Origin of the sequence: Fibrobacter sp. UBA4309 (assembly GCF_002395745.1) — a bacterium.
Lineage (GTDB): Bacteria > Fibrobacterota > Fibrobacteria > Fibrobacterales > Fibrobacteraceae > Fibrobacter.
The window spans coordinates 1-44,822 of the sequence record NZ_DGUN01000056.1 but is presented as its reverse complement, the minus strand read 5'-3'; the positions used below and the strand labels follow the sequence as shown (position 1 = coordinate 44,822).

Sequence of the window (44,822 nt, the reverse complement as noted above, 5' to 3'; positions counted from 1 at the left end):
GACGATAGTTTTCCTGAACACGCGGCTTGGCATGTTCGGGGTTCTTTGCGATTAATTCATCGAAGTCTGCGCGGAACTTCGCCGTGTAGGAGCCTACCGGGCCGCCGAGCGAAATAGACAGCGGACAAATCGTCACGCCGCCAAAGCCGCCAGAAAGACTCTGCATGAGTTCCACGTCGCCATCGTGACCCTTGCCTTCCACAATCTGGTTCAGAATGCGGTGCAAAAGACCCGTTCCTTCGCGGCACGGAGTGCACTGGCCGCAAGATTCGTGGCTGTAGAAGTTGCCGAGCACGTTCAGGAGCTCAGCCATGTTGTGCGTATCGTTGATCACGATCATGGCGCCCGAACCGAACATCGTCTTCATCGAGGCGAGGCATTCATAGTCCATCGTCGCAACGGCAGCTTCTTCGGCTGTCAAAGGAGCGCAGGAGGAACCGCCGGGGAGTACGGCCTTGAGCTTTCCGCCTACGACGCCGCCGGCATATTCGTTGATCATCGTCATCATCGGGGTACCGAGAGGAGCCTCGTACACGCCCGGATTCTTCACGTCGCCGCTGATGCAGAACACCTTCGTACCGCCGGCACGGGGCGTACCCATCTTGGCGTATTCGCTCGGATCGTGCTGCAGAATCCACGGGAGCGCCATGATGGTTTCCACGTTGTTCACGCACGTCGGGGATTTCCACGCACCGCTCACCGCCGGGAAAGGCGGCTTGAGGCGGGGCTGACCCTTCTGGCCTTCGAGCGAGTTAATCAAAGCAGTTTCTTCACCGCAAATGTAGGCGCCAGCACCGCGATGCACGAAGATATCGAAGCAGAACTTGGTGCCCATGATATTTTCGCCGAGGTAACCGGCAGCGTATGCCTGGTTCAAGGCCTTGTTGATGCTCTCGATGCAGGGCAGGAATTCGCCACGGCAGTAGATGTATGCCGCGCGGCTGCCGAGCGCCCAAGCCGCGATAATCAGGCCTTCGATGAGGCGATGCGGATCTTCCATCATCAGGAAGTGGTCCTTGAACGTACCGCCTTCGCCTTCGTCGGCATTCACCACGATGTACACGGGCTTGCCGGAATTGCGGGGAACAAAACTCCACTTCATGCCGGTCGGGAAGCCTGCACCACCACGGCCACGCAGGTTAGAGCGCTGCACGTAGTCGATGAGCTCGAACTGGCTCATGTTGAAGAGGCGTTCAGAGATGTTCGCATAGCCGCCCAGCTTCTTGTAGACTTCGATGTCCTGGGCGCCCTTGCCAAAATTTTGCGTACAAACTTTCACACATTCAGCCATAATTACTTTGCCTCCTCGACCGGAGCCGGCTTCTGGGTGGTCACGGCCTCGTTAGAAGGCTTGGCCGTACGTTCGCCGGAAGTGGCAATCATGCGGTACACGTCGCCGACCTTGCCGGCAGCGTCCACAAACGCCTTGTCCTTCACGCCGGGTTCGCCAACGACATCCCACTTAGAACCGTTCTTCTTTTCCACCACGATCTTCGTAAATTCGGGAGCGCCCTTCCATGTGAGGGTGGCGCCCGTCTCGTCGGCTTCGGCCTTCACGTTCAGCACCGGAGAAGGCGGAGCGTAGTCGGCGACCTGCGGCTTGGCCGTAGCGCCCGGAGCACCGGGGTGGCCGCCGTGGCCCTTCACGATTCCACCGAGAACGTCGTGTTTCGGCATGTCGTTCACGTGAGCCTTGCACCAGTCGATAATGCGGTCGATGCTTTCTTCGGTAAGGGTCGTGCCGCGCTTCATCTTGAGCTGACCGTCCACGACGTCGGTCGCGAAGTCGTCGTTCACGAGCATCATCGGGCCGTTGCCGCAGCTACCCAGGCATTCTACCTGGAGGATAGTGAACATGCCGTCGGGAGTGGTCTCGCCGCTCTTGATGCCGAGCTTGTTTTCCACATACTTGATAAGCGGCATGGCGCCCTTGATGGTGCAGCTGATGTTGCGGCAGAACTGCAACAGGAACTTGCCCTTCGGAGCGTGGTTGTACATGGTATAGAAGGTCGCGACGCCGAGCGCATGTGCCGGAGCGCAACCGCAGACGTTTGCCGCCCAGCGGATACCTTCGGTGGGAACCCAGCCGAACACGCCCTGCACCAGCCAAAGCACTTCGAGAAGCGCACCCTGGCCTACCGGATAACGGCTGAGCAAGTCGGCGCAACGTTCCTTGATTTCGGGAGTGTCGAGCTTGGCGAGCACTTCCTTTGCAGAAGGTTGCGGGACAGGCTTGTTCACATAGCCAAACTTCTGGCCCGGATCCGGCAGCGCATCGATAGGCTGTGCCGGACGGTCGAACTTCAAATGGTTGTTGCTGACAAACTGTACAGCACCCTGGATATGTTCTCTCATCGGTCAAGTTCTCCTGCAATCATGTTGAGGCCCGGGAGGGTCGCCATGGAATCGGCCAAGGTAAGGCCTTCCACGATTTCACTGAAGGCGGCCACATGGTTCAAGCTCGGGGAACGGACCTTGATGCGGTACGGGTGGCCGGAGCCGTCCGAGACAATGGTAAAGCCGAGTTCGCCATTGGCGCATTCGCTCGCGCTATAGTATTCGCCTTCGGGCACGCGAATGCCTTCGTAAACGCTCTTGAAGCGTCCGATAAGGCCTTCCATGTCCTGGTAGGCGAGCTTGTGCGCCGGCACGCGGATGCGTGGGTCGACAATGTCGACGGGCCCTGGCGTCAACCGCTTCAGGGCCTGGCGCACAATCTTCACGGATTCCTCGATTTCGGCGAGACGAACCTGCAGGCGGTCATTGGCATCGCCCTGCGTGCCCACGACGACTTCCCAGTCATAAGTCTCGTAATCGTAGTAGGGTTCGTCCTTGCGCAAGTCGGAGGCGACACCGCAAGCACGGAGGCATGGACCGGTCCAGCCGTGGCTGATGGCGTGTTCCTTGGAAATCTTGCCGATGCCCACGGTACGGTCAAGGAAGATGCGGTTGCGGTCCAGGCAGGCATGCAAGTCCTTCAAAGCCTTCTCGGTAGAATCAAGGGCGGCGAGAACCTCCCGTTCGAAACCGTCGTAGGTATCGCGGTAGAGGCCACCGATACGGGCAAAACTATTCGTAAGGCGCGCACCCGTGAGTTTTTCCCAGATGCACATGATTTCTTCGCGCGGGTTGAACGCGTACATGAACGGAGTCGTACCGCCCAAATCCTGGAACGCGGCGGCCACGCAAATAAAGTGGTCGTTAATGCGGGAAAGTTCGTTCACGATGACGCGGAGCACCTTGCAGCGTTCCGGGATCTCGACACCGAACATGTTTTCCACGGCGCGGCAGAAGGCGATGTTGTTCATCATCGCAGAGCAGTAGTTCAGACGGTCGGTATAGGGAATCACCTGCTGCCAGGTCCCGCGCTCCACCATCTTTTCGAAACCGCGGTGCATATAGCCTATTTCCGAGACTCCCGCCACGATGGTTTCGCCATCAAGCGCAGCGAGTAGGCGGATACAGTGGTGGGTCGCCGGATGGGTCGGCCCCACGTTCAGAGGCATCAAGTTGAGCTTTTCGCCATTGGGATCCAGTACGATCATTCTCTGATACTCCCTTCCAAAAATTCGTCATCGTTCGGTAGCACTTCCTTGGAGCGCTGCACAATCCTGTAACCCAGTTTTTCGAGGCGCTTTTCCAGTTCCGGAAGCAAGAAATCGTTCGTCGAAAGCCACTGGCGTTTCTGCGCGGGGTAGTCCTTGCGGAGCGGATGGCCCACGAATTCCACATGGTTCAAAAGGCGGCGGAGATCCGGATGGCCAGTGAACACGATGCCAAACTGGTCATAGACCTCGCGTTCCAGCCAATCGGCACTGTCATAGAATCCCGTAAGAGTCGGGACCTTCGGACAGTCCTCGCCGACCAGCACCTTCAGACGCAACCGGCATCCTTGGTTGACGGTGCTCTTAAAAGCGTACGAAACCGCAAAGCGCGGTCCTTCGTGGTTCGGGTAGGTCAGGTAGTCGATGCCGGCGATATCCACAAGCATGTCCATGCGGATATCCGGATCGTTCTTCAAAAATTCAACGGCATTGGGCAAATATTCCGCAGCCACGACGACGGCGACATCCCAACGGGCCTTCGCATCGCGCTTCGCGCCGAACTTCTCCTCGAGGAGCGCGGCAATCTTTTCGGTCTTTTCCACAGATTCCATCTTCTACTCCTTCCAGAATTGAGCCTTCTTGACCAGCTCCTGTTCCTTCTCGACCACGAAATCCTTGGCCAAGGAAATCTTTTCGCGGGCAAATTCCTGGGCCTCGGCCTTGGCCTCGGCGGTCTTCGCCTTGATCATTTCGAGCTGTTCCTTCACGCGCTCGGCACGCTGTTTCATGTAGGATTCGTCCTTGATTTTCTTCTGCAGGTCAAACATGGCATCGAAGAACGCTTCCGGACGGCTCGGGCAGCCGCCGATATATACATCAACCGGAATAATGTGGTCGATGCCCGGCACCGTGCAATAACAGTCGTAAAATCCACCGGAACTGGCACATGCTCCCATGGCGATTACCCAGCGGGGTTCGGCCATCTGTTCGTACATACGCTTGAGGATGGGAGCCTGCTTATAGGAAATGGTACCGGCCACAAGCAACACGTCGGACTGACGCGGCGTAAAACGCACGTATTCGGAACCGATACGGGAAAGGTCGTAACGACCCACTTCCGTACTCATGAATTCGATTGCACAACACGCCGTACCGTAGGGGAACGGCCATAAGGAATTCGTCCGGCCCCAATTGACCAAGAAGTCAAGGGAGGTCGTTATGATATTTGGCTTTTCTGCCACATTACCCATAGGGATTACCTCGTAAAATTCGCGCTGAAAAATAGAAATTTTGCATTACATCCAATCCAAACGGGCGCAAAAACGCCCATACACTCACCCGTCCCGGCAATGCAACGGACCTCGCGCAGACGACGCAATCCCATGACAGACAACGAATTACGCAGCACCTTTAAATACGGTCCGTTTTTTACTAAATTATGCCGCGAAAATATGGACGGCTTTTTCGATAAAGGCATATACAAGGGTTTCAGGGACGCGCTCAACGTAAGCGTCGTCAATCCCGAAGATATGGAACGGCACATATCGTCTTCTATCGTTCCCGTAGCAAACGCCCTCAATATCGGCCTCGTCAAGGTGAGCACGATGTACACCACAGACAAGGGGCGCCAAATAAAAGCCTACTCATTCTTCGAAAGCCCCGACGGCATTGAAACAGCCAGCCTCATCGAGACGTTCCGCACCGATGACAACGGCATCGTCAACTTCTCGGCGAACCCCAAAAAAGGCTACAAGTTCAACGAAGCAGAAATCCAGTCCATAAAGCTTATCGCCCTCGACATATTCCTGCTCCTCGAACGATCCCGTCTCGCCAACATGGTAAATACGGCCCGCGTTACCGACGCAATGACCGGGATTCCGAACACGAACAGCATCATGCAATACGGGTTGAACCTGAAAATATCCAAGGTGCTTTCCAAGTACACGGGTATTTTCATCAACCTCAAGAACTACAAGTATATAAACAACACTCTCGGCGGAGCTGTCGGCGATTACGGAATCATCACCTTCGCACAGACATCCTTCAACTTCCTGAAAGACAGGGGGTCTATCGCACGCCTAGGCGGCGACAACTTTTTCGCCCTGGTCAAAAACGAATTCGTGGATTCGTTCGTACAGAAATTCTCGAGCCTTGACGTTTCTTGCAGCAGGAGGGACATCCTGCGAAATTTCTGCGTACAGTCCCGCATGGGCATCTACCCCATCAAGGCCAGCGACAACATGGGCGAAGTCATGCACGGAGGCTCCATCGCCCTGAACACGGCCAAGAACGAGAACGGCAAGGATATCGTCTACTTCTCGCCCAAGATGCTCGAAAAGACCATGCACGAGAAGCAGGTATCCGCGACATTCCTGGAAGCCTTCAACAAGCACGAATTCATCGTCTACTACCAGCCGAAAATCCGTATCAAGACTCACGAAATCTTCGGAGGCGAAGCACTTGTACGCTGGAACATGGGCGACCGCATTGCGGCTCCGGCGGAGTTTCTCCCCATCCTTGAAAAGGAATCGTCCATCTGCCAACTGGATTTTTACGTATTCGAGACCGTCTGCAGCGATTTACGCAGATGGATTGACGCAGGACTTTCCCCCGTCCGTATTTCGTCAAATTTCTCCAAGCTGCATCTCAAGAACAAGTTCCTCGCAAGCGATATCCTCGCCATCATGAAGAAATACAGCATCGACAGCAAATACATCGAAATCGAACTGACCGAAGTTTCCGATTTCGAAGACAGCGTCGCCATGCAGAACTTCGTGAACAAGTTGCGAGAAAAGGGCATCTCGGTTTCCATTGACGATTTCGGCACCGGATCCTCGACGCTCAACGCGCTCACGAACATCGATGCAAACATCATCAAAATCGACAAGTCCCTACTCGACAATGTCGGTGAAGGACACGACCAGGACAAGATCGTTCTCAAGAACATGGTGAGCATGATGCAGGAACTCAACAAGGAAGTCATCGCCGAAGGTGTCGAGACCGACAACCAGCTGGAATTCCTGAAAGGCATCAACTGCCCGATGGTCCAAGGATTCGTCTATGACGAACCTCTCCCCCGCGACGAATTCGAGAAGCGCCTCAAAGAAAGGCGCACTTACTAACACCTAATTTACGGCATCCGCTTCATTTCGCGACGGGCCATGATCGTCGCGATAACGGCCGCACCGCAATCGGCAATGGGCTGGGCCATAAAAACGCCCTGCAATTCAAAAAAGCGCGGCATTATCAGCAAGAACGGTATCAACAGGATTATTTGGCGGCAGGCGTTAAAGAACATGGACTGCCACGGTTTTCCGATTCCCTGGAAGAAATTTCCCGAAACCATGCCCACCGGCACGAAAGGCAACATACAAAGGAATATACGCATTCCCCAGGACGCGAGTTTTTGCATATTCTCGTCATTGGGGGCAAAAGGCGCGACAAAAGTCTGCGTAAACGTCATGAGCAGCACCCACGACACCACGATAAAGCAGGTCGCATAAATCATAGTGAATTTGTACGCACTGCGCACCCGATCGTACTTCTTGGCACCGTAGTTGTAGCCGATAATCGGCTGCGAGCCGTTCACGAATCCCATGAGCGGGAGGATTATGATAGACACGACACTGTTGATTATACCGAAAGCCGAAATGGCCTGGTCCCCCCCCTGCATCCCGTTCACGACAGGCAGGCTACGACCGCCATAAGTGGTAAGGCTCCATGCGAGGATGGCATTCAGCAGGCTGTTACTTATCTGCATCACGCTCGGAGGGAGTCCCAGGACAAAAATCTTGCGCACGTAGGGCGCACGCAATTCCATATAACGGCGGTTAATCTTTACAGGGGTCGATTTCTTCAAGAAGAACTGCATCACGGCAAGGCCACCTATCAACTGGCTCGAGACCGTCGCCCACGCAGCCCCCTCGATGCCCCAGCCGAGCTTCATAATGAACAGCCAGTCGAGAATCACGTTGCTTCCGGCGCCAATCATCACACGGGTCATCGCCGTCTTCGGGTGGCCCATGCTGCGGATGAAATGGTTCATGCCGGGAACAATCGTCTGGAACACAGCACCCAACAAGATGATGCGCATGTAGCTCGAGGCCACGGGCAGCAACTGGTCGCTCGCGCCGAAGAGACGGAGCAGCGGAGCCATGAAAATCTGCCCCAACGTAAAGGAGCAGACCGCCATGATGATCAGCAGCACAAAGGAATTGTTCAGGATGATAGCCGCCTGCTCGTACTTCTTCTCGCCCAGGCGGATAGCAAACAGCGTATTGCCGCCAACACCCACAACCATGGACATCGCCATGATGAACAGCGCAATCGGGAAACAGATGGTAATACCGCCAATGCCAATGCTACCGACGCCCTGCCCCACGAAATAGCGGTCTACGATATTGTAGAGAGCCTCGACAAGCATGCTGATGATGGCAGGCACGGAAAACTGCAGGATAATCCTCGGAATTCCTGCAGACCCCATGGCATTCAATTTCTTGTTTTCCATCATAGCGGGGCCAAAGATAGAAAAAAGAGGCCGCAACAAAGCGACCTCTTGTTATCTTGAGGTGTAATTTTTTAATCCTGACGGGGCATCAGCGGTCGTCCTGAGAGCGTTTTACGTCAAACGGTAGCCGGTTTTCCTGTATCGTCATGCGTGCGAACATATTCACGGCGGCAGAAATGCTAATACCCACAGATTTACAAAAATCCGAAAACTTTTCTTTTGTTTCCTCATCCATCCGAACAGAAACAATACCCATAGTATACTCCTAGAGCAAGGCAAACACAAGTTCAATATTAACAAAATAATTACACATTGTTTTATTTTATATGTAAAATTTAGTTTATATAAGAAATAAAAATTATTTAAAAGCGCTCCGTTTTTGCAAAAAAGAGGCAAAACAGCCTTTTACGAACAGCCTAAATTGTAAAATTTATGGTTCAAACCCTGCCGTTTTCAAAGAATACTTTTCGTATCTAGCGTATTACACTTTTACTACAAATTAAAAGTGTATTACATACGTAATACATTAATTTTCATACAAAATAAAATCCTTTTATTGTAAACTGAAGCTAGGCCACCCTTTTATTTTTACATACAAGTTATCACAAACAAATTATAAACATTATATTCTCTTTTGATTTGATGTAGTATTTTCGTCTGTAGTACGTAATATTGCTCAAACACAAAACCTTAACCACTTCTCTAATAGGAGCATATAAAATGGAAAGAGTACGATGCATGACTCTGAAAAACAACGGCAACTTTGTCGCCCGCATCAAGATCAAAGGCACGCACACGAACGGCAAGACATATACCTACGAGCAGAGCGGCTATCACGATATTTGCAAGTATGCCGAAAGAACCGTAGACCTCGCCGACACCAATGGCAAGGTACAGCCCGGTGATGTCGTCACCATGTTCGCCTTCGTAAAGCTGGGCAAGGACAAGACCGCCAAGGAATCATTCGTTTACGCTCCGGATTCCATCCAGAATGCCAAATACTCCATCAAGGGAACAACGCTTAGCAACAGCCTGAAATTCGAAGGCATTATTGGCAAGGACCCGGTACAAGTTGCGCCGAAATTCCCCGAAGTCGGCAGTTTCAAGCTCATCAACAAGGGCAACTTTGTCGTCCGCATGCAGATTATCCACGCCGACCCCAACAGCGGCAAGACCGCCATTTACGAACCGTCGGGCTATCACGATATCTGCAAGTATGCTGAACGCACCATCGACCTGTCCAAGGTATCCGAAATCAAGAATGGTGAAATCGTGACCCTGCGCGCATTCGTCGTCTTGGGCAAGGATATCGAAGCCTCCGAAACCTACACCTTCAAGAAGGGTTCCGGCGTCATGGCCACATACGAAATCTCCGGTAACACCCTGACGCCGAAGATCAAGAAGGTCTAATTCAGAAAAAGCCATTTTTCTTTTTTTAGGGGAAGGCCTCCTGCCAAATGGCGGGAGGCCTTTTTGCAAAAGTAAATCAAGTCTTATAAAAATCTTCTTTCATCCGAACAGCATCGACACCTTGTAGAGAAATGCTGACTAAAGTTTTTCTTGTTTAGATCCTTATATTTCTCTGCGTATTTTGGACAATTTATTTGTATCATCTTTGCCAAGATAGTTCCCTTATCCTCAATAGCGATTTTGATTTTTTCATTCTTTTCCAATTTTCTAGCTATATTGGCAATCTTTTTAGATTTCGTATGTTCCGCAAATTGTTTTAGCGCCGTAATACGACCAGAAGGTGCCTGTTCAAACATTTTATCTTTATTCAAACATATTGTTATCTTATTCCCCTTCGGCAATTTGCGATAATGGCCACACGCGAGACGCCTTTTATTCGACATATGGCGAACTCCGTTTTCTAGATTCAAATACATAACCTGTTTGGCGAACAGCGTATAACCCGTTCGCTGCATAAACTTATAATTCAATTTTCCAAAACGCTTTCTCCAAGCATCGTTAACGAAAATTGTCTTTTGCTCATGCTGAACACGCTTATCAACACCGAACAACAACGAATAATACCCCTTGCTCGATGTAAGATAAATTTCTGAATGTCCCTCAGCAATTTGATCTTTAGTATACGCCTTACTTATAGAGCCAAGCGAATCACGACTTTTTACCGTCCCAAAGAACCAATAATCATCATTATCTTCTGATGAAGAATTTATATAAATTTTTTTATTTTCATTCGGATTCATTGAGAAAGACCAGTTCAGTTTATCCGTAGCCAAATTTTTTGTTTGGCCAGATTTCGCCTTTACTCGGCCAGTATTTTTGTTAAGACCATTAACTGATATTTCTGTATATATTTCCCCCTCATCGGTAACACTATCCGTACTATTATGAACTGTAATTTTTTTCGCAACGAAAGAAAACTCAGAAAAGCCTTCTTCCGACGTTTCAATTTTTTCGCCAACTTCGTCAAAAAAATGCATCACCAATCCAGCAGAGAACGAAATCGATGCCGGAATCAAATTACTCGCTATATCATTACAAGCGGAATCCGTCAAATCGCCGTCCCACTGTCGTTCCAAATCGTACGACCATATATCAGTCAATTCAAAATGTCTCCAATGATATGGTTTATCTTTACACGTTCCATCAACATCATCACTATCGTACTGCCGCGAAATGTACGCCAACTCCTTAAAATAATCGTAAAGCTTCCAATCTCTGTTATATGATGCAAGATCATTTTGATCAACGTTCCACGCCCCCGGCAAAGCTTTCTCATATTTATACTTATTACTTCCAGTCAACTTTGATAAATTGCCCTGAATAAGATTTCCTGTATAATATTCATACTGGTCATCATCCGTTCCCTTATCATTGTCGGTATCGATATGGATAAGACCATCCAAGCTCAATTTTTCAAGAAGGAATTTTATAAAATGGAGATTTATATGCGGGTCTCCATGCATGTGAGCCGGCGTTCCTACATCCGCCAACAAGTGAAGAGTCCGCCCAAGTTTAAGGTATGCATTTTCTTTATCACCTTTTTTATACTCTTTAATCAACGCGGCCCAATACTCTTCTGCTCTAGCAGGAGCCGATCTAAAGCTATCCAATACCAGAGAGCCGTCTTTACATATCGCAGTAATAGGCGCGCCTATAAGTTCTATTATTCCAGAAGTCAGCTCAGTAAAATATTCACCAAGTCCCTTCCCCCACAAAGTTTCTGCTATGACATCGCAGATATACGTGATATCAATAACAAGACCTTTATCTTTATTTAAACCATCATTCCAAAAGTGTTCAAGCCAATGTTGATAATCACCTGGTTCACACTGTTCAAAAGCCCACTTCACGAAAGGGTCCCTTATTTTGGGCTCACTAATCCCAGACTTAATTTTCGGCTTATCCTCTAAAAAAGCCCCTATCATGACAAGGTCAAGATATGTTTCTTGTTTCAAGCCATCAAGAACATCTTCGCCAATACCTAAATCTTCCTTCACTTTCTTCCAATTGTCTTGGTTTATTGGGGCATTTAAGAAATCCATAGCCATTTCGCCAAGCAATTGCGTAGCGGCCTTTACTATCACATAATGTACTCTCGTATTCAAAGCATTACTCCTTCGAGATTATTTGGGGTTTATGTTACACAACTTTTCGTAAGTTGTTTAAAACAAAATAATCACTTCAAAACAGCAACGTTTCTAGTAAACATACTTTTACTTTATTTGTAATTCATGCAACAAACAAAATAATACATTAGCCATACAAGTGTCATCTTCCTTTATTTTTACAAGGATATAGGACAAAAAACCGTTTCCCTTTTCACGCTAATGATTCTCCATTATTTGACAGGGCACTCAAAAAAAATTGTAAAAAAAGCAACGAATCATTGCACCATCCATCCAACACAAAAAAGCTACAGCGTACTAACGCCATAGCACATTATCCATATAGCATTTTTAGGCAATAAAAAAGTGTCGGACAACTCCGACACTTTCTTTTTCAAAATCAGAAAACTTTATTAGAAAATCTTCTTGGCAGAGACGATATCGCCCGCAGCCTCGTGGAACAGGATCAAAGAACCGCCGTCCACCTTCTTGAAGACTTCGGTCAGTTCCTTTACGAGCTTGCCTTCGTCGAATCCGATAGCATTCTTGGTGGATTCACCAATCACGATACCGAAATTCACCATGTTCGGAGAAGAGTAGCGGAGGTACTTGAGAAGTTCTTCCGCATTGTTCACGTGGTCGGTCGCAGTTTCGCGTTCCAGTTCCTGCGGGTCACGCGTGCTCACCGGGAACGGGAAAAGACCGTTGCTAGCCACGTGCTTCACGTTCAGGTACAGGGCGTTGCCCACCATGAGGCTGAGGGTGTCATCGAGCGTTTCACGCACTTCGATAAACACGTCGCAGTTGGCGGACATTTCCTGGATTTCAAGCTTGGACGGGCCGCAGGCCACCAGGGCCATGGAAACGAGTGCGGCGAAAGCAACGAAAAGCTTTTTCATTATTTACTCCTTGATGGTTCTGCCGCAATGCGGCGCTGGCTTTGAAAAAACAATATAAAAAAGATTTCGCGGGCGTCATCACCGCGAGAGGATACCGAGGGCCTTTTCCACGAGATCGGGAGACAAACGGAAAATCTCGCTCAACTTTTCGACGCGCAGGGACTCGTCGATACGCTCCATACGGCTCCCGTTCGCATCGCGGACCACCAAATTCCCCTTCTGGTAGTAATACTGGATTCCATGTTCGCGGTCCAGGCGGTTCAGCACCGGGTACGTCATCATCTCGCGGTAAAAGCTCTCGCTCCAGTGCTGTTTGAACTCCTCGACGCTTACGCCTTCGACCGGATATTCAAAGCGCAACTTCATCGGAGCGCCCGCACCGCCAGTCCACAGTTCCATGCGGTCCTCTGTCGGCCGCACCAAGCGCACGCAATTGGGAACCAGCGGGAAAAACGCCTCCCCCGTACCGAACGGCGGTTGCAGAGGAATCTGCAGCGGGTCAAAAATCAGGTAACCGGGATCGAAGAGGTATGAGCTATGAGCTATGAGGTCGCTCCCTTCGGTCGCTTTGAGGTATGGGGTGTTAGACGAGAGTGTGGCAGTGTCGAGGGAGACGTTCGGGAGGATGAGGGCGCAGTGAATGTTGCGTTCCTTGCGCTTGTGGCCCATCACGAGACGGGGATGCAATCCCATATCAGCAAAAGACTGGTACAGGTGCCATGTCATGCTGAAACACGTACCGCCGCCCATCCACGTATCGATATCGTTCCTGTCGCTATCATCGAGATTCCGTGCAGCGGTGGCGCTGCCCGTCGATTCCAGGCGTATGATTTTCGTGAGGTTCTCGTACGTCACGTTCGAGAGTTTGTCACACAGGTCGAGAATCTTTTGCCAGGTCGCGGGTTCCATAAGGGGAAAGATAGAAAATAGACGAGAAAGGAGTGCATTGAGTTTTGAACGATGAGCTATGGACTTTAGAAGGGACTAGTGGCTAGTAAACAGTAGACAGTAAATAGGGTCGCAATTATCAAGAAGTTTCTCTTCGCGATTCCTAACCACTATTTACTAACCACTATTTACTATATTCTACACATGCTCGGTATCGAACAGAAAAAAGGAAACGACGACCATCTCTGCGGACGCATGATCGCGTACGCGAAGATTCTACCATCACCCGACGCCCTCAGCGGGACGCCGTTTGACGACATGGTCAAAAACGGCCTCCTGACTCTCGAGGGAGATTTCCGCAACGCCCCGACCGGGCCAGAAATTCGCCGTTCCCTGAACAAGAGCGTCGATTCCAAGCTGAACAACCTTCTCGAATCCATGCAAGAAGAAGGAGTCGACATTCCCGAAAACCTGGATGTCGACGCCCTGCGCGAACGCCTCCACGAACTTTCGAACATGGAGGTTATCCCTATCCCGGCACGCATCGGCAATTTTGCATCCGAACAAGACATCTTGAACGAAGACGCCGACATTTATTACATCGGCGAATACATCGGACTGAACCAGGCGCATTTCTGCCTCACGACGCTGCCCATCTACTACCAAGCGCGTTACCGCGAACAGGCGAAGGCGGCCGAAATCAGCCTGCTGAACGAGATGCTTTCGCAGTTCGAATCCGGAACCGTCATGGACAACGACGACATCCAGAAGGATACCGAAGAACTCTTCCCCGCGGGGCTCACGCTCAACACGTTCATGGGCGACCTTGACAACCTGCTCAACGTGCGCGTCATCCCGTTCCTGCTCGCCTGCGAGAACGACAGCGATTACGAAACGCAAATTGCGCTGTTCTACAACTTCATGAAGGACTACCCTCAGCAAGAAGACATCTCGCGCGTGGACCACGCCATCCGCGAATTGCGCAAGCGCGGCGACAACCAGAGTGCACGAAAGCTGCTGGAACTGAGCTGCAAGAAAATCAATTCCATCTACAGCGAAGACACGAAGACGGCCGAAAAACTCGAGGCCGAAATCCAGACCATCTGATTACATCTTGGATAGCGTAAGCAAGGCCGCACCCGAAAGGATGACGACCGTCGATATGGCGAGCTTGATGCGCTCGTTGCGCGTCGCATATTCACCAAAAGCAAATACACCCCACAGCTGGTTCACCACCAGGTTGAGCTGCAACAGCGGGTAACCCACCGCATAGCCGAAGAGGCCGTCGTCGGCAATCGCCCAGAATATAGCGAGCGTACCGAGCATCCAGAGGACGCCCGCACCGAAGGCGAACAAGGACGGGACTAAGGGCATGTCGTAGCGCTTGCCGCGCTTGAGCGTAAGCACGATGAACAGCGCGACGCTACCGAGGCACACGCCCACCGAGAACGGGAACAGGAATTCCATGTCGCCGAGGTTGCTGAGCTTGTAGGGAATCAGGTACGAACCGAATACCGCACCCGAAAGGAGCGAGCGCCAGTTCTTCCAGAGGTGCTGCACCTTCCCCGCAGGAATCCAGATGCCCACGAGCATGCAGATGATGGCGGGAATCGAGAAATAGAGGAGCGTATGCTCGGCAAACAGCGTGACACCCGTAATGAACGAAAGCAGGATGCTCACGCTCATGGACCGGAGCCCCGTGCCAGCAAGGTCGGCCTCGGCCTGCACCGCCCAGAAACAGAGCCCGCCGCCCAGAACCCAGAGGCATCCGCAGAGGATACCTACCGGCTGCAAGTTGAACTGCCCCGTGACGCTGGCAATAACCGCCGAGCAGAACAGCGCGCCGACAGCCATCACGGCGAGGAACGCCCACGAAGAATAGTTCGGGTATTTCTTGAGCGGGATCATGTACGTCCCGAAAGCGAAGACGCCCGTCAGGACGCCGATAATGCTGAGCATGCTACTTTCCAATGCAGAACCCCGCGAATATGGATTGTAAAATGTCTTCGGACGAAATTTCGCCCGTTATACTCTGGAGGGCGCGGCGCACCACCTGCATCTCGAAGGCGAGCAGCTCCACCGCCGGATTGTTCCTGAGCAGGTCGAGGGTGCGGTCAATTCCCGCCAGGGCGTCTTCGAGGCAAGCCTTTTCGCGCTCGCTCGTAATCCAGAAGTCCTCGGAATTCTCGACATTCTTGAACAAGGCCGCGTTCATAATATTCTTGAGTTCGGCGAGGCCCTCGCCCGTCTTGGACGAAACGCGAAGAGCATCGGTCGTAGGCATCGCGCTCGAGGCATTGGTCTCAAACGTCATGGCGGCCCCGGAGCCGCCATCTGGCAAGCCTCCACCCGTCAAGTCGCTCTTGGAATAAACGACAAAATCGGGGGCGATGACCGAGGGCACGCCCTTTTCGCAGCCCCTTCTCTCGTCTGAACAGTCCACCACCAGAATCTTCAAGTCCGCTTCCTCGAGAATCTCCCTGCTCTTTTCCATGCTGAGGGCGTCGAGTTCATCGGTCGCACGTTCCGCAATTCCCGCGGTATCGACAAGGCGGATTTCGCCACCATCCAAAAACAACCGCACTTCCACAAAGTCACGCGTCGTGCCCGGCACATTGCTCACAAGCACGCGGTCTTCGCCCAGCAACGCATTCACCAGGCTCGACTTGCCCGCATTCGGCGCACCGTAGAGCACAGCCAGCGGAAGCCTGCCGAGCGACGCCTTGTTATGGAAGCTGTTCAAAACCTGCTGGATGGATTCGCGGACAGAAACGAATCGCGCCTCCCAGCCCGCAAAATCCGGGTCGGCCTCTTCTTCGGCAAAATCTACGTCCAGTTCCAAGCGGGCCGAGATGTCCTTCACCTGCGCGGCGAGCGTCGCAACCTTTTTGGAAAGAGCACCCGAAAGCAGGCGATGCGCATTTTCCAGCTCCGCGCGGTTCGCGCTGTGAATCACGTCGGCAACGGATTCCGCCTGCGTCAAGTCCATCTTGCCGTTCAAAAAAGCGCGGCGCGTAAACTCGCCCGGTTCGGCAAGGCGCACGCCATCGATGCTACGAATCGCCTGCAGCAGGTCGCGCACGATAAGCGGGTTCCCGTGCGGGTAGAGTTCCAGCACATCTTCGCCGGTGTAAGAATTCGGGCCTTCGAAAAACAGGTACAAAAGGCTGTCGATAACCTTGCCCGTCTGCGGGTCACGCGCAGTCCCGAGACTCGCCTTGCGCGCCTCCAAACTAGCCGCGGCACGTTCCCCGAAAAGCAACTTTGCCACATCGCGAACCCTGGAACCACTCACACGGAGGGCCGCCACGGCACTTACGCCGGCGGGGGTCATCGGGGCTACAATCGTCAGGGAATCCATGCGCGAGAATATAGCAAATGCGGAGCCACCTCCGCGGCAGTTCCTAATTCCAATAGGAGTTACTAGTGTCGCAGATTTCAAGGAACTTCTTGATATAAGATAATCTAGTAACTAATAACTGCACCGCAGGTGCCCCAATCTAGTAACTAGTAACTATTGACTAATAACTCCTTTTGCTATCTTGCCTTCCATGAGCAACTTCTCGATCATTTCCCGCCCGCTGGGCACCGTCGAACGCCATATCCTTAAGCGCGATGACGGCGCCGAATTCGAAATCATGAGCGGCTACGGCGGCGGCCTCAATGCCTGGCGCATTCCCGTAACCGCAAGCAACTCGCCCGCAAGCAGGCCCCTCGACCTCCTGTTCGGCTACCGCGACGGCGACGACGTATTCAAGATGGGACCCGACACGAATGCGGGCTGCAGGCTTTGCCCCTTCCCCGGACGGACCGCCTACGCGCAGTTCACCTGGAACGGCAGCACATACAAACTAATCAACAACGTGAGCTGGGCCCCGCACGCCCTGCACGGATTCCTCCAGAACCAGGAATGGAAACTCGAAAGCTTCGAGAGCGACAGCGAAAAATGTACCGCTGTCTTCACCTGCGACTGGCCGGGCGCATTCGCGGGATTCCCGTTCCCCTACCGCGCCACGAATACCGTCACCTTCACAGGCGAAAGCGTCCACGTTGTCTCGAGCGTCAAGAACATCGGCAATACGGACATGCCCTATTCCGAAGGCTGGCACCCGTACTTCTCGCTCGGCGAAAAGATTGACGGCCTCACCATGACGCTCCCACGCACGAACCTTGCCCTGCTCGACAAGGCCGATCTCCCCACCGGCAACTTCAAGGAAGACACGCGCTTCGTGGGCGGCCGCAAGATCGGTGACGAGTTCATCAACGACTGTTTCTGCCTCGCCGACCAGGGCGGAGAAGCACATGCGCAGCTCGAAAGCGAACGCTTCGCCCTCGACATCTGGCAAAAGGCAGGCAACGAGCAGTACAACGCCATCCAGATATACACGCCGCCCGACCGCATGAGCATCGCCATCGAGCCCATGACATCGGAACCCGACGCGCTGAACCATCACCGCGGCCTCATCGTCATAGCCCCAGGCGAAACCCGAACGTTCGAATTCGGCTTCCGCTTCTGTGCGAAATAACACATCGGTGCTATTTAACGTAGTTTTTGCGTAGATTAAACCGCTTTTCGTTGCGAAATCCCCAACGAATTGTTCAACGGCGCGCTGTTTTTTCGATGTAACGGCATTTATTTAAGGTATTTTCCATAGAAAACAGGAGTTATCTATGGGATATTTGAAGAAAATCTTGGCAATCGGCCTCGCTACCGCCACAGCCTCCTTTGCCGCCAAGTACGAAGCCGAAACGGCCACCCTGTCGGGCACTGCCGAAAAAGTCACCAACGAAAACGCCTCGGGCGGCGCCTACGTCGACCAGAAAGAAGGCGATATCGAATTCAGCGTCACCGCTGAAGCCGCAGGCAAGTTCCTGCTCACCATCCACTATAAGGCAGGCGACTTCAAATCGAACTATATCACTGTCAACGGCGACCAGGTCGGGCAAATCGACTTCAACGCAGCCTCAACCTTCACCGACATTTCGACCATCGTGACGCTCAAGGCGGGCGCGAACACCGTCGGCATCAAAAAATTCTGGGGTTGGATCAGCGTAGACTACATCGATCTTGAGCCTTACACTTCCAAGCCTTTCGCCCTCTGCAACACCCCGATTACTCCGAATGCTACACCGGAAGCCGTCAAGCTATATAACTTCCTCGTGAACAACTTCGGCAAAAAAACAATCAGCGGCATCATGACCGGCGACATGGAAGGATATGACGCCAGCAAGGAAGTCACGACGCACCCCGATGTTCAAGACATCTACACGCGCAGCGGCAAGTACCCAGCACTTGTCGGCGTAGACTTCCTCTTTGCAAACGGTCCCAACGCGACCAACAGCTGGAACAAGGGCTACACCGAAAAGGCAATTGCGCTTGCCAAGGATCTCTGGAACAAAGGCGGCATCCCAGCGTTCACCTGGCACTGGAAGGATCCTTCCGATTCCGTTGACGCCTTCTATGCAAACCAGAATGCCGCAGGCGAGGGCAAGGATTACACGACCTTCGACTTCACCCAAGCTTTCATGACGGGCACTACCACCTGGGATACGCTCTCTGCCGCCTACAAGGGAATCATTGCGGATATCGACGACATCGCCAACTACTTCCTCGCCCTACAAAGCGAAAATGTCGCAGCCATCTTCCGTCCGCTCCACGAAGCAGGCGGAACCTGGTTCTGGTGGAGTACGCATACGGGAAAACAGCTTGCCGCCCTGTACCGCCTCGTCTACGAACGAATGGTTTTCACCAAGGGCGTCAAGAACCTAGTCTGGGTATTCAACCCGAGTTCGACATCCCTCACCGACTGGAATCCGGGCGAAACCTACTACGATGTCCTCTCCATCGACATCTACAACGACGACAATGTTCACTCCAGCAACTCGGCCGCCTTTGACGATTTCAAAACCAAGTGGGGCTTATCCAAGGTCCTCGCCCTCAGCGAGAACGGTCCCATTCCCGACGTGAACAACATGCATACCGACGAATCCGTATGGAGCTGGTGGATGCCCTGGTACAGCACTTGGGGAGGCAAGTGGCCCGGACAGACCAAGAACGAAGTCTGGAAAAGCAACATGGAAGACGAGCGCATCATTACCCTCGACAAGATGCCTGGCTGGGCTTCTTACAGCGAAGCGAATTCCGGAACGGGAACATGCCAAGTCGCCAAGGCGACATCTACTTTCAATGGCGACCCCGAAAAAGCTGCCGGCAACAAGAAAGAAGACAAGATGGTCGTCACCTACGCCCTCGGAAAAGACGGCGCCCTCATCAACACAACGAAACTTCCCGACCTCACCAAGGCAAAGACTCTTTCCGTCGACATCTCCGTGGACGGAACCGGCGCAGCCGAAGGCGGCGTATGGATTGGGCTCGCATTCGTGCGCAATGGCATGGCCGACAGCGCCTGGACCTGGGAGCAATCGCCTAGCGACGGTTGCTGGATGGAAGAAGATGGCGGTTCCAAGACCTGCACCTTCGACATCACGCTCTACAAGGACGATGCGGGCACAGAGCACCCCATTGATCTCGACAATCTCTTCTCGCTCGTATTCGTCGCAAGCGCCGAAGGATTCAACGGCACCGTAACATTCGACAACCTCATTGCCGACGATGGCACCGTCGTGACCACGTTCGATGACGCAAAAAGTCTCTTCAGCGTTTCCGAAGGCAGCGAAAAGACCGTCAAGAGCATCAAACTCGAAAGCGAAGGAACAAACGCAATCAAGACCGTAGCCGGCTCTGCCGCCAAGTTCGGCATCCAGGGCAACATGGTTTCACTTTCTACCGCGAAGGCGGGTATGGTATCGGTCGACGTATTCGGCATGAACGGCAAGAAGGTCGCCACGCTCTACAAGGGCAACCTTGCTGCGGGCAGCTACGCCTTCAGCCTCGCCGACATGCCCAAGGGCCGCTACATCGTGCGCGTGAAGGGCGCGGGTATTGCCGCTACCAAGCCGATTCTCGTCAAGTAAAGCTTTTTTTCTCCTGAAATCAAAGCCTTGCAGGTATCACACCTGCGGGGCTTTTTTGTCTATGGGCCGCAGGTTCAGCTTTTCGCGCTCGTCCGGTGTGGACAAATTCAGTGGTTTTTGTCAACACCCCGGGGCGAAAAATGTCCTTTTTGCGCCAGCGATTTATAGTTTTCGGGTAAACGCCTCCGGAGGGGGCGTTTCGAGGAGTTTATGAAAAAATTGAGTTTTGCGGCTCTTTGCGGGGCCTTTTTGCTCGGTGGAACTACTTTTGCGGCCCCGGGCCTCACGGTGAGCGGCACCGACCTGCTCTATAACGGCAAGAAAATCTTCTTTTCGGGCACGAACCTCGCCTGGAGCGACTACAATTCCGACGTGGGGGCTTCCCCGCTGAACGAGAACGCCTGGCGCAAAGCCGTGGAGGGAACGCGCGCCGCGGGCGGTAACGCTATCCGCTGGTGGCTTTTCAACAACATGAGCCAGAGCCCCGAAATCGACCAGACGACGCACCTGGTTTCGGGCCTCAAGGAAAACACCATCAACAACATGAAGAAGGCTTTGGACATCGCCGAGGAATACGGCGTGATGGTCTCGATGTGCCTCTTCAGCCACAACCTGATGGAACCCAACCAGTGGGGACTTTACGACGAAAAGCTCGACATCACCGCGAACACGAACCTGTTCGAGGACGAGGGCACGCAGGCGTTTATCGACAACGCGCTTATACCGGTGGTGAAGGCGATTGGCAACCACAAGGCGCTCATGACCTGGGAAGTTTTCAACGAGCCCGAGGGCATGACGAGCGAATGCAGCGGCTGGACCACCAAGAAGATGGCGCTTTCCAAAATCCAGGCTTTTACGAACAAGGTAGCAGCGGCCATCCACACCGAAAACCCGGAGTTGCTCGTTTCTACCGGTAGCGTGAACATCCAGTATCAAAAACACTGGAACGACGCGGCCCTCGTGGCGGCAGGCGGCAAGGCGAACGGCACGCTCGACTTTTTCCAGACGCACTATTACCCATACTGGCAAAACGATGCCGTGAGCCCGTTCGTGAATACGGCAGCCCAGATGGCGAGCACGTACGGTTACGACAGCAAGCCGATGATTATCGGCGAGTTCCCCGCAAGCGGCTGGAAGGGCGACACCTACACGGCGAGCATGGCGGCAAAGACCCAGATTTCGACCGAGGAATGCTACCGCAAGGCGTTTGACGGCGGCTACGCGGGCGCTCTCGCTTGGCAGTATATTGGCGACAAGACCGAATCGAACTTTGGCGGTTACACCTACACGATTGACCCGGCGCTCAAGGCTATGACGGCGCTTGCCGCAACGGAAGAGGCGAGCATCAAGATAAAGGATGTAGCAATCAGCCAGGAAGGCGGCGACGGCAAGATGTCGGTGACCTACGGTGGCGACAATGCGCAGATTGAATACCAGAAGACGTGGGACCTGAGCAAGGCCAGCACGTTCACGTTCGAGGTGACGAACAAGGGCGCGAGCGACGCCCAACTGCACCTGATTTTCAAACTGACGGATGCTTGGACCTGGACTCCGGTGAACGACGATGCCGGCGCATGCGTTGTGCCCGCGGGCGAATCGACGGTATGTTCCTTCGATATCTCCAGCTTTACTGACCGCAACAAGACCTTGAGCGTCGTGATTGCGAACTATGCCGCTGGCTTCACCGGCACGCTCCTTTACGACAACTTCAAGGCGGGCGACCAGGTTCTCTGGGACTTCAACGAAGACAAGTACGATGCCTTTAGCCGCGGTTTCGAGAACACCGAAGAGATGATTCCCGAAATCAAGATCGTGTTCGGCGAAGGCTCCATCGGGATAAACCCGCGCGTGGCAGCAGTCAAGTCGGGCGCTTCCCTCGGTATTGCCGGCAATACGATTTCGCTTGTCACCGCGAAGGCGGGCGACGTGAGCGTGGACGTTTACGGCATGAACGGCAGGCGCATCGCCACCCTCTTCCACGGCACGCTCGCGCAGGGCAGCTACGCATTCAGCCTCGAGAACATGCCCAAGGGAATGTACATCGTGCGCGTGAAGGGTACTGGCATCACCGCGACGCAACCCGCGCTTGTAAAATAAAGGATTTCTGACTCCTCGCCCCTGCAGGTTAACGCCTGCGGGGGTTTTTGAGATTGTGCGCTACACAACAGGTTTTCTTTCTTTTTTCTTGTAATCGTTCAATCGGGTCTTTTTTAGGATATATTTAAAGCATAAAATGTATGGAGTGTTTATGGAATTCAGGTCTTTCGCGGCAATGGCCGCTTTCTCCGTGGCGGTATCCGCTTTTGCCGCCCCCACAGTCTACGAAGCCGAAGATCAACCGGGCGTAAATGCCGGCGACGTCTCGGCAGATTCCACCGGAGCGAAGTTCGTGACGAAATCCTCCGGGACCGAATTCACCTTCACGATCAAGGTCGATGAAACCGCGATGTACGACATCACGACCAAGGTGCTCATCAAGCAGTACGACTGGACGACCTCCAAGATTCTCGTGAACGGTGTCGAGGCGGGCTCGATGCTCACTACCCCGCGCAACTGCGATTCTAGCTACGTGGTGGCGGCATCCGCCAAGATGCGTACCGGCGAGAACACGATTACCGTAGGGAACGGTGCCATCGGCGTGGACTACATAACCGTGGAACGCCATCCCGACCCCGTTTTCAATATCAGCGCACTGCCCGTAACGCCTAATGCGAGCGAAAGCGCCAAGAAGGTCAAGACATTCCTCCGCGACAACTTCATGAAGAAGACGGTGAGCGGCATGATGATTAGCGACCAGAACTTCAACTACGACTACGGAAACATGAAACTTTTGAAGGCGGGCGAATGCACCCCGGCGGATTCCTGCAAGTTCAGCGATGAAGAAGTTTCGTGGAAGGGCCAGACCGACATTGCCGAATTCTACAAGCGCAGCGGGCACTACCCGGCCGTGGGCGGGTTCGACATGCTCTTTGCCGCGGGCGGGCATCACGAAGAAGGCTGGTTCCGGGGCTATACCGAGAACAACCTCGTGATGACCGAGCAACTGTGGGAAATGGGCGGCATCCCGACATTCACGTGGCACTGGAAAGTCGGAGAAGACACGATTTTCTACACGCAGCAGGAAGGCTACAGGAATGCGGGCTGCACCGAAGGCGTCACGAAGACGGCCGACAACAACACCTGCTTTAACTACACGAAGGCCTTCAAGGATTCCACCTGCAAGGAGATTGACGCAACTTCGCAGGTTTACAAGGACATCGTCGCCGACGTGGACATTGTCTCGGGCTACTTCAAGGAACTCGAAGAAAAGGGAATCGCCGTCGTGTGGCGCCCCCTGCACGAGGCCAGCGGTGGCTGGTTCTGGTGGGGCGTGGGTAGCCCCGAGTGCTACGTGCAACTTTACCGCCTCGTGTTCGACCGCATGGTGAATACAAATAAACTCACAAACCTCATCTGGGTATGGAACATCAATACCGATCCGAAATTCGGTTACGACTACAGCGCTCTCAATGCGGAATGGTACCCGGGTGACGAATACGTGGACATTGTCGCGGTCGATATCTACGATCCGCTCAACAACCACAATTCCGCCGCGAACTACTTCAATAAGATCGTGAGCGACGTGGGTACCAAGAAACTCATCGCCCTGAGCGAAAACGGAGCTATTCCGGATATCGACAGCATCGCCGAAGACAAGGCCTATTGGAGTTACTGGATGACCTGGAGTCAGACGTGGAGCGGAAACTTCCTCGAAAAGACTCCTACCGACATGTGGAAAAGGAACCTCGACGACGAACGCATCATTGCACTTGACGACATGCCCGGCTGGGGCAACGTCGTCGCCGACACCAGCAGCGAGGGTGCCATTGTCGCCCCGACCGCAATTCCTGTTGCAAGGCACACGGGCGTTTCGGATAAACTAAATATCCGCTTGAGCGGGACCACGCTCGAGATAAACGTGAGCGGCAGTACATCCGCAAGCATCGCGCTGTTCGACATGCTCGGACACAAGGTCGCAATGCTTGTCCAGGGCAACGTACCCGAGGGTTCCACGCAGTTCGACCTGCAGGGAATCGCAAGCGGGAACTACGTCGTTCGCGCTAGGATAGGCGGCGCAAATTACGCCCAGAAAATCCGCGTGAAGTAAAGTTTTCTATCTTTTGGGGTATGGACAAGAAGCACCCCCTCTACTTTACTATTCACGGTCATTTTTACCAGCCGCCGCGCGAAAATCCCTGGACTGGCGTTATCGAAAACCAGCCCAGCGCCCGCCCGAACCATGACTGGAACGACCGTATTGCAAGCCAGTGCTACAGTCCGAATGCCGCCAGCCGTATCCTGAACGAACACGGCCGCATCGTAGATATCGTAAACAACTACGAGTACATGAGTTTCAACATGGGTCCAACCCTGATGGGATGGATCCGCACAAACACGCCGGATACCTACCGCCGCATCCAGGAAGCCGACAGGCGGAGCATGGAACGGCTGAACGGCCACGGCAACGCCATCGCCCAGGTGTACAACCACATCATCATGCCGCTTGCAAGTGAGCAGGACAAGCGTACGCAAATCCGCTGGGGTATCGAAGACTTCAAGTTCCATTTCGGACGCATGCCCGAGGCGATGTGGCTCGCCGAAACCGCCATCAATTTCGAGACCGTCGTAGAGCTCATCAAGGCGGGCATCAAGTTTACCATCCTTTCGCCCACGCAGGCCGACAGTTTCCGCAAGTTCGGCGACGAGGAATGGACAGGATGTTCCAACACCGACATTGACACGACACGCCCCTATCGCGTCTACCCACGCGACAAGGACGGCAACCTCGTCTGCGATGGTTATCTCGACGTATTCTTCTACAACCCGTGGCTTTCTTCTGCGGTAGGTTTCGAACACCTGTTGCGTAACGCCGATACCTTCGGCGGACGCATCCGTGACGCCTGGGACAAGAACCGCAAGGAACCGCAGCTCGTGAGCATCGGTACCGATGGCGAGAGCTACGGCCACCACGAACCCTTCGGCGATATGTGCGCGGCCTGGCTCTACAACCGCTATGCCCCCGACCACGACATGGTTCCCGTAAACTACGGATGGTACCTGGAACAGTTCCCCCCGCAGCACGAGGTTTTGCTCAAGAACTTCCACGGCGAAGGATGCGCCTGGAGCTGTGCCCACGGCGTAGGCCGCTGGTACCGCGACTGCGGCTGTTCGACCGGCGGTGGCCCGAACTGGAACCAGAAATGGCGCGGTCCGCTCCGCGAAGCCTTCAACATCCTGAAAAAGCGCGCCGACGACGTGTTCGTCCGCGAATTCGAAAAGCTTTCTGACGTAGATCCGTGGGACGCCCGCAACAACTACGTCCAGGCACTGGTCGCCCCCGAAGACGAATCGCGCATCCAGGATTTCCTCGCCAGGACGGTAAAGGACCCTACCGACGCCGACATGTGCGCCAAGGCCATCCGTCTCCTCGAAATCCAGAAGTTCTGCCTGTTCAGCTACACGAGCTGCGGCTGGTTCTTCAACGATATCGAAGGGCTTGAACCGGTGCAGAACATGCGCTACGCATTGCGTGCCATGGAACTTCTGGAACCCTTCCTGCCCTATGGCAACCACCTCAAAAGCGAATTCATCAGCACGCTCGCCTGCGCTACCAGTAACGAACACAAGCTGAACGGTGCCGAAGTCTTTACCCGTTTCGCCGAAGAACAGGTTCCTGTCATCGTAAAGGAAATGGCGGAACAGGCGGCCATTTTCCACCTGGGCCTGGAAGGCGACAACGAAAAGAGCAAGAAGATTACCGCCACCAAGATCGCCTCGCGCCGGCGCCAGACTCTCGTGCGCACGGAATACTACGACAAGTTCATCGACGAGCGCCGCATTGCCACGGTTCTCGCCATCACGGACGCCCTCGGCCGCATCAACCTGGTCGTTGCCGACGGCGAAAACGAACAGAACGGGCTCAAGTTCGTCGAGAACCCGAACCTGGGCACCACGGAACTGCAGGCACTCAACCCCACGGCATACGTGGTGCGCATGCGTGACCTCATGAGCGATTCGCTCAAGCGCATCAACCAGCTCACGGCGCAAATGCACCTCACGGAAATCACCGAGTCGTTCTCGAGTTTCGCCCTCAACCACGGCATCTCCATCGACAACCTGGCCGATCCGGACCACACCTTGCCGGACACCATGAGGAAGATCCTCTCGCTGGAAATCAACGCCCGCATCCATCACGACGCCCTAAAGCTTTTGGAAGGTACCGACGACAAGCTCATCGCCGAAATCAAGGACCTGATGAACGAAGCCAACCGCCTCGAAACCAAGCCGAGTTTCGGCGGTACCGGCAGGATGTTCTTCAAGAAGCTGAAGGCGCTCATCGACACGGTTTCCCAAAACTACGACGAAGCTACGGTCAAGTACATCACGGACCTCATTACCGTTGCCGACTGGCTCCAGCTCGGCATCGACAAGACGTCGCTTGAAAACCGCGTCTTCGCCATCTATACCGAATTCCTGAAAGAACCGCAGGGCAAGCTTTCTGCCCTCAAGCCCATGTTCGGCTGGCTGAACTTCGAGGTAGATAATGTATAAACTATCCGAAAAGCCCCTCATCGGCAGGCAACAGATCGAAGAGCGCCTGGACAGCCTCGCCAAGGAATTGCGTAAGGAGGATTTCGACTATATCGTCTCGACGCTTACGGGCGGATTCATGCTTACCGCAGATATCTGCCGGCGCATCGCCAGCCAGAAACTGAAGGTGGCCTTTATCAAGGCGTCCAGCTACGGTAACGGCACGGAATCCTCCGGAAACGTAAAGCTTTCCGGACTAGAATCTATCGACATCACGGGCAAGAACGTACTCGTCATCGACGACATTCTTGATTCCGGACGCACCATGCTCGGCATTACGGCAGCCTTGCGCGACCTCGGGCCGAACAAGGTCAAGACATGTGTACTTCTCGACAAGCCCGCACGCCGGGCCGTCGAAATACAGGCCGACTTCGTCGGTTTTTCCATCGAGAACGAATTTGTCGTAGGCTACGGACTGGACTACGCAAACGAGTTCCGCACCTATCCTGAAATATGGACCGTGAGGGAGACAAATGGCCAATAACGATCTAGACGACGTCAGGCTCCACGCCACCCAGGCGTTCGAAGCCGTAGAGCGCAGCTACAACAAGATTAGCCGCCGCAACCGCTTTTTCATCAAGGCGGGTTTCTGCATCGCCTTCTTCATCGGCGGGTTCGTCACGAGCAGCGTCATGAACAACGTCCCGACGGAAGGCGTCATCGAAAAAATCGCCGCACAGCCCGACCTGAAAAACAGGTGCAAGGGCCGTTACGACCGGCCGATGGAATACGCCATCATGCACGAATGCATTTTCGCGAAGGGCATCCCCGGAAACGAAGCGAAGCTGGTCCAGAGAATCAACTACTGCACCTGCGCCCTGCAGAGCGTGCAGAACAAGAAGCCCTACCAGAAGATGTTCGAAAACAACCTCGTGGACTTCACCTTCAAGATTCGCGAAGAAGACCTCTGTCAAGACGACAAGATCATTCCCACTCTCGACGACGAGGATTCCAAGAAATAATCTTTACTTGAATGTTGCCTGATAGGTAGTTTTTCCTGTCGGGATGACAACGCGCGGGTTATCCGTCGAGCCGTCTTCCCACTGGACGAATACGCCTCCGGACGATTCCGCCGTCAGCACGATCGGGTAGCCCTTAAAGAACATTCCCTGATAATTTGCGGGCAAGCGCGCCCCTTCCACGGCGACATAGCCAGGTCCTTGGGCATTGACGGACACTGACACGTCTTCGCCCAGCTCGAACCTCTTGCGGAATTCGGCACGTACGCCAGCATCGCGTGAATAGGCCCATATCTTGAGGCAGTATCCGTCCGTTTCAAAACCATTTCCGCACGTGTTGCTATACCAGTAATCGTCACGGGGGAACACGTTGATGTCCCTGGCAATATCGCTGACGGGCATTGTCGCAACCATAGCGTCGGTATGGGCCGCGACCTGGTTCGAATTGACATACAGTGAATAAAGGACACATGCGCGGTTTATGAAAATCCTCTGGAACACGCGGCTCTGTATGAGCTTCACGAACAGGTTGTGGAAGCAAAGCGCGTTAGTCGAGTTCCTGCAGCTACTGGTGCCGCCACCGGCAATCCAGTCAAACATGTTCGTCTGCCTCGAGAAACCGGACACGTTCCATGTCCAGTCAAAGCCATGGTCGATATCAAAGGCGACAAAACGCCAGGGCTGCGTCGCCGTATGCCAGGCGCGCACATTGTTGTTGGGCCAGTCCCCGTTATGGAAATAGATTTCCGCAGCCATATAATCGGCATAGTTTTGCAGGTCGAGCATCCTGGAAATCTTTTCCAGGGCATCTCCCGCAAGGTCGCTAAAATCGCTAGCCGCGGCGAAATTGAGCATTTCTTCGTACGAAGCCGAAGAACCGTTCGCCACCTTGATAGTCTTGTCCGTATGCTTGATAAAATCGACTTCCTTGGAATCGATGCCGTAGTTCGTTTCCACAAAATGCTCGTTCAGCTTTTCGCGCATGTCGTGAATGCCGTAATACGTACCGTTGTAGAAAACCACCACCTGGCGGCTACGCTGGTAGTCCACGGTAGTGCCTTCCAGCAGGCTTACAGCCATCGGGTCTTCGATATAATCGCTAACGAAACGGTTGCCGTTGTTGCGCAAGATGAACGCCTTGAACTTTTTCGCTTCCGGACGCGTTTCGAAGAGCGGATACTTGAGCCGGCCATCTTGATACTCCTTGCGCATCACGACAGAGACTGATTTTTTGACCTGGTTGCGGCTCCAGCCGCCCATAATCGAGATCCCTGCATCGATCTCGAAAGCCTTCTGCTTGGAGCCGCTCCCATCCGCAAAGTATTCCACGTGCACAGGGAACTCCACGTCGTCCCAGAAAGCGGCGCTCTTGCATGGATCCGGCTTGCACGGCGACGCGGCGACATAGTTGCTGAAAAATACAGGCGGCACGGACAACGCCACTACCGGCATGGAAACATTTTCTCCGATGAAATACGTCTCGGTCTGCTTCGCCACGATTTTCGAATCCAGGAACTCGTAGCAGCGGACAACCGTATTCTTCTGGAGCACCTGCGCATACGACGCCGGCGCCGCAATTTCTTTCGGCTCTGAACCATCCATGGTGCAACTGACGATTCCACCCTGCGTCGCATGCGGTTCGTCAAGCGTCAACGTGCTGTAAAAGCCTGCAGGCGGCAAGCCGAGCGACTCGAGAAGCACGGAAGACGACGAAGCTTTTGCCGAAGACAACATTCCCGACGAAGAGGAAATCGACGAGGACAAGGCCGAAGAATTTTCCGACGAAGAATTTTCCGAAGAGGAATACGCAGACGAAGACATGTCTTCTTCCATAAACATATCTGCTACATATTCGCCGGAACATGCCCAAAAACAGAGCATTCCCAAAAACACCAGTGACAACAAGCGCATCATGGTATAGAAATATATCTAATTATGGAAAAATGCGGTTTGACAGGAATCACCTTACGGCAATCCGCCAAGCACCCATCATCTTGCCGTCGCTGACGAGTTGAACCACCATCAAGCCGCCGCCCGCAAACGCGCCCAAATCGACACTTGCGTGCGGAGCGACAACGGAACGTTCAAGCAACAGATGGCCCTGGGCGTCAAACAGGCGAAGCCTTGTCTCGCCCGCAGGGGCATTTACATTCAGCACATGCCCGTCCAACCCGATTCCGAAACCGGAGTTCTTTGTCACCGCGAAACCCTGTTTCATTACCGACGAAGACGATTCCCGCACAACCGAAGAAGAGCTCCTTCTCACGAACGAAGACGAGCTGTTCACGACAGATTCGCTCGAGGCTATTACGGCAGACGAACTGGAACGTTTCTGCGAGCTGCTCGACGGCGGAACCGCCGAGGAACTCGAGCTTTCCGGTTCAGACGAACTGGAGCTCTGGACAAATTCGCAATCTGTCACCTGCACGCCCTGCTGCATCGCGAAGCAGACATTCTCGCTCTTTTCGGTAATGCTATACAGATGAATTTCCTTCGCGGTTCCTCCCCATGAGACAAACGGTCCGTACTCGACCACCTTCTGCGAGCCCGGATACGGATCGTCCTTCAGGTTGCCGCCGCCGCTCCAGGAATTCACGAATCCGTCATCATAGTTGGTCACCCTGAGGTTGCCAGCCTCGACAACGTCTATGCGCTGGTGGGTCTTGTCGTCGTTCATCGCGTCATTCTGCCAAGCTTCATTGTTATAATCGATATGCCAGATAAGCATCCCGTGATTCGGCAACTTGGAATCCCATTTGTTCAGCTGGCGATTTTCGAGGATATACCATTCGTCCTTGCTGAAAGAAATGCAGAATGCGAAGTTGCTCTTTCCAAGCGGAGGAATGGCCACAACGCCGTTCGACACGACCAACGAATCATATTTCAGCCAGCCCATAAAATTTCTTTCGAATGCGCTGTAGTTCGGCGGCGTGATTCCGCCGTTGTTGTACATGCCGGTCGCCATCACGTCCCAGGCATGCGCACCTGGAGCCTGGTATTGCGTACCCCTGAAATCATTATAGCAGTCATCGCTGTACACGCAATAATGGTCCTTGAGTCCCATCGTATGGCTGAATTCGTGAACGAAAGTCGGGAACAGGTAGTCTTTCTGCTGGATGATGAAATAGCTGTTGAACTTCTTGTTCTTGCCGGCATTCACCCTGCCGTCACTCCAGCCGTTTCCATTATACCGCAATTCGTACTGGAACCCGCCCAGATGCTTATCCCCGGACTTGACCTCTCCCCCGGCAAAAAGGACGCAGAGGGCATCCACGTTGCCGTCATTGTCGGAGTCATAGAGTGTTGCGTCGAAATCGGGGTACTCGCTCAGCAAAGTCTCTATACCCTTCTTGACCAACGAGTACTCGTTGCCGATGTAATTGGAAAAGGAATCGTTCACCTTTACAAAGTACAGGTCGTAAGCCGGCACGAACTTGCCCGAAGACTGGTCTACAAAATAATCCCTCACGGAACCCGTGTAGTTGTTCTGGGTATAGTTTTCCTGGTTCAGGAGCCCGTTTACCTTGGAAGAATCGAGATTCCGCGTATTGTTGTCCTCGATGAGCAGGACGGGGAACCTGTTGGTTCCGTTTGCATGGGCGTTCGCCGGCGGAAGCCGGAGTACAAGCGGGGCGTTATCCGATACAGCTTCCGAAGACACATCCGAGGCCGATGAAGACGCCGCAGGAACCCAGGGCGCACGCTTGGCCCGTTCCCCCGAATCCGGGCGCTTGAACCTGTCCGGATGCCCCTCCCGGTGTTTGCGGCGAACCTTCTGCCTGTCAAGCCCCTTCAGGAACTTCTTTGCCTCGGCGGAACGTTTCCCGGCATTCTTCGCCTTGAATTTCGAGGCGGCGCCATTCTCGTCGGCATAGTAGTACACGCCATTGGAATCACTGACCACGAGGAACCCGTCCTCGGTCTGCGTATAGCGGTAATGTTCATCACCCACGGTACGAACCGTAAGCGAATCTCCGTCGTTGACAACAGTCGTCGGCAGGGGATTCAAAGGATATGCAAAGGTATTTACGGACATAAGTCCGAACATGCCCAAAAAGAGCGGCATAAATCGAAAACAACCCATTTCCATCTATAAAACCTCTATACTAATATACCCTTTCCTTTACGGAAAGGGCTATAAATCCGTGTAAAAACGTTTAAATAATGTGTTATGTTTCGATTCTAAGCGTTTTTTTTGTTTTTTAACGATTCTAGCGGACTACGATCCTCTTGGCACCGAGGCCCGCGACCTTGACCATGTAGACACCGCTCTTCACGGATTCCAAGTTCACCGTCACGCCTCCGTTATGGAGTGCACCCGCGGCAACCTTCGCACCGTGCACATCCACGACCGAGAACTTGCCGTCACGCATGCCCGGCACATCGATCGAGAGTACGCGGCCCTGCAGGCGCACATCCATCGACGTGACCGATGCGATCTTCTTCTGCGGGACAGACGTCGTCGGCAAAATCGACACATCTTTCTCGTCGTAACGAGTCGCAAGCGCCATCAGGTACCAGGTGCTGTGCGGGAGCCACTGCTCAACCCAGCGCCAGTTGTTCCAGGGTTCATCATAGGGGAATCCCACCGCAGTAACGCCGTCATCGTCCCAGGCGATGCCCGAACCGTCACTATTCTTGCCGGTAATGCCGTTCGCGATGCCGCCCTTGAGAGTCGCATCGTAATCGGACTGGCCGTCATACTTCGCGGGGACTTTAGTACCGAAACCGTACATCATACAAGTGGCATAGGGGTTCTTGCCCAGAATCCAGTCGAGCTGGTCGGTCGCATACTTGTCAACGGCATCAAAGCCATCCTGGTCCAATGCGTTGAAGGCGTAAACGGCGGCCGCGGCAAGGCTCGCCAAGCGGGCATCCTCGCCCTGCCACCAGTATTTGGATTCGTTGACATGCGGAATGAAGAACCCATCCTTAATCGAATCGTTCCAAAGGAATGACTGGCGTGCATAACCGAACGGGTTGTCCACCTTGTTGGTAATCGACAAAAGCCAGTTGTAATGCTTTTTAACGGCATCGTTCACATCCACGGTACTGCTACATCCTCCGGTACAGAGGTTCAATTCGACTTCAGCATAACGGATGAGCGCGATGAGCGGGAGGCCGGCATCGCTCGCGTGCCAGAACGGACGGGTCTTGGCGTCGTCGCTCCAGAAGTAGCCGTCAGTGCTCAGGCGTCCCGTGAGGCTTGCAGCGCGCTTGTCCGCATCCGTCTTATACTTGTCTTCGCCTGTCGCCGCATAGAGTTCCGTGGCGGCAAGGAGTGCCGTGTAGTCGTCGATGATGTTTTCCTTGCCGTCGTCGCAGTAGGCACAGTTTCCGCCGATGCTCTGCTTTTCGGACAAATGGGCGTACGCCTTCTTGGCCGCGTCCAGGTACTGTTCCGATGTAAAGTCGCCATTCACGCGGAGCATCGAGACGCGGGCAAGCGCAGCAATCGCCATGCCACCGCCTTCACGGAAAGCCGTCTGGTAATCGGTAGTCTTCTTTCCGTCTTCGCCAGTGAACGCGCAGAGTTCTCGGCTGGCCAGGGGATTTCCCCACACATCGAACACCGTCATGTAGAAGAAGCCCTGCTCGTCGAGCATGCGCACCAAAAAGTCCGCACCGAAGGCGGCCTCTTCGGCTGTCTTCGCCTTGGTCGTCGTCTTGCCGAGCAGTGTCGGGATGTGCTCCGCCGTATGGGCAAGCACCCATGCCGTCAGCGGGATCTGCTGCGGGTTCAGGTAATTCGCGTAAGAAAGATGGGAGAGGTACTTGCTCACGTCGCCGCTCGCATCGTACCAGCCGCCATGCACGTCGAGTTTCTTGTCAGACTTGTACACCGGAAGCTTCGAATCCCACCCCACGATGGTCGAGTTCACCGCGCGGTCGTCGTAGAAGTAGTCGAGCACCGCCCCGAGCGTCGCCGTGGCAAGCGCATTTTCGGCAATCTTGAATTCGCCCGAGTTTACCGGCTGTCCGTTCTCGGTGACCTGCAGCGTGTAGGAACCTGCGGCAACGCCCCTTTCGAGAGTCGCGACATAGAACTTGCCGTTGTTTACCCAGTTGTCCGGATTGGTACCCTTCGAGAGCTTACCCGTCTGGACGGCATTGCCGCTAGACATCAGCTTGAATTCGGCGCCTTCGAGCTCGCTATCGCTCTTGACGATGATGCTGATGGGCTTGCCGGCATCGTAACCGACCTGGTTAAAGTAGAAGAAGGAATTGGACCAGGCGCTGCCAACGGCCAGGGCCAACAGGGATGAGGCGAGAATTAACTTGTTTTTCATGCTCCAAATCTATATTAATGTCGCCGAAGATGTCCGAAACGCAATGAAAGAAACGGATTCTTGTGATTTTATTCTACGCAAATATTGCGTATATTAAAAAGAAAGTTGTTTTCTCCCATCCTCGGCAGGCAGCCTAGCCCCATTTCAATGCCCGAGCGAACCCCCTTCAAGGCTGCACACAGACCAAGATTCTACTCGATTCGCGAAACAATATGACGCAAAATTACTCAAATTTAGGCATTTCTCGGATATTTAACGCCAAATTTGCGTTAATAGCATATATTTTTTCACCATTCTCAACTTTCTTGTTGCCCGCCCACCCGCAAAGATTTACATTTACCGCCGTCAGCAAAAGAAAACCTAACCACTGTTTACTAACCACTAACCACTTATAATATCATGTACTACGAAAGCATCAAAGTCCTCGACTGCACCATCCGCGACGGCGGCCTCGTCAACAAGCACGACTTCTCCCTGGAATTCGTCCGCCGCCTCTACACCCTCCTCACCGCAGCCGGCATCGACTACATGGAAATGGGCTACAAGAACTCCCCCGAGCTTTTTGACCCCAAGGAATACGGCCCGTGGAAATTCTGCGACGACGACCTCCTGTGGAAAGTGAAGGACGGCATCGATTCCAAGATGAAGATGGCCGTGATGGCCGACGTGGGCCGCGTGAACATGGACGCCGTGAAGCCCGCCTCCGAAAGCCCCTACCAGATGTTCCGCGTGGCAAGCTACGTCAAGAACATCGACAAGGGCATCAGCATGGTGAATGCCTTCCACGACATGGGCTACGAGACGACGCTCAACATCATGGCCGTGAGCCGCGACCGCGGTCCGGAACTCGACGAAGCGCTCCACCAGGTGCAGGAAGAATGCAAGGCCGACGTGCTCTACCTCGTCGACAGCTTCGGCGCGTTCTACCAGGAAGACATCGACAAGGAACTCGCCCGCTACAAGGGAATCGTGAAGGGCAAGAAGTTCGGCTTCCACGGCCACAACAACCAGCAGCTCGCCTTCAGCAACACGATCCAGGCCATCATCAACCACGTGGACTACCTTGACGGTTCCGTGTCGGGCATGGGCCGCGGCGCGGGCAACTGCACCACCGAACTTTTGCTCAGCTTCCTCAAGAACCCGAAGTACGACCTGCGTCCGGTTCTCGACGCCATCCAGGAACTGTTCCTGCCGCTGCACAGCAAGTACGAATGGGGCTACATCATTCCGCAGATGATTACGGGCATGCTCAACCGTCACCCGCAAGACGCCATCGCCGTCCGCAAGACCGACGAGAAGGACATGTACCGCAAGTTCTACGAAAGGATGATTAACGACTAGGAGCCGAGCGTCGCGGAAAAATGCTCGCATTTTTCCATGACCGAGGCGACGAGTTGTGGACTTGCAAAGCAAGTCCCACGACTAATCCAAAAGGCGAATCCAGCACGAAAGCTTGCTTTCGTATTGGCGATAGGGACTGCGACGCAGTCCCTTAATTTTTTATTTCAGGAACAGCGACAGCTTCCCGAAATCGAGAATCGTGATGAACACGAAGAAACTGATGAAGAATGCAGCCGCGACATTCTGGATAATGCCCTGAGTCTTGATAGACAGGGGCTTTCCGCGCAACTTCTCTAGGCCCAGGAACATCAACAGGCCGCCATCGGTAATCGCCAGCGGCAACAAGTTCATTACGCCCAAGTTAATGCTGATGAGTGCGAGGAGCATCAGGAAATCCTGGAAACCGCTCATCCACACGTTACCCATGACGGCTACAATTGTGACGGGGCCGGAAAAAGCATCTACCTTGACCTGTCCCTGGAACATGCGCTTGAAATAGCGGAAAATGCTCGTCGTCATTTTCCAGCTGGTCGCACAAGTCTTCACAAAGGCATCGACAGGACCGCGACGAACAATCTTCGTTTCACGGAACAGCACGTAACCCATCTGGATTCCGACCATGTAGCGCTTGTGTTCCTCGTTGTACACTGGCGCCAACGTCTTGGTCAGCGTATCGCCTGCGCGGATGACCGTAATGTCCACGGGCTCGCCCTTGCTGCCGTCAATGATGCGCACCACGTCTTCGTAGCGGGAAATGTGTTCGCCGTTGATTTCAAAAATCGTATCGTTCTGGAGAATGCCCGCCTTCTCGGCCGCAGAGCCCTCGACAGGCGGAAGGCGGACCATCACGCGGTTACGCGGATATATACCAATGTCACCGATGCCCATCTTGATTTCAGAGCCGGAAGAATCCATAGCAGGCACAACCAGTTCTTCAGGAACGACTGTCACCGTAACCGGTTCGCCGCCACGGTGGACTATCAGCGGAACCTCTGCACCGAGGCTCACGCCGATCTGTTCACGGAAATCGTCCCATCCCTGCGTCGCCTTGCCGTTAATGCCGACAATGGTATCGCCGGGCACAATCCCCGCCGTAGCCGCCGGGGAATCCTTTGCCACGAATCCGATGATAAGGTCGTTGGTCGCCGGCTCCTGCACACCGATCATGTACAGCAACATCAAAAGCACAAAGGCAAAGACTATGTTGATGAACGGCCCGGCAAATGCTATCGCCGCACGCGCCCCCACCGACTTGCCCACAAAATCGCGTTCGTCCGGCACCTGGCCTTCTTCGATCGTATCGGGATTCTCGCCCGCCATCGCCACGTAACCGCCAAAGGGAATTGCAGAAATGCAATATTCGGTTTCCCCGTGGCGAATTTTCAAAAGCTTTTTGCCGAAACCGATGCTGAAGGTGTTTATCTTCACGTTGTTCCACTTGGCCACCATGAAGTGGCCGAGTTCGTGAATCGTCACCAAGAAACTGAGACCGAGAAGTCCCAGCACGAACATCAACACATTCGAAAACAACGTTTCCATCGTATCCCCAATTTAGAAAAAAGAAGGGCCGACGGAAAAATTCCGCCGACCCTGGCACACACCAAACTTGCCTTAACGCAAACGGTTGCCCTTCGCACCGTACCGTTTACCGTTTCTTTCTACATAAAGCCTGTAATCTTCCAGGCGGAATCTCGTTGGGCTCTCCGTCATGCGCAAATTGACCGAGCCCGAATTCTTGCGGATAGACAAGGTCCATTGCGAGCTGCTGGAATTCGGGCCGACCGAACCGGAACTCGAAACCACCGCAGAAGAGGAACTCGAGGGAGCCTCCGAAGAACTCGACACCTGGGTTCCGGAGTTCCTCGCCACGCCGTTTGCGGCAAATTCAGGAGCGTGTCCGGCATTCAAGGCTTCAAGTGCTCCTGCAAGGTAAGCGAGGGGGGCGTTCCAGTTGATGGCCACCTCGTTCGTCGCGTAACTGCACTGCTGGTCGGTGTAAGCGGTAGCCGCCTGGCCAGTGCGGTAATCGGCACACTTCCATTCCGCAGCGGAACCGATGTCTTCGCCACCGGGCTGCGGACCACCCACGAGCATTCCCGGAATCGGGGCCGTCACTCCATCCGAAGTACTCGGGCGGTGATGCGGGTGCATCGGGGATTTCGCACCGTATCCCGTCACGAACGACATATCGAGCGGATTCTTGCCGAGCAGGTAATCGAGCACCTTGAGCGCGGCGGTATAGTACTTTTCTTCGCCGGTGAGGTAGTAGGCGTGCAACAGCCACACGCCCTGATTGGACGCTACCGCGTTCGAACCCCAAACGAAATCATCCTTCGCCATCACGACGCCGAAACCTTTCTGCGAGCGGGCAACAAAATTATCGGCGGTACCCAGAATTTTCTGCTTTGCTTCGTTCGCATCGCCGCCAAAAACAGTCGGGTGCGTCGCCTTTTCGTACGTGGCCAAGCCCGCGACATCGCCCCAGTAGGAGATATACTCCGTGGTGCCCGACTGCTTGTAGGAGCCGTCACCTGTGGCAATCGCAAGTTCCGTACCCGCGAAGAGCTTTTCATCCGTCGCGTTGTCGCCTTCGTAGGCACCAGTCGACACGTCGGACGGGTTCGCAGCAAAATGCACGTTCATGTTGTTGGAGCCCCAGGAATACGCCTTCTTGGCGGCCTCCAGGCACTTGCCCGCATAGTTTGCGTCGAAGGGCTTGTACACGCGCGAGGCCACAGCCATCACGCCGGCAAAATCAAAAGCCGCCTCGGCGCTCTTACCGATAACGTAAAGCTTGGAATTGTCCTGAGCTGGCATCACGTCGCCCGGGAACCCCAGGGAAGTGAGCTTGTGGTAAACAGCGCCGTCGCTTGCCTGCATGGTGAGCATCCAGTCCAGATTCCACTTGATTTCGGCAAGCAGGTCCGGCAGGCCATTGTCGGCCGGGATATTCCACTTGAGCGTCTTGAAATATTCCGGGAAATGTTCATACAGCGAGAGGAGCGTATAGGTGGTAATACCCGAGTTCACGATGTAACGGCCGTAGTCGCCGGCATCATACCAGCCCTTGGTCGAATTGACGGTACCCGAGCCCGCAGAATTGTGCAGTTCGACCGTCGCGTTCGTATGGCCCGCCGCTCGGCTCCACTGCCCCGCATAACTGGATTCCAGCGCCATCGATGCACGCTGGTAATAGAACCACTTGGCGGCCGCCTTGAAAACATCCTTGAAAGGTTCTTCTTTTACTACGAGGTCGCTGCGGAGGACATTCCCGCCCACCTTGATAGAGTAAGTCCCGGGAGCCTTGAGTTCCGAGAAATCAACGAGCTGTACATTCTGGCCGCTGGCATCCCAAAACGAGGCCGCTTTCGGAGTCACCTTGAGCGCCGTCTGGCCGGAAGTATTCACAATTTCAACATCGCCGTTCCCCCCGACAAGCGCGAATTCCTTAGAATCCGCCGGACGGAAACCAACCTGGTTTATATAGGCATTCGCAGCAAGGACACCCTGTACATAAAGCGCCGCGGATGCTACGAAAAACACGGAAGCAAATCTATCCAAATCATCCTCTCTCGAAAAGACGTGCAGGCATTCACACGCTCAAGAGAGAATATAAGGAAATTATGCCTGTTCCAGCCCGCTAGAGAATGTAATACAGAAATATCCGTATCAAGTGTACGCAGTCCGTGTAATCCCGGTCACATTCCTAGCGTTTCGCGAAGCGGAATGTGTGGCGGGCGCCGGACCTGGACGTTGCGACTACATAGTAGACGCCCGGATCCAAGCGCGAGAGGTCGAGCGAGGAAGACTTCATCACGAGGGTTCCGTCAAGCGCGAACACCTTATACGACACCGGTCCCGACGCCATCGAGCGCAATACGGGAAGTGCCGTTTTCGATGTGTCCTGCCCGCTCGTATCAGGCGGGGTAACAACGGAGGTGTCCTGTGCGCTCGTATCCGGCGGAACAACGACCGCAGCGGCCTTGGCCTCGCGGGCCTTATTCAGGAATTCAACCGCCTTGTCCAAGTTCTCTTTCGCGTACATCTTGTCGCCGCCATGGGTACCGCCCGACACCTTGACAAATTCCGTTACCACGTTGTGGTTCTTGAGGGAATCGTAGAGTTCCTGGCTCTGTTCGATATTCACGATGTTGTCGGACGTGCCGTGGAACAGGATTACCGGAGGATCGTCATCGCTTGCGTAGTAGGGCGAACTCGCGACCATCCACTTGTCCTTGTTGCCTTCGCGTTCCACTCCGATGAAGGCTCCTTCGTAGGTGCCGCTTCCCATGAAGTTGTTGATGGGATTCATCGTGTAGATATTGGTCGGAGGGGACCAGAGCACGGCGCCGTCAATGCAACTGCTGAATTCATCAAAGTCGCCAAGGTCGCCGACGAGGTCGACTGTCACCGAACCGGACTTGCCTTCTTTCAAGCCGCAAGTCGTCGCCGTAAGGCTCGAAAGGTGGCCGCCCGAAGAGAACCCGGACATCGCGATAAACGACGTATCGATTTTGTACTTGGCCGCATTGCCGCGCAGGAACCGCACAACCGCCTTGAGGTCATGTAACTGCGCCGGATACTTGGCATCGCTTGCCGAACGATGGTTCGGGGTCACGACAGCATAGCCCGCCTTGACATAGGCGGCACAGATGGTACTCAAGTCTGCCGAGCCCTTGGAATCATTCATAGCCCAAGCGCTTCCGTACGTGTGGATAACCACCGGATACGATTCCTTCGCTTCCTTGGGAATGTAAATATCAAGCGTATGGTAGGTTTTTCCATCGCCAACGTAGTTCACGTCAGCTGTCTTGTCGGCATCCGGCACACTGCCGCCACTCTGCGGCCCACCGAAACCGCCAAATTGGGCAAACGCAGACACGGCCATGAGAAGGCCTGCCACCATAACCATTTTCTTCATTTCCAACTCCTTTTGACTCCTTTTGGGAGCATAAACTAAATCTACCCAAAAAAAAGGCCTTATACAACAAGAAGGCGCATCTCCCGTTGTATACAAAAACAACCCTACTGCCTTTTTTGGGGCAGTAGGGCCATTTCTGTGAAACCGTCTTTGTAAAATTACTTTATCAGTGCCGCAGTCAGCTTACGGGCTTCGGCATCGGCTTCGAGCACCTGGTCGAGCGTGAGGTGGCCAGTCACGGTGGGAGCGCCCGCCATGATGGTTTCCACGTGCTTCGGGATGTCGGTGAACTTGAGGTTTCCCTTGAGGAATCGATCCACGAGAACTTCGTTCGCGGCATTCATCATCGCGGGGACGATACCGCCACGGCGGCCCGCCTCGAACGCGAGGGCGAGGCAGCGGAACTTGTTGAAATCCGGCTCGAAGAACGTAAGTTTCGCGAGCGTCGGCAAGTCGAGACGCTTGGTCTCGAGCGGCAGGCGGTCGGGCCACGTGAGCGCCACCTGGATAGGAATGCGCATGTCGGGAGCGCCGAGCTGGGCCATGAGGGAGCCGTCGCGGAACTGCACCAGCGAATGCACCATGGACTGCGGATGCACAACCACCTTGATCTGCTCGTACGGGATGTGGAACAGGAAATGCGCCTCGAGCACTTCGAGCCCCTTGTTCATCATGGACGCAGAGTCGATGGTAATCTTCTTGCCCATGCTCCACACCGGATGGTTGAGCGCATCGGCGACCGTGATGCTTTCAAACTTTTCGACGGGCCATTCGCGGAACGGACCGCCGGACGCCGTAATTTCGAGGAACTCCACTTCCTTTTCGGGGCGGCCGGAGAGGCACTGGAAAATGGCGCTGTGTTCGGAATCGATAGGCGTAATAAAGGACTTCGGATTCTCGGCGAGCTTGTCCCAGATGACCGGGCCCGCCATGACCATCGTCTCCTTGTTGGCGAGCGCCACGTGCTTGCCATGTTCAATCGCAGTTATAGTCGGGAGGCAGCCCACCGCACCCATCAGGGCGTTGATGATGATGTCGGCCTTGGGGTCGGCAGCGAGTTCGCACAGGCCTTCCATGCCGGCAAGCACCTTGATGCCGAGTTCCTTCTCCAATTCCTTCGCGGCGTTCGAATCGAACATGCACACGCGTTCCACCTTGAACTTGCGCACGATTTCGGCGACTTTCGCCACGCTGCTGTTCGCGGCAACCGCATAAAGATTAAAGATATCGGAATGTTGCAGGATCACGTCGACACTGGACGTGCCGATAGAACCAGTCGCACCGAGCAAAACCACGTTTTTCATTTTAAATCCTTCGATTAATCCTCAGGCCAATAGCCCAGGCAATCATCCATGACTTCTTCGAACTTTTCGTCGCGATTCACGTCCGTGAACGTCGTGTCCAATTCTTCCATGTGATAAGAATTCATGTATTCTTCGTAACGGACCGAAGTTTCATCGACCCACGTATAGATTTCGATAAAATTCCAAGTCGTCGCGCTGTATTTCCAGACGTTGTCTTCTTTCTTGAAGTTGCAACCCGGTTCCACCTCGTTCTTGGGCTGAGTCTTGACGGCTTCTACCGGATTATCGGACGCTTCGTCGCTGCAGGCGACAAGACCGAAGGTCATCGCCAACGCGAGTGCCCCGACAACAAACTTGATTTTCATAGATTTCCTAACCTTTATGCGATATTCTTGAAAAAGTCCATGAACAGGTAGAGAGCAGGGGCTGCGAGGTAGAACGAATCGCAGCGGTCAAGCACGCCACCGTGCCCCACGAACAGGTTGCCCGAATCCTTCGTGCCGCTCCAGCGCTTGAGGGCGCTCATCAGCAGGTCGCCTGCCTGGCCCGCGACCGTGAGCATCACGCCGATTGCAATGGCAATCGCCCAATTGAACTGCACGTTGAAAGAAGAGAGCGCCGAACTGCACATGACCCAGTATGCCACCCACGCCACCGTCGCGACGGAGCCCGCGATACTGCCTTCCCAAGTCTTCTTGGGGCTGATACTCGGAGCGAACGGATGACGACCGAAAGGTCCCTTGCCGGCAGCGAACTTCCCGAAGAAGTACGCCACCGTGTCGCAGAGCCACATGGATGTCATCACCAGGATAAACGCATAGCAATGTTCAAAGCCCTGGCCGTTGCCCATCATCATCACGTTCATGCCGCCCCAGAGCCCTATGTAGAGCGGAGCGCCGAGCTGCATCACGAGCCACGGGAACAGGTGGTCGATTTCGACCTTCGCATAAGCGACAGCGATGTAGATTGCAAAAATCACGAGGAACGTCATGCCCACAACATAGGGCACGGCAGGCAAACCAAAATAGCCGCCCTTCGAAAGCGCCCATGCGAGGGTCAGCGCAAGCGAAGAGGCAAAGGAGAGGTAGCGTGTGTCGGGTCCCTTGTACATTTTGGAGGCCATGCCCGCCCATTCCCAGGCGCCAACGCCAGCCAAGAAGCACATCAGGCCGATGCGGCTGTAGTCGCAGAACCACAGCAAAAAGAAAACGACTGGAATGGCGACAAACGCCGTAATCAATCGTTGAGCCAAGTTACTCATGCAATACCTTCCCAAACCTTCTTTCGCGGGTTTTGAAAAATTCAACAGCCTTCAGGAATTCTTCCTTGGTGAAATCGGGCCACAGCGTGTCCGTCACGTAGAATTCGCTATAGGCAGCCTGCCAAAGCAGGTAGTTCGAGAGCCTGAACTCGCCACCCGTACGGATAACCAGATCCGGGTCGGGCGCCCCCTTCAAGTACAGGTTCCTTGCAAAAACGTTTTCGTCGATCTCGTCTATCTTGAGCGTGCCCGCAGCAACCTGCGCTGCGATGGACTTCGCCGCATCCACGATTTCGAGCCTGCCGCCGTACGAGATGGCGAGGTTCAGCTGCATGCCCGTATTGTTCGCCGTCTTGTCGATGGCGGACTGCAGGGATGCGCGGGGTTTTTCGGGCAGGCGCTCCATGTTCCCGATGACCTTGAGCTTTACGTTCTTCTCCATGAGGTCGGGGATTTCCTTCACCACCATCTCGATGAGGAGGTTCATCAGGTAATCCACTTCCTTGCTGGGTCTGCCCCAGTTCTCGGAACTGAACACGTAGAGCGTCATGTGCTCGAGGCCCAGGTTCACGCCGACTTCCACCGCGTCGATGGTCGCCTGCGTACCCTTGCGGTGCCCGAGGAAACGCTCAAGCCCGCGACTGCGGGCCCAGCGCCCGTTGCCATCCATGATGATGGCGACATGTCTAAGCTGATTTGCCACGCAAGCCCCGGACTACACCTTGAGGAGGTCCGCTTCCTTTTCGGCGAGGATAGCGTCGATCTGCGCAATATACTTGTCCGTCGCCTTCTGGATTTCGTCCTGCTGCTTCTTGACTTCGTCTTCGGGCAGGTCCTTGTTCTTCTTGATGGCGTCGTTCGCATCGCGGCGGATGTTGCGGATTGCCACGCGGCCTTCTTCGGCGTGCTTGCGGGCAACCTTGGCAAGTTCCTGGCGGCGTTCAGACGTAAGGATGGGGAGCGTCACGCGGATGCAGTTGCCGTCCTTCATCGGGGTCACACCGATGTTCGCGGCAAGAATGGCCTTCTCGATCGGATCGACCATGGTCTTTTCCCACGGGCTCACGAGAAGCATGCGCGGTTCGGGCACGGAAATCTTCGCCACCTGCGAAATCGGAGTCGGAGTGCCGTAGTAGTCGACACGGACGTCGTTGAGGATCGCGGGGCTGGCCTGGCCAGCGCGGATCTTGGAGAATTCACGTTCGGTGGCCTCGATGGCCTTTTCCATTTTGTCGGTATATTCGGACATAGGTTGTAAACAGTGGTTAGTGGTTAGTAAACAGTGGTTAGGAATGAAATAAATATAAGTAAAAATCCCTAGCAATGCACCAGCGTACCGAGGTCGCCTTCGATGGCCGCGCGGGTCAAATTGCCTTTTTCCATCTTGAACACGAAGATGGGCATGTTGTTTTCCATGCAGAGGGCGACGGCTGCGGTGTCCATGACCTTGAGGCCGCGGGAAATGACTTCTTTGTAGCTGATGTCGTCAAAGCGGGTGGCGGTGGGGTCCTTGACCGGGTCCGCGGTGTAGATGCCGTCGACCTTGGTGGCCTTCATGATCACGTCGCATTCGCTTTCGATGGCGCGGAGGGCGGCGCAGCTGTCCGTGGTGAAGAACGGGTTGCCCGTACCGGCGGAGAAGATAACCACGGAGCCCGCAGAGAGAAGCTTGAGGGCCTTGCGGCGGTCGAAGAATTCGCAGACCGGTTCCATGCGGATGGCGGACA

At 54.1% G+C, this 44,822-nt stretch carries 35 protein-coding genes; 11 read left to right on the top strand and 24 right to left on the bottom strand.

The genetic code is table 11. The features are described 5' to 3' along the window. The 5 genes from nuoF to B3M32_RS08530 all read right to left on the bottom strand — a co-directional run. Nucleotides 1-1,291 (bottom strand): NADH-quinone oxidoreductase subunit NuoF (gene nuoF, locus B3M32_RS08550; protein ID WP_290745411.1); only part of this gene is annotated, 1,291 nt, incomplete at its 3' end. A 2-nt stretch (nucleotides 1,292-1,293) separates the two neighbouring features. Further along, a complete protein-coding gene (locus B3M32_RS08545) occupies nucleotides 1,294-2,355 on the bottom strand; it encodes a complex I 24 kDa subunit family protein (RefSeq protein WP_290745408.1) in 1,062 nt (353 codons plus the stop codon). Further along, the gene (locus tag B3M32_RS08540) at nucleotides 2,352-3,545 is read right to left on the bottom strand and encodes an NADH-quinone oxidoreductase subunit D (RefSeq protein ID WP_290745405.1); all 1,194 of its coding nucleotides are present in this window, start codon (nucleotides 3,543-3,545) and stop codon (nucleotides 2,352-2,354) included. Before B3M32_RS08540 ends, B3M32_RS08545 begins: the two co-directional genes overlap by 4 nt. After that, on the bottom strand, nucleotides 3,542-4,156 hold the full coding sequence (locus tag B3M32_RS08535; protein ID WP_290745402.1) for an NADH-quinone oxidoreductase subunit C: 615 nt from the start codon (nucleotides 4,154-4,156) through the stop codon (nucleotides 3,542-3,544). Before B3M32_RS08535 ends, B3M32_RS08540 begins: the two co-directional genes overlap by 4 nt. A 3-nt stretch (nucleotides 4,157-4,159) precedes the next feature. Further along, nucleotides 4,160-4,795: an NADH-quinone oxidoreductase subunit B gene (locus B3M32_RS08530; protein ID WP_290745398.1), complete on the bottom strand. Its 636-nt coding sequence runs from the start codon at nucleotides 4,793-4,795 to the stop codon at nucleotides 4,160-4,162. Nucleotides 4,796-4,996: 201 nt separating this feature from the next. Here B3M32_RS08530 and B3M32_RS08525 point away from each other — a divergent pair, with 201 nt between their 5' ends. After that, nucleotides 4,997-6,667: a bifunctional diguanylate cyclase/phosphodiesterase gene (locus tag B3M32_RS08525; RefSeq protein ID WP_290745394.1), complete on the top strand. Its 1,671-nt coding sequence runs from the start codon at nucleotides 4,997-4,999 to the stop codon at nucleotides 6,665-6,667. Nucleotides 6,668-6,675: 8 nt separating this feature from the next. Here the strand turns inward: B3M32_RS08525 and B3M32_RS08520 are convergent, their stop codons facing one another. Both B3M32_RS08520 and B3M32_RS08515 read right to left on the bottom strand, forming a co-directional pair. After that, nucleotides 6,676-8,055, bottom strand: coding sequence for an MATE family efflux transporter (locus B3M32_RS08520; RefSeq protein ID WP_290745391.1), 1,380 nt, complete (start codon nucleotides 8,053-8,055; stop codon nucleotides 6,676-6,678). 85 nt (nucleotides 8,056-8,140) lie between these two features. Further along, nucleotides 8,141-8,308 (bottom strand): type II toxin-antitoxin system RelB/DinJ family antitoxin, encoded by a 168-nt coding sequence (locus B3M32_RS08515; protein ID WP_290745388.1) that lies wholly within the window; start codon nucleotides 8,306-8,308, stop codon nucleotides 8,141-8,143. A 482-nt stretch (nucleotides 8,309-8,790) separates the two neighbouring features. Between B3M32_RS08515 and B3M32_RS08510 the strand changes: the two genes are divergently transcribed. Beyond that, the gene (locus B3M32_RS08510; RefSeq protein ID WP_290745385.1) at nucleotides 8,791-9,462 is read left to right on the top strand and encodes a hypothetical protein; all 672 of its coding nucleotides are present in this window, start codon (nucleotides 8,791-8,793) and stop codon (nucleotides 9,460-9,462) included. An 83-nt stretch (nucleotides 9,463-9,545) separates the two neighbouring features. Here B3M32_RS08510 and B3M32_RS08505 read toward each other — a convergent pair whose 3' ends face one another. The 3 genes from B3M32_RS08505 to B3M32_RS08495 form a co-directional block, all read right to left on the bottom strand. Next, nucleotides 9,546-11,627, bottom strand: coding sequence for a hypothetical protein (locus B3M32_RS08505; protein WP_290745381.1), 2,082 nt, complete (start codon nucleotides 11,625-11,627; stop codon nucleotides 9,546-9,548). A 413-nt stretch (nucleotides 11,628-12,040) separates the two neighbouring features. Next, on the bottom strand, nucleotides 12,041-12,526 hold the full coding sequence (locus B3M32_RS08500) for a hypothetical protein (RefSeq protein WP_290745377.1): 486 nt from the start codon (nucleotides 12,524-12,526) through the stop codon (nucleotides 12,041-12,043). 78 nt (nucleotides 12,527-12,604) lie between these two features. Beyond that, nucleotides 12,605-13,435 carry a hypothetical protein gene (locus tag B3M32_RS08495; RefSeq protein WP_290745374.1) on the bottom strand — a complete coding sequence of 277 codons (831 nt, stop codon included), beginning with the start codon at nucleotides 13,433-13,435 and terminating at the stop codon, nucleotides 12,605-12,607. Between the two features lie 183 nt (nucleotides 13,436-13,618). On the opposite strand from B3M32_RS08495, the gene B3M32_RS08490 reads away from it, so the two are divergent. Continuing rightward, nucleotides 13,619-14,521, top strand: coding sequence for a hypothetical protein (locus B3M32_RS08490; protein ID WP_290745371.1), 903 nt, complete (start codon nucleotides 13,619-13,621; stop codon nucleotides 14,519-14,521). On the opposite strand, the gene B3M32_RS08485 is transcribed toward B3M32_RS08490, so the two are convergent. Then, a complete protein-coding gene (locus B3M32_RS08485) occupies nucleotides 14,522-15,373 on the bottom strand; it encodes a GRP family sugar transporter (RefSeq protein ID WP_290745368.1) in 852 nt (283 codons plus the stop codon). A 1-nt stretch (nucleotide 15,374) separates the two neighbouring features. Further along, entirely contained in the window at nucleotides 15,375-16,775 is a 1,401-nt protein-coding gene (gene mnmE / locus B3M32_RS08480) for a tRNA uridine-5-carboxymethylaminomethyl(34) synthesis GTPase MnmE (RefSeq protein ID WP_290745365.1), read from the bottom strand. 190 nt (nucleotides 16,776-16,965) lie between these two features. Here mnmE and B3M32_RS08475 point away from each other — a divergent pair, with 190 nt between their 5' ends. The 7 genes from B3M32_RS08475 to B3M32_RS08445 all read left to right on the top strand — a co-directional run bounded on the left by B3M32_RS08475 (nucleotide 16,966) and on the right by B3M32_RS08445 (nucleotide 27,981). After that, entirely contained in the window at nucleotides 16,966-17,940 is a 975-nt protein-coding gene (locus tag B3M32_RS08475) for an aldose 1-epimerase (RefSeq protein ID WP_290745362.1), read from the top strand. 145 nt (nucleotides 17,941-18,085) lie between these two features. After that, nucleotides 18,086-20,389 carry a glycosyl hydrolase gene (locus tag B3M32_RS08470; protein WP_290745359.1) on the top strand — a complete coding sequence of 768 codons (2,304 nt, stop codon included), beginning with the start codon at nucleotides 18,086-18,088 and terminating at the stop codon, nucleotides 20,387-20,389. 210 nt (nucleotides 20,390-20,599) lie between these two features. Continuing rightward, nucleotides 20,600-22,486: a T9SS type A sorting domain-containing protein gene (locus B3M32_RS08465; RefSeq protein WP_290745356.1), complete on the top strand. Its 1,887-nt coding sequence runs from the start codon at nucleotides 20,600-20,602 to the stop codon at nucleotides 22,484-22,486. Between the two features lie 151 nt (nucleotides 22,487-22,637). Continuing rightward, entirely contained in the window at nucleotides 22,638-24,536 is a 1,899-nt protein-coding gene (locus B3M32_RS08460; RefSeq protein WP_290745353.1) for a glycosyl hydrolase, read from the top strand. A 20-nt stretch (nucleotides 24,537-24,556) separates the two neighbouring features. Continuing rightward, complete coding sequence (locus B3M32_RS08455) at nucleotides 24,557-26,980, top strand: DUF3536 domain-containing protein (protein ID WP_290745350.1); 2,424 nt, start codon at nucleotides 24,557-24,559, stop codon at nucleotides 26,978-26,980. Next, nucleotides 26,973-27,503 (top strand): hypoxanthine phosphoribosyltransferase, encoded by a 531-nt coding sequence (hpt, locus tag B3M32_RS08450; RefSeq protein WP_290745347.1) that lies wholly within the window; start codon nucleotides 26,973-26,975, stop codon nucleotides 27,501-27,503. Before B3M32_RS08455 ends, hpt begins: the two co-directional genes overlap by 8 nt. Then, entirely contained in the window at nucleotides 27,493-27,981 is a 489-nt protein-coding gene (locus tag B3M32_RS08445; RefSeq protein ID WP_290745344.1) for a hypothetical protein, read from the top strand. Before hpt ends, B3M32_RS08445 begins: the two co-directional genes overlap by 11 nt. Before the next feature lie 3 nt (nucleotides 27,982-27,984). Here the strand turns inward: B3M32_RS08445 and B3M32_RS08440 are convergent, their stop codons facing one another. The 3 genes from B3M32_RS08440 to B3M32_RS08430 form a co-directional block, all read right to left on the bottom strand. Continuing rightward, nucleotides 27,985-29,892 (bottom strand): CotH kinase family protein, encoded by a 1,908-nt coding sequence (locus B3M32_RS08440; protein WP_290745341.1) that lies wholly within the window; start codon nucleotides 29,890-29,892, stop codon nucleotides 27,985-27,987. Nucleotides 29,893-29,938: 46 nt separating this feature from the next. After that, a complete protein-coding gene (locus B3M32_RS08435; protein ID WP_290745338.1) occupies nucleotides 29,939-31,987 on the bottom strand; it encodes a hypothetical protein in 2,049 nt (682 codons plus the stop codon). A 202-nt stretch (nucleotides 31,988-32,189) separates the two neighbouring features. After that, the gene (locus B3M32_RS08430; RefSeq protein WP_290745335.1) at nucleotides 32,190-34,268 is read right to left on the bottom strand and encodes a glycoside hydrolase family 9 protein; all 2,079 of its coding nucleotides are present in this window, start codon (nucleotides 34,266-34,268) and stop codon (nucleotides 32,190-32,192) included. A 399-nt stretch (nucleotides 34,269-34,667) separates the two neighbouring features. Between B3M32_RS08430 and B3M32_RS08425 the strand changes: the two genes are divergently transcribed. Continuing rightward, complete coding sequence (locus B3M32_RS08425) at nucleotides 34,668-35,609, top strand: aldolase catalytic domain-containing protein (RefSeq protein ID WP_290745332.1); 942 nt, start codon at nucleotides 34,668-34,670, stop codon at nucleotides 35,607-35,609. Between the two features lie 159 nt (nucleotides 35,610-35,768). On the opposite strand, the gene rseP is transcribed toward B3M32_RS08425, so the two are convergent. The 9 genes from rseP to B3M32_RS08380 form a co-directional block, all read right to left on the bottom strand. Further along, nucleotides 35,769-37,148, bottom strand: a complete 1,380-nt coding sequence (rseP, locus tag B3M32_RS08420; protein ID WP_290745328.1) for an RIP metalloprotease RseP — start codon at nucleotides 37,146-37,148, stop codon at nucleotides 35,769-35,771. Between the two features lie 72 nt (nucleotides 37,149-37,220). Next, nucleotides 37,221-39,152, bottom strand: a complete 1,932-nt coding sequence (locus tag B3M32_RS08415) for a glycoside hydrolase family 9 protein (protein ID WP_290745325.1) — start codon at nucleotides 39,150-39,152, stop codon at nucleotides 37,221-37,223. Between the two features lie 163 nt (nucleotides 39,153-39,315). Then, nucleotides 39,316-40,530 carry an alpha/beta hydrolase fold domain-containing protein gene (locus tag B3M32_RS08410; protein WP_290745322.1) on the bottom strand — a complete coding sequence of 405 codons (1,215 nt, stop codon included), beginning with the start codon at nucleotides 40,528-40,530 and terminating at the stop codon, nucleotides 39,316-39,318. Between the two features lie 158 nt (nucleotides 40,531-40,688). Then, entirely contained in the window at nucleotides 40,689-41,834 is a 1,146-nt protein-coding gene (locus tag B3M32_RS08405; protein ID WP_290745319.1) for a 1-deoxy-D-xylulose-5-phosphate reductoisomerase, read from the bottom strand. 14 nt (nucleotides 41,835-41,848) lie between these two features. After that, nucleotides 41,849-42,199 carry a hypothetical protein gene (locus B3M32_RS08400; RefSeq protein WP_290745316.1) on the bottom strand — a complete coding sequence of 117 codons (351 nt, stop codon included), beginning with the start codon at nucleotides 42,197-42,199 and terminating at the stop codon, nucleotides 41,849-41,851. Between the two features lie 14 nt (nucleotides 42,200-42,213). Then, nucleotides 42,214-43,095: a phosphatidate cytidylyltransferase gene (locus B3M32_RS08395; protein WP_290745314.1), complete on the bottom strand. Its 882-nt coding sequence runs from the start codon at nucleotides 43,093-43,095 to the stop codon at nucleotides 42,214-42,216. Then, complete coding sequence (locus B3M32_RS08390; protein ID WP_290745311.1) at nucleotides 43,088-43,798, bottom strand: isoprenyl transferase; 711 nt, start codon at nucleotides 43,796-43,798, stop codon at nucleotides 43,088-43,090. Before B3M32_RS08390 ends, B3M32_RS08395 begins: the two co-directional genes overlap by 8 nt. A 12-nt stretch (nucleotides 43,799-43,810) precedes the next feature. After that, nucleotides 43,811-44,344, bottom strand: a complete 534-nt coding sequence (gene frr / locus B3M32_RS08385; RefSeq protein WP_173342210.1) for a ribosome recycling factor — start codon at nucleotides 44,342-44,344, stop codon at nucleotides 43,811-43,813. Nucleotides 44,345-44,412: 68 nt separating this feature from the next. Next, nucleotides 44,413-44,822 (bottom strand): uridine monophosphate kinase (locus B3M32_RS08380; RefSeq protein WP_414655177.1); only part of this gene is annotated, 410 nt, incomplete at its 5' end.

Excerpts from the sequence above, each read along its gene's own strand:
- B3M32_RS08545 (WP_290745408.1), bottom strand. The coding sequence starts at position 2,355 with ATGAGAGAACATATCCAGGGTGCTGTACAGTTTGTCAGCAACAACCAT.
- B3M32_RS08540 (WP_290745405.1), bottom strand. The coding sequence starts at position 3,545 with ATGATCGTACTGGATCCCAATGGCGAAAAGCTCAACTTGATGCCTCTG.
- B3M32_RS08535 (WP_290745402.1), bottom strand. The coding sequence starts at position 4,156 with ATGGAATCTGTGGAAAAGACCGAAAAGATTGCCGCGCTCCTCGAGGAG.
- B3M32_RS08530 (WP_290745398.1), bottom strand. The coding sequence starts at position 4,795 with ATGGGTAATGTGGCAGAAAAGCCAAATATCATAACGACCTCCCTTGAC.
- B3M32_RS08525 (WP_290745394.1), top strand. The coding sequence starts at position 4,997 with ATGGACGGCTTTTTCGATAAAGGCATATACAAGGGTTTCAGGGACGCG.
- B3M32_RS08520 (WP_290745391.1), bottom strand. The coding sequence starts at position 8,055 with ATGATGGAAAACAAGAAATTGAATGCCATGGGGTCTGCAGGAATTCCG.
- B3M32_RS08515 (WP_290745388.1), bottom strand. The coding sequence starts at position 8,308 with ATGGGTATTGTTTCTGTTCGGATGGATGAGGAAACAAAAGAAAAGTTT.
- B3M32_RS08510 (WP_290745385.1), top strand. The coding sequence starts at position 8,791 with ATGACTCTGAAAAACAACGGCAACTTTGTCGCCCGCATCAAGATCAAA.
- B3M32_RS08500 (WP_290745377.1), bottom strand. The coding sequence starts at position 12,526 with ATGAAAAAGCTTTTCGTTGCTTTCGCCGCACTCGTTTCCATGGCCCTG.
- B3M32_RS08495 (WP_290745374.1), bottom strand. The coding sequence starts at position 13,435 with ATGGAACCCGCGACCTGGCAAAAGATTCTCGACCTGTGTGACAAACTC.
- B3M32_RS08490 (WP_290745371.1), top strand. The coding sequence starts at position 13,619 with ATGCTCGGTATCGAACAGAAAAAAGGAAACGACGACCATCTCTGCGGA.
- B3M32_RS08485 (WP_290745368.1), bottom strand. The coding sequence starts at position 15,373 with ATGCTCAGCATTATCGGCGTCCTGACGGGCGTCTTCGCTTTCGGGACG.
- mnmE (WP_290745365.1), bottom strand. The coding sequence starts at position 16,775 with ATGGATTCCCTGACGATTGTAGCCCCGATGACCCCCGCCGGCGTAAGT.
- B3M32_RS08475 (WP_290745362.1), top strand. The coding sequence starts at position 16,966 with ATGAGCAACTTCTCGATCATTTCCCGCCCGCTGGGCACCGTCGAACGC.
- B3M32_RS08470 (WP_290745359.1), top strand. The coding sequence starts at position 18,086 with ATGGGATATTTGAAGAAAATCTTGGCAATCGGCCTCGCTACCGCCACA.
- B3M32_RS08465 (WP_290745356.1), top strand. The coding sequence starts at position 20,600 with ATGAAAAAATTGAGTTTTGCGGCTCTTTGCGGGGCCTTTTTGCTCGGT.
- B3M32_RS08460 (WP_290745353.1), top strand. The coding sequence starts at position 22,638 with ATGGAATTCAGGTCTTTCGCGGCAATGGCCGCTTTCTCCGTGGCGGTA.
- B3M32_RS08455 (WP_290745350.1), top strand. The coding sequence starts at position 24,557 with ATGGACAAGAAGCACCCCCTCTACTTTACTATTCACGGTCATTTTTAC.
- hpt (WP_290745347.1), top strand. The coding sequence starts at position 26,973 with ATGTATAAACTATCCGAAAAGCCCCTCATCGGCAGGCAACAGATCGAA.
- B3M32_RS08445 (WP_290745344.1), top strand. The coding sequence starts at position 27,493 with ATGGCCAATAACGATCTAGACGACGTCAGGCTCCACGCCACCCAGGCG.
- B3M32_RS08440 (WP_290745341.1), bottom strand. The coding sequence starts at position 29,892 with ATGATGCGCTTGTTGTCACTGGTGTTTTTGGGAATGCTCTGTTTTTGG.
- B3M32_RS08430 (WP_290745335.1), bottom strand. The coding sequence starts at position 34,268 with ATGAAAAACAAGTTAATTCTCGCCTCATCCCTGTTGGCCCTGGCCGTT.
- B3M32_RS08425 (WP_290745332.1), top strand. The coding sequence starts at position 34,668 with ATGTACTACGAAAGCATCAAAGTCCTCGACTGCACCATCCGCGACGGC.
- rseP (WP_290745328.1), bottom strand. The coding sequence starts at position 37,148 with ATGGAAACGTTGTTTTCGAATGTGTTGATGTTCGTGCTGGGACTTCTC.
- B3M32_RS08410 (WP_290745322.1), bottom strand. The coding sequence starts at position 40,530 with ATGAAGAAAATGGTTATGGTGGCAGGCCTTCTCATGGCCGTGTCTGCG.
- B3M32_RS08405 (WP_290745319.1), bottom strand. The coding sequence starts at position 41,834 with ATGAAAAACGTGGTTTTGCTCGGTGCGACTGGTTCTATCGGCACGTCC.
- B3M32_RS08400 (WP_290745316.1), bottom strand. The coding sequence starts at position 42,199 with ATGAAAATCAAGTTTGTTGTCGGGGCACTCGCGTTGGCGATGACCTTC.
- B3M32_RS08395 (WP_290745314.1), bottom strand. The coding sequence starts at position 43,095 with ATGAGTAACTTGGCTCAACGATTGATTACGGCGTTTGTCGCCATTCCA.
- frr (WP_173342210.1), bottom strand. The coding sequence starts at position 44,344 with ATGTCCGAATATACCGACAAAATGGAAAAGGCCATCGAGGCCACCGAA.